This is a genomic window from Lactobacillus apis (genome assembly GCF_002837055.1).
Taxonomy (GTDB): Bacteria; Bacillota; Bacilli; order Lactobacillales; family Lactobacillaceae; genus Lactobacillus; species Lactobacillus apis.
In genome coordinates this window covers 230,686-288,356 of sequence record NZ_PDKP01000001.1, presented here as the reverse complement: position 1 = coordinate 288,356, position 57,671 = coordinate 230,686, and the positions used below count along the sequence as shown (strand labels likewise).

General features: G+C 34.8%; 46 protein-coding genes, 2 tRNA genes, 1 other RNA gene and 2 pseudogenes (1 of these 51 running past the window's edge). 15 read left to right on the top strand and 36 right to left on the bottom strand.

The genetic code is table 11. From position 1 onward, the window contains the following. Positions 1–296: 296 nt before the first annotated feature. Both CRG87_RS01435 and CRG87_RS01430 read right to left on the bottom strand, forming a co-directional pair. Positions 297–368 (bottom strand) — tRNA-Gln (locus CRG87_RS01435). Between the two features lie 7 nt (positions 369–375). Continuing rightward, positions 376–447: transfer RNA gene (locus CRG87_RS01430), tRNA-Glu, on the bottom strand. 229 nt (positions 448–676) lie between these two features. Here CRG87_RS01430 and CRG87_RS01425 point away from each other — a divergent pair. Then, positions 677–1,687, top strand: coding sequence for a serine hydrolase domain-containing protein (locus CRG87_RS01425; protein WP_074425495.1), 1,011 nt, complete (start codon positions 677–679; stop codon positions 1,685–1,687). A gap of 35 nt (positions 1,688–1,722) precedes the next feature. On the opposite strand, the gene CRG87_RS08025 is transcribed toward CRG87_RS01425, so the two are convergent. The 8 genes and pseudogenes from CRG87_RS08025 to CRG87_RS01390 all read right to left on the bottom strand — a co-directional run bounded on the left by CRG87_RS08025 (position 1,723) and on the right by CRG87_RS01390 (position 11,228). Beyond that, a complete protein-coding gene (locus CRG87_RS08025) occupies positions 1,723–1,896 on the bottom strand; it encodes a hypothetical protein (RefSeq protein WP_165775957.1) in 174 nt (57 codons plus the stop codon). A 277-nt stretch (positions 1,897–2,173) separates the two neighbouring features. After that, complete coding sequence (locus tag CRG87_RS01420) at positions 2,174–3,640, bottom strand: GH39 family glycosyl hydrolase (protein WP_074425496.1); 1,467 nt, start codon at positions 3,638–3,640, stop codon at positions 2,174–2,176. Between the two features lie 239 nt (positions 3,641–3,879). After that, positions 3,880–5,288 (bottom strand): annotated as a pseudogene (locus CRG87_RS01415) (GH39 family glycosyl hydrolase). Positions 5,289–5,592: 304 nt separating this feature from the next. Then, positions 5,593–5,910, bottom strand: coding sequence for a PTS sugar transporter subunit IIB (locus CRG87_RS01410; protein ID WP_074425497.1), 318 nt, complete (start codon positions 5,908–5,910; stop codon positions 5,593–5,595). Positions 5,911–5,921: 11 nt separating this feature from the next. Beyond that, the gene (locus tag CRG87_RS01405; RefSeq protein ID WP_074425498.1) at positions 5,922–7,340 is read right to left on the bottom strand and encodes a glycoside hydrolase family 1 protein; all 1,419 of its coding nucleotides are present in this window, start codon (positions 7,338–7,340) and stop codon (positions 5,922–5,924) included. A gap of 2 nt (positions 7,341–7,342) precedes the next feature. Beyond that, complete coding sequence (locus tag CRG87_RS01400; RefSeq protein ID WP_046306619.1) at positions 7,343–8,617, bottom strand: PTS sugar transporter subunit IIC; 1,275 nt, start codon at positions 8,615–8,617, stop codon at positions 7,343–7,345. Positions 8,618–8,851: 234 nt separating this feature from the next. Then, the gene (locus tag CRG87_RS01395; protein ID WP_074425499.1) at positions 8,852–10,045 is read right to left on the bottom strand and encodes an MFS transporter; all 1,194 of its coding nucleotides are present in this window, start codon (positions 10,043–10,045) and stop codon (positions 8,852–8,854) included. A gap of 172 nt (positions 10,046–10,217) precedes the next feature. After that, positions 10,218–11,228 carry an AraC family transcriptional regulator gene (locus CRG87_RS01390; RefSeq protein ID WP_074425500.1) on the bottom strand — a complete coding sequence of 337 codons (1,011 nt, stop codon included), beginning with the start codon at positions 11,226–11,228 and terminating at the stop codon, positions 10,218–10,220. A gap of 148 nt (positions 11,229–11,376) precedes the next feature. Here CRG87_RS01390 and CRG87_RS01385 point away from each other — a divergent pair, with 148 nt between their 5' ends. Genes CRG87_RS01385 through pgmB form a run of 3 tightly spaced genes read left to right on the top strand, consistent with a single transcriptional unit; the run spans position 11,377 to position 16,552 of the window. Further along, positions 11,377–13,080 carry a glycoside hydrolase family 3 protein gene (locus CRG87_RS01385; RefSeq protein WP_046306615.1) on the top strand — a complete coding sequence of 568 codons (1,704 nt, stop codon included), beginning with the start codon at positions 11,377–11,379 and terminating at the stop codon, positions 13,078–13,080. A 15-nt stretch (positions 13,081–13,095) separates the two neighbouring features. Then, entirely contained in the window at positions 13,096–15,912 is a 2,817-nt protein-coding gene (locus CRG87_RS01380; protein WP_074425726.1) for an alpha-L-rhamnosidase, read from the top strand. Continuing rightward, positions 15,893–16,552: a beta-phosphoglucomutase gene (gene pgmB / locus CRG87_RS01375; RefSeq protein ID WP_074425501.1), complete on the top strand. Its 660-nt coding sequence runs from the start codon at positions 15,893–15,895 to the stop codon at positions 16,550–16,552. Before CRG87_RS01380 ends, pgmB begins: the two co-directional genes overlap by 20 nt. Before the next feature lie 99 nt (positions 16,553–16,651). Here the strand turns inward: pgmB and CRG87_RS01370 are convergent, their stop codons facing one another. The 4 genes from CRG87_RS01370 to CRG87_RS01355 all read right to left on the bottom strand — a co-directional run bounded on the left by CRG87_RS01370 (position 16,652) and on the right by CRG87_RS01355 (position 21,532). Further along, the gene (locus CRG87_RS01370) at positions 16,652–17,740 is read right to left on the bottom strand and encodes a PTS sugar transporter subunit IIC (RefSeq protein ID WP_074425502.1); all 1,089 of its coding nucleotides are present in this window, start codon (positions 17,738–17,740) and stop codon (positions 16,652–16,654) included. Positions 17,741–17,979: 239 nt separating this feature from the next. Further along, positions 17,980–19,368 (bottom strand): MFS transporter, encoded by a 1,389-nt coding sequence (locus tag CRG87_RS01365; protein WP_074425503.1) that lies wholly within the window; start codon positions 19,366–19,368, stop codon positions 17,980–17,982. Positions 19,369–19,480: 112 nt separating this feature from the next. Continuing rightward, the gene (locus CRG87_RS01360; RefSeq protein WP_074425504.1) at positions 19,481–20,827 is read right to left on the bottom strand and encodes a glucose-6-phosphate isomerase; all 1,347 of its coding nucleotides are present in this window, start codon (positions 20,825–20,827) and stop codon (positions 19,481–19,483) included. Positions 20,828–20,908: 81 nt separating this feature from the next. Then, positions 20,909–21,532, bottom strand: a complete 624-nt coding sequence (locus CRG87_RS01355) for a VanZ family protein (RefSeq protein ID WP_046308099.1) — start codon at positions 21,530–21,532, stop codon at positions 20,909–20,911. Between the two features lie 144 nt (positions 21,533–21,676). Here CRG87_RS01355 and CRG87_RS01350 point away from each other — a divergent pair, with 144 nt between their 5' ends. After that, the gene (locus CRG87_RS01350; protein ID WP_074425505.1) at positions 21,677–23,869 is read left to right on the top strand and encodes an LTA synthase family protein; all 2,193 of its coding nucleotides are present in this window, start codon (positions 21,677–21,679) and stop codon (positions 23,867–23,869) included. A gap of 39 nt (positions 23,870–23,908) precedes the next feature. Further along, complete coding sequence (locus CRG87_RS01345) at positions 23,909–24,775, top strand: SPFH domain-containing protein (protein ID WP_046306603.1); 867 nt, start codon at positions 23,909–23,911, stop codon at positions 24,773–24,775. 45 nt (positions 24,776–24,820) lie between these two features. Here CRG87_RS01345 and CRG87_RS01340 read toward each other — a convergent pair whose 3' ends face one another. The 5 genes from CRG87_RS01340 to CRG87_RS01320 form a co-directional block, all read right to left on the bottom strand. Beyond that, entirely contained in the window at positions 24,821–26,272 is a 1,452-nt protein-coding gene (locus CRG87_RS01340; protein ID WP_046306601.1) for a sensor histidine kinase, read from the bottom strand. Positions 26,273–26,278: 6 nt separating this feature from the next. Continuing rightward, the gene (locus tag CRG87_RS01335; protein WP_046306599.1) at positions 26,279–27,016 is read right to left on the bottom strand and encodes a response regulator transcription factor; all 738 of its coding nucleotides are present in this window, start codon (positions 27,014–27,016) and stop codon (positions 26,279–26,281) included. Next, positions 27,013–27,408, bottom strand: coding sequence for an SdpI family protein (locus tag CRG87_RS01330; protein ID WP_074425506.1), 396 nt, complete (start codon positions 27,406–27,408; stop codon positions 27,013–27,015). The genes CRG87_RS01335 and CRG87_RS01330 overlap by 4 nt, the downstream gene beginning before the upstream one ends. 27 nt (positions 27,409–27,435) lie before the next feature. Beyond that, positions 27,436–28,404, bottom strand: a complete 969-nt coding sequence (gene manA / locus CRG87_RS01325; RefSeq protein WP_074425507.1) for a mannose-6-phosphate isomerase, class I — start codon at positions 28,402–28,404, stop codon at positions 27,436–27,438. A 419-nt stretch (positions 28,405–28,823) separates the two neighbouring features. Beyond that, positions 28,824–30,011: an MFS transporter gene (locus CRG87_RS01320; RefSeq protein ID WP_074425508.1), complete on the bottom strand. Its 1,188-nt coding sequence runs from the start codon at positions 30,009–30,011 to the stop codon at positions 28,824–28,826. A gap of 901 nt (positions 30,012–30,912) precedes the next feature. On the opposite strand from CRG87_RS01320, the gene CRG87_RS01315 reads away from it, so the two are divergent. Both CRG87_RS01315 and CRG87_RS01310 read left to right on the top strand, forming a co-directional pair. Then, positions 30,913–31,242: a hypothetical protein gene (locus CRG87_RS01315; protein WP_074425509.1), complete on the top strand. Its 330-nt coding sequence runs from the start codon at positions 30,913–30,915 to the stop codon at positions 31,240–31,242. Positions 31,243–31,499: 257 nt separating this feature from the next. Next, on the top strand, positions 31,500–31,739 hold the full coding sequence (locus tag CRG87_RS01310) for a hypothetical protein (RefSeq protein ID WP_074425510.1): 240 nt from the start codon (positions 31,500–31,502) through the stop codon (positions 31,737–31,739). Positions 31,740–31,941: 202 nt separating this feature from the next. Here the strand turns inward: CRG87_RS01310 and CRG87_RS01305 are convergent, their stop codons facing one another. From CRG87_RS01305 to glpK, 3 genes are all read right to left on the bottom strand, one after another. Next, positions 31,942–32,634, bottom strand: coding sequence for a hypothetical protein (locus CRG87_RS01305; protein ID WP_101138662.1), 693 nt, complete (start codon positions 32,632–32,634; stop codon positions 31,942–31,944). Between the two features lie 164 nt (positions 32,635–32,798). Beyond that, positions 32,799–34,541 (bottom strand): FAD-dependent oxidoreductase, encoded by a 1,743-nt coding sequence (locus tag CRG87_RS01300; protein ID WP_074425512.1) that lies wholly within the window; start codon positions 34,539–34,541, stop codon positions 32,799–32,801. 32 nt (positions 34,542–34,573) lie between these two features. Beyond that, positions 34,574–36,088 (bottom strand): glycerol kinase GlpK, encoded by a 1,515-nt coding sequence (gene glpK / locus CRG87_RS01295; protein WP_074425513.1) that lies wholly within the window; start codon positions 36,086–36,088, stop codon positions 34,574–34,576. Positions 36,089–36,237: 149 nt separating this feature from the next. Between glpK and CRG87_RS01290 the strand changes: the two genes are divergently transcribed. The 3 genes from CRG87_RS01290 (at position 36,238) to CRG87_RS01280 (ending at position 40,962) form a co-directional block, all read left to right on the top strand. Beyond that, positions 36,238–37,110 (top strand): LysR family transcriptional regulator, encoded by an 873-nt coding sequence (locus CRG87_RS01290; RefSeq protein WP_074425514.1) that lies wholly within the window; start codon positions 36,238–36,240, stop codon positions 37,108–37,110. Between the two features lie 1,068 nt (positions 37,111–38,178). Beyond that, positions 38,179–39,993 (top strand): ATP-dependent nuclease, encoded by a 1,815-nt coding sequence (locus CRG87_RS01285; protein ID WP_165775956.1) that lies wholly within the window; start codon positions 38,179–38,181, stop codon positions 39,991–39,993. A 63-nt stretch (positions 39,994–40,056) separates the two neighbouring features. After that, a complete protein-coding gene (locus CRG87_RS01280) occupies positions 40,057–40,962 on the top strand; it encodes a DNA adenine methylase (RefSeq protein WP_074425516.1) in 906 nt (301 codons plus the stop codon). Positions 40,963–41,047: 85 nt separating this feature from the next. On the opposite strand, the pseudogene CRG87_RS08235 reads toward CRG87_RS01280, so the two are convergent. The 14 genes and pseudogenes from CRG87_RS08235 to CRG87_RS01215 form a co-directional block, all read right to left on the bottom strand. Then, a pseudogene (locus CRG87_RS08235) lies at positions 41,048–41,116 on the bottom strand (IS3 family transposase); the annotation flags it as partial. A gap of 1,817 nt (positions 41,117–42,933) precedes the next feature. Next, positions 42,934–43,301: a transfer-messenger RNA gene (gene ssrA, locus CRG87_RS01275) on the bottom strand. 75 nt (positions 43,302–43,376) lie between these two features. Next, entirely contained in the window at positions 43,377–44,183 is an 807-nt protein-coding gene (locus CRG87_RS01270) for a Cof-type HAD-IIB family hydrolase (protein WP_074425517.1), read from the bottom strand. A 445-nt stretch (positions 44,184–44,628) separates the two neighbouring features. Next, complete coding sequence (locus tag CRG87_RS01265) at positions 44,629–45,813, bottom strand: acetate/propionate family kinase (RefSeq protein WP_074425518.1); 1,185 nt, start codon at positions 45,811–45,813, stop codon at positions 44,629–44,631. Positions 45,814–45,857: 44 nt separating this feature from the next. Further along, the gene (locus tag CRG87_RS01260) at positions 45,858–46,859 is read right to left on the bottom strand and encodes a class I SAM-dependent methyltransferase (protein WP_074425519.1); all 1,002 of its coding nucleotides are present in this window, start codon (positions 46,857–46,859) and stop codon (positions 45,858–45,860) included. A gap of 183 nt (positions 46,860–47,042) precedes the next feature. Next, positions 47,043–47,513: a ComGF family competence protein gene (locus CRG87_RS01255; protein WP_074425520.1), complete on the bottom strand. Its 471-nt coding sequence runs from the start codon at positions 47,511–47,513 to the stop codon at positions 47,043–47,045. Between the two features lie 10 nt (positions 47,514–47,523). Continuing rightward, positions 47,524–47,769: a hypothetical protein gene (locus CRG87_RS01250; RefSeq protein WP_074425727.1), complete on the bottom strand. Its 246-nt coding sequence runs from the start codon at positions 47,767–47,769 to the stop codon at positions 47,524–47,526. A gap of 16 nt (positions 47,770–47,785) precedes the next feature. Then, positions 47,786–48,211: a pilus assembly FimT family protein gene (locus CRG87_RS01245; protein WP_074425521.1), complete on the bottom strand. Its 426-nt coding sequence runs from the start codon at positions 48,209–48,211 to the stop codon at positions 47,786–47,788. Further along, complete coding sequence (comGC, locus tag CRG87_RS01240) at positions 48,201–48,551, bottom strand: competence type IV pilus major pilin ComGC (protein WP_046306587.1); 351 nt, start codon at positions 48,549–48,551, stop codon at positions 48,201–48,203. The genes CRG87_RS01245 and comGC overlap by 11 nt, the downstream gene beginning before the upstream one ends. Before the next feature lie 12 nt (positions 48,552–48,563). Next, positions 48,564–49,568: a type II secretion system F family protein gene (locus CRG87_RS01235; protein ID WP_074425522.1), complete on the bottom strand. Its 1,005-nt coding sequence runs from the start codon at positions 49,566–49,568 to the stop codon at positions 48,564–48,566. Next, a complete protein-coding gene (gene comGA / locus CRG87_RS01230; protein WP_074425523.1) occupies positions 49,534–50,508 on the bottom strand; it encodes a competence type IV pilus ATPase ComGA in 975 nt (324 codons plus the stop codon). Before comGA ends, CRG87_RS01235 begins: the two co-directional genes overlap by 35 nt. Positions 50,509–50,639: 131 nt before the next feature. Next, positions 50,640–52,046 carry a C4-dicarboxylate transporter DcuC gene (gene dcuC / locus CRG87_RS01225; protein WP_074425524.1) on the bottom strand — a complete coding sequence of 469 codons (1,407 nt, stop codon included), beginning with the start codon at positions 52,044–52,046 and terminating at the stop codon, positions 50,640–50,642. A gap of 18 nt (positions 52,047–52,064) precedes the next feature. Then, positions 52,065–52,985, bottom strand: coding sequence for a nucleoside hydrolase (locus CRG87_RS01220; protein ID WP_083213187.1), 921 nt, complete (start codon positions 52,983–52,985; stop codon positions 52,065–52,067). A gap of 343 nt (positions 52,986–53,328) precedes the next feature. Further along, a complete protein-coding gene (locus tag CRG87_RS01215; RefSeq protein ID WP_046306578.1) occupies positions 53,329–54,054 on the bottom strand; it encodes a YebC/PmpR family DNA-binding transcriptional regulator in 726 nt (241 codons plus the stop codon). A 270-nt stretch (positions 54,055–54,324) separates the two neighbouring features. Here CRG87_RS01215 and CRG87_RS01210 point away from each other — a divergent pair, with 270 nt between their 5' ends. The 4 genes from CRG87_RS01210 to CRG87_RS01195 all read left to right on the top strand — a co-directional run. Further along, the gene (locus tag CRG87_RS01210) at positions 54,325–55,932 is read left to right on the top strand and encodes an APC family permease (RefSeq protein ID WP_232352304.1); all 1,608 of its coding nucleotides are present in this window, start codon (positions 54,325–54,327) and stop codon (positions 55,930–55,932) included. Between the two features lie 119 nt (positions 55,933–56,051). After that, positions 56,052–56,864: a Cof-type HAD-IIB family hydrolase gene (locus CRG87_RS01205; protein WP_074425526.1), complete on the top strand. Its 813-nt coding sequence runs from the start codon at positions 56,052–56,054 to the stop codon at positions 56,862–56,864. A gap of 44 nt (positions 56,865–56,908) precedes the next feature. Continuing rightward, positions 56,909–57,610 carry an ABC transporter ATP-binding protein gene (locus CRG87_RS01200; protein WP_046306572.1) on the top strand — a complete coding sequence of 234 codons (702 nt, stop codon included), beginning with the start codon at positions 56,909–56,911 and terminating at the stop codon, positions 57,608–57,610. Between the two features lie 12 nt (positions 57,611–57,622). Then, positions 57,623–57,671 carry the beginning of an FtsX-like permease family protein gene (locus tag CRG87_RS01195; protein WP_083213188.1) on the top strand. Its footprint extends 2,726 nt past the window's final position, so only the first 49 of its 2,775 coding nucleotides appear in the window; the start codon lies at positions 57,623–57,625; its stop codon lies off the right edge, out of view.

Below are 57,671 nucleotides of genomic sequence, written 5' to 3'. Positions count from 1 at the left end.
ATATTATGAAATCTGAAAGCACTAAAACTAGCCGGAACCCTTATAGGTTCTGGCTTTTGGTGTCTAAATCAATTAACCAACTGTACCGATTTAGCTAAATATCTAAGATTAGCCCACTTGCACGTCTACTTAAAAATATAAATAACTTGTCTTGAGCTAATTACAGAAAATTCGAGAAAATAAAAAGCCAGATGATTTATTCATCTAGCTTTTTTAACTTAGACACCCTGATGGGCATTTGATAGGCAAACCAGCTTTTCAATTCGTTAAAAACTTGCTGCTAAGCCATTTTTGTATTGGGATATCCGGGCTCGAACCGAAACATGCAGGAACCAGAAACCTGTGCCTTACCATTTGGCTATATCCCAGTGTTAATCACCCGTACGAGAATTGAACTCGTAACTCCACCTTGAGAGGGTGGCGTCTTAACCATTTGACCAACGGGCAAAATCAACAGTAACTATTATGCTTTATACAGCCCTTGTTGTCAAGTGCTTTTGACGCATTTACACTAAAGATTTTCAGCTTAAAAATCACATATCCTCAATAGTTTTTACTTTCTGAGTTTTGATAAACTTCTTCCTAGCATAAAAATACAATTATTGTCTTTTCGCTGCAATTTTATTACTTTAATTGTATATAATAGTAGGTAAAGTATTTTATGAAGGAATTTTTTATGCTTGATTATTCAACCACACAAAATTTAATTGAATCAATGGTTTCCGAAAGGATTGTTCCAGGCGTTAACTACGCTTTTATTAAAGACAAGCAAATTTTTACTTCAACAATTGGTTTTGCTAGTACATACCCTAAAGTAACTCAACTCAGTCCATTTGCCCAATATGATTTGGCAAGTCTAACTAAAGTGCTAATTACTGAAAATATTTTATTAAAGCTTTATCAAAACGATGAATTAAACTTTACTGAGCCACTTCAAGATTTTATTCCAGAGTTTCAAGACAAAAGAGTTCGCCTTTTTCATCTTCTCACCCATACTAGTGGAATTCGCGGTTGGATTGAAAATCGTGACCAGCTAAACCATGATGAGTTAATACATGCAATTATTAACTTACCTGTAACTGACGAACTCGATCATAAAATGCGGTATGCCGATACCAACTTCATTCTTCTGGGCTTAGTAATTAAAAGAATCTATGGTAAGCCTGTTCAGGAAGTTGGAGTAGATGAAATTATCAGACCAATGAAACTCACAGAAACCACTTTTTCGCCTGATAAGGATAACTGTGTTCCAACAGCAATAGTAAACGGTTCTGTCCTCCAAGGAGTGCCTCATGACCCCAAAGCAAGACAACTTGGGAGTGATTGTGGCTCTGCTGGCCTCTTTTCTACAATGTCTGATTTAATTAAAATTTCGGAAGGTTACATTGGCTTAGACGATAATATTCTTCCATATGACCAAGAGACCGTAACTAAGCTTTTTGAAAATAAAAATCCTGCCGGTGTTCAGCCACGTTCTTGGGGTTGGGACTTACGCTTTGACCCTGAATTCAATTACCCAATTATCTTACATACAGGTTTCACTGGGACACTAATTCTCCTAGATCGAGTAAAAAAATCCGGAATGATCGTTTTAACCAACCGTGTTCATCCTACGGGACACAACCAAGTTTTTCTTGCCATGCGGGAAAAAATCATTCAGAGCTTTTTAAAAGAAAACGACCAATAAAAAACAGCTTTTATATAAAAAGCTGTTTTTTAGTATTAACACTTCTTCTTTGGCCAGAAGTGATAAATTAGGTCAACTAAGGCTTGAGCAAACATACCGCCTGCCATCCAGTACATAGCCATCATCATCTTATCAGTAAATGTAAAGTAAGCAGTGATGCCATAAACAATTACCCAAACAATCTTAAAAAACAAATTATCACACATCATAGGTAAAAACCCCTTTCATTTATTATCCAAATTATACCTTTTTTCATAGTAAAAATGGGGCTTTTTTGGGTTATTTAATGGGCTTAACTTTAAAAATCAAAAATTTATTATAATTAGTGTTATCATTTCAAAATGTTTACATTCGTCGGCAGCAAACAAACTTTTTCCAAAAGTGCATTTCGCTATTACAAGACATCATTTATTTCTGGAGTTATGTAATTTAATTAGTATTTAAATAGCAAAAAAGCTTGAACTAGGTTCAAGCTTTTTTAAATCGTTAATTAAAAAATCCTGGAATTGTAACAAATGCACATGAATGTGGTGGCATTTCGAGTGTCAGTTGTCCTTCTTTAATCTCAATGTTTTCTTTCTGCAATTTAGAGCTTCCTCTTAACTGATCAATTTCTGGTTGCTTAAGATATTCTGGCTTTCCAATTTCTTCCCACTTTTTCATTGGGTTGGCATGATTGGAATCAATTCGTTCTATCCAAGCATCATATGCATTATCTTTTCCTAAATCAATTTTAACTTCTTCAGTTTCAATTGGCTCACTTGGAACATTATGGTTATATGCTAAGACTTGTAGATCATTACCTTTTTGAACAGCTAAAACTTCAGCAGTACTTTCAGTATCATTTTCCACTTTGATTCGCTTTGTTCCTAGCTCATGGAAAATTTCAAATATACGGTAAACTGGCTTTTCAATACCTTGAACTGTCTGTAAACCATATCCACCATGGAAGACCCCTGGCTTTTGAGATTGTTCTTCAAAAATATCAGTAAAAGTAAAGAATGAGTAACCGTCCACTAGGCCGTCATTATCTGCTAAAGTTTTTGCAACCATTGCAGCAGCATATGGTTCATCATGAATCATATCTCCTACCATTGCTGAGACGTTCCACTCAGTATAATACAGTGGATATCCTTTCGCCTGTTCGTGAGATTGCGTCGTCATTTTTTTCAAAACTCCGCGGTGATAATCCATTTGTTGTTGTTCAGAATTCTTAAAAAATTCTTCAATACCTAAGCCGCTCTTCCACAACGGATCATCCGTTGGATAGTGATGAGTTGTAATAAAATCAAGTGGAACATCATTTCCTTCACAAAAATTAATCATATCAGGAATCCATGAATTAAATGAAGTTGCTGGTCCCCCAACACGTAGATTTTCGTCTACCTTTTTAACGGTTTTAGCAGTAATTTCATATAAATGGAAGTAGTCCTCTTGCGTTCCAGCAAAGAATAGTGGTAAGTTAGGTTCATTCCAAACTTCAAAGAACCATGATTCAACTTCTTTTTTACCATAGCGATCAATAATATGGTTTAAGAATCGTTCAACTAAATCTTCCCAAAGCTCATCTGATTTCGGCATAGTATTATTTCCACCATATACAAAGACTCTGCCTTCACCAGAAGCTAAGCATGATGGCATAAAACTAAGTTCAACAAAAGGTTTCATACCAATATCTACAAGAAAATCAAATACCTTATCGACATTGATAAAGTTGTACGTAATTCCTTGAGAATTGCCTTCAAAATCAAAATTTTCGATGCAAACACTCATTTCATCATCAAAAATACCATGAAAACGAACATATTTAAATCCCAGTTCATTATGCGCTTTAATCAGCTGCTCGCGATAATCTTCTCGTAAAGCGGTATATGCATGACAGCTTCCGACACATTCTTCCCAGTAGTGTGGGAACTTAGTTTCTACTTTTCCATTAATTTTAAAATTATTCATTTTTGTCTCCTTATTTAGAACATTGTAAGCTCTCAAAAGCAATATAAGGATGCGCTTACAAAGATTAATCAAAGTATACAAGTACTTAACATCCTTTGACCATATTCAAAAAACAGAAGAGTTATAGCTATTTCCCAGTTGCTTGAAAGCGAGTTCAATATTTTTTGTGATTGTTAAATTTAGAGCCCTAAACTTATTAATTTTTCCAACAAAAAGGTTTGAACCTAGTTCAAACCTTTTTATTTGAAGAATCCTGGGATTGTAACAAATGCGCATGAGTGTGGTGGCATTTTGAGCGTCAGTTGTCCTTCTTTAATCTCAATGTTTTCTTTCTGCAATTTAGAGTTTTCTCTTAACTGATCAATTTCTGGTTGCTTAAGATATTCTGGCTTTCCAATTTCTTCCCACTTTTTCATTGGGTTGGTATGATTGGAATCGATTCGTTCGATCCATGCATCATATGCATTATCCGTTCCTAAATCAATTTTAACTTCTTCAGTTTCAATTGGCTCACTTGGAACATTATGGTTATATACTAAGACTTGTAAGTCGTTACCCTTTTGTGCGGCTAATACCTCGGTAGTACTACTTTGACTACTTTCCACTTTGATTCTCTTTGTTCCTAACTCATGGAAAATTTCAAATATGCGATAGACCGGCTTTTCAACTCCATCAACTGTTTGTAAACCAAACCCTCCATGAAAAACACCTGGCTTTTGAGATTGCTCTTCGAAAATATCACTAAAAGTCCAAAATGAATAACCATCAACTAAACCATCATTATCTGCTAAAGTTTTTGCGACCATTGCAGCAGCATATGGTTCATCATGAATTGTATCGCCAAGCATAGCCGAGACATTCCACTCAGTATAATATAAAGGATAATTTTTAGACTCTTGTTTTGTTCTAGCAGTCATTTCTTTTAAAATTCCACGATGATAGTCTGTCTCTTTTCCACCTGTTTGCTTAAAAAACTCTTCAATATCCAATCCACTCTTCCATAATGGATCATCTGTTGGATAATGATGAGTAGAAACAAAGTCAAGTGGAACATTGTTTTTCTCACAAAAGTCAATCATTTCAGGAATCCAAGAATTGTATGAAGTTGCTGGCCCTCCAAACCTAAGCTTACTATCAATCTTTTTAGCTGTTCTTGCCGTCATCTCATATAGGTGGAAATAATCTTCCTGCGAGCCAGAAAAAAATAGTGGCAAATTTGGTTCATTCCAAACTTCAAAGAACCAGGTTTCTACTTCTGACTCACCATAACGATCAATGATATGCTTGATAAACGGCTAATCAACTCTTCCCATGCTTTATCATACTTAGGCATTGAATTATTTCCACCATAGACAAATATTCTACCATTGCCAGACGCAAGACATGAAGGCATAAAACCCAATTTCAAAAATGGTTTCATACCTATTTGAAGTAGAAAATCAATAATCTTGTCAATATTAATAAAATTATACGTGATTCCCTGAGAATTACCTTCAAAATCAAAGTTTTCGATGCATACACTCATTTCGTCATCAAATAAACCATGGAAACGAACATATTTAAAACCTAATTCATTATGCGCTTTAATTAGCTGCTCGCGATAATCTTCTCGCAAAGCGGTATATGCATGACAACTCCCTACGCACACTTCTCAGTAATGTGGAAAATTAGTTTTTTCATTCTGCTCTACTTTGAAATTTAACATGTTTTTTCTCCTCTTATTGAGCTAATATGCTCAAATTATCGATGTATCCGTTTTCAATTGTGATTTTATTATAAAGTATGAATTTAAAAGCAGACCATATCCAAAAAACAGGAAATAGCTGTTCTTTTCCCATCTTTCGGAATAATTCGTATAAACTAGAGTAGCCATTTTTTAATTCCAACTTTTAAGCTAAACAAAAAAGGTTTGACCCCAGTTCAAACCTTTTATTAACTTCTAGTATACTTTATTAACTCATTAACTGATATGCTTGATCTAATACTTTGGCTCCATCCATCATACCATATGCTTGCATATCAATTACTGCTAGTCCAATGTTTTTACCATCAACTTTTTGCTTAAATTCGTTTTCCATATAACGAACCTGAGGTCCAAGTAAAATGCAGTCAATTTTGTTTTGCGCAAGGTTGTCATCTGCTTCCGCTGCAGGACAAGCAAAAATTTCCACATCTTTTCCTTGGTCTTCAGCTGCTTTTTGCATTTTAGTAACAAGTAAGCTTGTGCTCATTCCTGCAGAACAGCATAGCATGATTGTTTTTTCAGCCATATTAAAACTCCTTATTCATCTATCTCTAATTTAGTAACATTTTTAGCGTTTGTGGCAATTACTTTTTGATAAAAGTAGAAACTATCTTTTGGATAACGCTTCATATCACGTTCAGAATTATTGTCACGATTAACAAAGACTAAGCCATATCGTTTATCCATGCCATCGTTAACACTTAATAAGTCCAAAAATGACCAAGGATTAAATGAAATCACATTTACGCCATCCTTAATCGCTTCACGTAATTCATAAATATGTCCGTTAAGGTACTTAACCCTCTTTGAATCATGAACTTTTCCATTTTCAAGCTCTTCACGTTCTGGCCAACCACATTCTGTAATAATAATTGGAATATTTGGATAGCGATCATTAACCTTTTGCAAGGCAAAGCGTAAACCAACAGGATCGTATGAAAAGTCCCATTCAGAATTCATTAAACGATCGTCCCTAACCTTCTCGACATTAGAAATAACACCATCGAGCATTTTAGGGCTTTCTTCATTGCTTAATTTGAACACTGAAGTTGAGTACCAGTTTAGGCCTAAGAAATTAGCTCTTCCATTTTGCAATATTTCAGCATCACCTTCATGTACATCAAGTGTTATATTGCTTTCCTTAAGGTAGCGTAAATAATAGCTAGGTAATTCACCACGAAGAGCAACGTCCATATCAATAAAGGAAATCATATCTTCCATTGATTTACTCTTTAGTGCATTAGCAGAAGTATGATCGTAAGGGAAATTGGTCATATATGATACAGCTGGACCTATTTTGGAATTAGGAAACATTTTATGACACAGTGAGTAAACCTTAGCTTGAGCTAAAAACATATTGTAGTTTGAATTCTCGCCTTTTTCTCTTAAACGATGCATGTCAGTGTCGGTAATTCCGTTCATCGCTGGTACATTGGCAATTAGTGACTGTTCATTGATAGTTAACCAGTATTTTACACGGTCACCAAATTGTTCAAAGACAGTTTTAGCATAGCGATAGTAATCATCAATTGCTTTTCTATTGGCCCATCCACCATATTGTTTAACCAAATCTTCTGGACAATCAAAATGGAACAATGTAACTATCGGCTCAATTTTATTTTTGACCAATAAGTTGATTAGCTTATTGTAAAAATCAATACCCTTTTGGTTTGGCTCCTCATCATTACCATGAGGATAAATACGTGCCCAAGAAATTGAAAAACGGTAACTTTTTAGGCCAAGCTCGGCCATTAAGGCTACATCTTCTTCAATATGATGATAATGATCAGCTGCAACTGAAGTATCTATATACTTACTTTTCTGTGAACGTAAATCAGCAACTGTAACGCCTTTACCGTCTTCATTAGCTGCACCTTCAACCTGAAAAGCTGAAGTACTTGCTCCCCACAAAAAGTCAGCTGGAAAATCGTCCTTGAGTTGCTTTTGAATGCTCATTTTTATTTACTTTCCTCCTCTAATGCTTGCTTGTCTGCAACCTTAAAGAATGGAAGATAGATTGCACACATTAATGCAAAGTTGATAATCCAAATAACTGCACCTTGCCAGCCCATAATCATTGCATCAGCAACTAATTTAGGCATTGTCCAAGGCATACCCATTCCTAAGCTTGGATTGTAATTAGTAATGAAGCCAATTTTAACAGCTAATAAAGCTACACCACTGGATACAAAACTAGATAAAATAAATGGAATAAACATAATTGGGTTTAATACAATCGGCATACCAAAAATTATTGGCTCGTTGATGTTAAAAATGTTTGGTAAAGCTGAAACTTTGAAAAATTCCTTGTAACGCTTAGACTTACCAAAAACTAACGCAACTAGAACTAAACTTAGTGTAGCACCAGCAGCATCATTATTTGCAAATGAAAATACAACTAGATTACTTAAATATGGGATAGTTTTCCCAGCTTGATATGCTGGAGTACTACCTACCATCATTGAAATTACAATTGGAATAATAACTGACTGAATAGCAGCTGGATGTATACCAAAGGTAAATAATAGGTTGGATAATACCATAATTAAAATTAATGTAATTGGTGAACCACCTACATGTAATAATGGAGTTGTAATTAGCTTATTAACAAAGTCAAAAACATTTCCAAATGGTGAAAAGTCAAAAATAGCTCTTACAATAAATACGCCAACAAAAATAATAATTCCAATAATTAAAGGTTCAATAGATGAACTAACCATGCTAGGAACTGAATCAGGTAGTTTAATTGTTAACTTCTTGTTTCTACTTAATTTAACATAGAAGACACCAATTAAAATTGATAGCAAAATAGCAACAATTATACCTTCACTACCTAGATAGTTAATCTTAAATGCATTAATTGGTGTTTTGCCTGGAATAACTTGCGGCATCAAAATGAAAAAGCTGGCCAAACTTAATAGACCTGACACAACACCGTTTGCCTTAGACTTTTGAGCATAGTCATAAGCAATTGTAAAGGCAATGAAAACAGCTAAAATGTTCATTGTACCGTTAACGATAGCAGTCATGGATGGTGTAATACCAACTTTAGCAAACCAATCTGCTACAGGTTTAATTGGAAAACTGGCAAAAATAGAGAAAATAGACGCACCAATTGTCACTGGCAGTGTCATAACCATTCCAGATGAAATACTTTGTAGGACCTTATTTTGTCCTAGCTTATTTGAAAACGGAACTAGATATTTTTCTAGCCACTCTTGAAATTTTTTCATTTCTTAAACTCCTTAAATAACATAAATCGCTTTCAGTAAAATAAAGTATATAAGTAAAAAAATGACATAACCATATTCAAAAAACAGGAAATATATGTCTTTTTCCCAGTTTTTAAAACTAATGAACATAAAAAGACCAGTTTCAAATTAAAAACTGGTCTTCTTTTTACTTAGATGTATTTTTCTTTGGAGGTACTGAGCCATTATCAGCACTGGCATATCTAGATTTGGTAATTAAGCTTCTTTTTGTTTGTTCTTTTCTACTCTTGAACCAAAGCGAGTAATGAACAGTACAGCAGCAGTTACAGCTGAGATTACAATTCCTGCAATATAAGAATCATGTCCTGGTGCAATTTTTACTGCTGCAAGTAACATTGGAACAATCATTCCCGCAATTGAACCAAGTAATGTATTAATTGAAATAGCCAATGGGAATTGCTTCTGGTCTGTCAAAAGTGACATTTCAAATGGAGCTGTGGCATTAACTAGAACAATCCCCATCCCTGAGAAGGCATTACCGATAATGTGAAGCACAACATTTGATGAGAATACAATACAGATGAATGATAGCGCGAATGCAACAAATCCCCAAGCAATTGTATCGCTCTTTGTGAATTTTCTAATATAAGTTAAGAAAGTAGCAGTGATAATACCACCAACATTACCAAGCGCGGTTACCATTGCCACATATGCAGTTCCTTTTCCTTGAGCTGCTAAAACGATAGATTGGTTTGCAAGGAAAGTCATCATTGCTAATGAAAGCATGAAGTTTACAAGATAAAGTACATAAACAAGACCATTAAAGTTCTTTAATAGCTTCCAGAAACTTGTCTTTTCACCAGACTTCTTATCTTTGTCTGAACTAGCAAGCTTACTATCTTGTGGAATCAATAAAAGTGCCAAAATGAAGACAATTAAAGCTAATGCGTATACCCAGAAAAGATTACGCCAATTTGCACTTCCAAGAACTCCACCAAGAGCGGTAAAGATCATCATTCCGACGTTAGTAACACCTGTTGCCCAACCCATTGTTGTAGCGCGAGCTTCACCTTCGAAGTTCTCTTGTAATAGCACTGGCACAACATTAGTAATTGTTCCCGTACCAAAACCTACTAAAACCATGCAGGCTAAAATAATATTTAAGCTACTGCTGTAGATAGCTGGAATAACTCCAGCAATTCCAACAACAGCAACTGCTAAAAGACCTAGATTCTTTCTGGTCATTTTAAATGTCAAGTAGGCAAATAAAGCAGTAGCAATAATTTGACCTAATTGAGGAATTGAACCAATTAATTGAACTTTAGAAATTGGCTCAGATGGAAATGATTTTGCAATCGCAGCTATAGCTGAAGTTACAGCAGTTGAGAGCATTAACAATAGGTTCATACTTAGAATACCTATCGCTTTGGATATCTGTTTTTTATTCATTAAATTCTTCTCCTTAGCTAGAATTCGCTTTCAGATTTCACTTAAAAAGTATATTAGCCAGAGCAAGAATTTGACCATATCCAAAAAACAGAAGAATTATATTCATTTCCCAGTTTTTATTTAAAATAACATGTACAAAAAAAGCTGACAAGATATTATATCAGCTACGTTTTTAACTATTTTTATTACGGTATTCAGCTGGTGAAATTCCAAAATATTTTTTGAAAATTTTATAAAAATATGATGGATTTTCATACCCAACTCGATTTGCGATTCGCTCAATTGGAGCAGTGGTATAAGTCAAGTATTCAGCAGCAACATTTATTCTTTGCAGGTGAACCAGCTGAATAAAGGTTTTACCGGTTTGTTTTTTAAGATAATCAGACAAATAATTAGGATTAAAGCCAAAACGCTTAGCCATTTCTTGTAGGGTTATGTGGCTGTAGTGTTTTTCGATGTATAAAAGAAGTGACAACAGATTATTGTTCTTTTTGCGATAATCTTTTACCTTTATTTCTGAATTTGCTGTCTGACGGATTAACCGCGAAAAAAGTGTGAGCATTTCCAACCTAATCAGCTGGTCAGATTGAATGTCAGGATGATAATATTCATCGATTACATCATAGATAAGCTCAGTTATTTTTCGATCATGATTTGTCTTGAATAGACTATATCTTCCTTCACCATATTCTTCATCAGACAAAAGTGAGAAAAGAATATTTGAGATATTTGAACTATTCTTTTTGTTTTTTAAATAATCTAGTTCATTTAGTGAAAAAGCTGAGCTTCGCAAGGCAATATTTACTACTATTCCATTTTTACTAATCGGTTTCACTTTATGAACGGTTCGATTGCCCATAAAAATCAAATCATCCTGATTGACCTTGACTTCTGAATGCTCTAATACCACAGTGCAATCCTCCACTAAGGGTATCATAATCTCAATATAATTATGAAGATGATACGGTACGAATGATTCAGTTGGCTGCACCGCAATTGAAATTGAACTACTGTTTAAAGTCAAATCATCTGAATATGTGTCAAAAAAACGATAAATTGGCTCATCGTTTACCTTGCCTACTCTTTTAGTCAAATTACCGCTTTCTTTAACAGTAGCAAGCACATCTTCCCAATCTCGCGGCGCATTGTTTTTCCTAAGTAAACTCAATACTTGGTCTTTCATTTTTACCTCCTTTTATGATTAAAAGCATTAAAAAATAAAACTGTGATATCAACACAACTTTTATGACTTTTGGCAATAGCACAAAAACAAACACTAGATTAAAATAAACTCGAAATCAATTTATATTTATAGCACACGGAGGAAAATTATGACAGACTTATCGAAAAAGCCTTATAACTTGTCTGCTTCACAAATCGACTTTGTAAAGCAAAAAGTAGCTAGCATGTCAACTGAAGCAAAAATTGGACAACTGTTCTTCGTTATTGGTGAAGACGAAGAAAACACAGACTTAAAAGAATTTGTTAAAAAGTATCAACCAGGCGGAATCATGTACCGTCCTGACGCTGCTAAAAAATTGCAACATGAAATTGCCACTTCACAAGAAGCAAGTGATATTCCACTATTAATTGCCGCAAACCTTGAAGCTGGTGGTAATGGCTTGGTTAATGAAGGTACTTGGGTTGGGCGTCCACTTCAAGTGGCAGCAACTGATAATCCAGAAAACGCATATAACCTCGGTGATGTTTCAGGTTATGAAGCAAAACAAGTTGGAGGCAACATGTCTTTTGCACCAATTGTTGACCTTGACATGAACTTCCGCAATCCAATTATGAACTCACGTACTTTTGGTAGTGACAAGGACCGCGTAATTAAAATGTCCGATGCAGAAATCGAAGGACTTAATGCTAATCACGTTATTCCTGTTGCTAAACACTTCCCTGGTGACGGTGTTGATGAACGCGACCAACACCTTTTAAGTTCAATCAATTCACTTTCTGCTGATGAATGGATGGAATCATACGGTGAAATATACCACCACTTAATTGAAAATGGCTTACCAAGTATTATGATTGCTCACATTATGCAACCTGCTTGGGAACAAAAATTACAACCAGGAATTGAAGATAAAGACTTGCGTCCAGCCTCAACTTCTAAATTATTAATTGATGGCCTACTTCGCGACGTTTTAAACTTCAACGGTTTGACAATTACAGACGCTACGCCAATGATTGGTTATAATGCAATCATGCCACGTTCTGAAGCTTTACCAGCTACAATTAACGCAGGAATCGACATGATCTTATTCAACAAAGACATTGACGAAGATTACAAGTTCATTACTGATGCAGTGGCTAACGGTACCATTTCAATGGACAGAGTGGATGAAGCTGTTACTAGAATTATCGGAACTAAGGTAGCACAAGGTGTTATGAACACTGATTGTGAACTTTGTGAACCTACTTCAAGTAACATTGACTTAAAGCTTGCTGAACATGAAAAGTTAGCTGCTAAAGTTGCAACTGAATCAGTTACCCTTGTTAAAGATCGTGACAACTTGTTGCCAATTACACCTAAAAAATATCCTCGTGTTCGCCTAGTAGTTTTAGGTGACAACGATGACGGTGGCTTTAAAGAAGGTGGCAAGGTTACTGCTAAATTTAAGGAAAAACTTGAAGAAAAAGGCTTTGAAGTTACTGTCTTTGATCGCCAACACTTAAACTTCCAAGAAGTATTTGCAGGTGGTGTTCAATACGAAAAAGACCAATTTGACTTAGCTTTTTACGTTGGTAACGTTGAAACTGCTTCTAATCAAACCACTACCCGTCTTGACTGGATTCACTTAATGGCTGCTGATGCTCCATGGTTCATGAAAGACATTCCAACTGTTTTTGTTTCAACTTGCAACCCATATCACCTCTTCGATATTCCAATGGTTTCAACTTACGTCAACGCATATACAGGTAATGACGTTACCATTGATGCATTGCTGAGAAAGATGACCGGCGAAGAAAAATTCATTGGTACTAACCCAGTTGATCCATTCTGTGGTCGTTTTGACACACGCTTGTAAAGGGAGCTAAAAATGATCGAAATTAGTCAAATTTCAATTAACCATATGACCACTCCACTTGGTTTTGACTTAGATAACCATTTACATATTGAATTTAGTGTAAATAGCTCTAAACCTATGACGGAAACCAAAAAAAGAGTCATTATAAAAACCGATGAAGCTGTTTACGACTCTGATTGGCAAAACTATGACAATAACTTTTTTGATTTTGCAATCGAGTTAGAACCTCGTACCCACTATACAGTGTCTGTTTCCGTTCAAAATGCCGGTGATGAAATAACTAAGGATAGTTTTTTCGAAACTGGAAAAATAACTGAACCATTTTCAGCTAACTGGATTGGAAACAGTAACAAGGATTTGCAAAATACTTTGTTAAGAAAAGAATTTGCATTAGATAAAGAAATTACTAGTGCACGTCTTTACATGACTGGTTTAGGTGTTTACGAAGTTTACTTCAACAACGAAAAAATTGGTGATGAATTACTTGCGCCTGGTGTAACTGCCTATGATCAAGTAACCCAAGTTCAGACATATGATGTCACTAGTTTTTTACAAAAAACTCAAAAGCATGAATTATTGATTTCTCTAGGCGACGGTTGGTATAAAGGAAACTTCGGCTTTGACGGCGGTCAAGAAAATATTTATGGTGATCGTCAAATGGCCATTGCAGAACTGCATTTAACCTTTGCTGATGGGACTGAAGAAGTAATTAACACGGATGATTCATGGCAAACAACTTCTGGAAAAGTTACTAAGTCAGCAATTTACTACGGTGAGGACTTAGATGACACAAAGGAAATTACTAACTGGGAACCAGCAGTAATCATTGATCACTCTAAAGAAATTCTGCATGATCGTTTAAGCTTGCCACTTAAAGTTGAAGAATACTTACCAGTTAAAGAAATCATTCAAACTCCTGCTGGTGAAACTGTCTTAGATTTTGGCCAAAATCATGCAGGTTGGCCTGAGCTTTTCAATCATGAACCTGCGGGACAAACAATTGAACTTCAAGTTGGGGAAATTTTACAAAACGGTAATTTTTACCGGGACAACCTTCGTGAAGCCCGCGCCGCCTTCAAGTATACTTCTGGTGGTAAAGAAAAATGGGTTCGTCCCCACTTTACTTACTATGGTTACCGCTATGCAAAAGTTACAGGTAATACCAAGCCACTTAAGAAAGAAGATTTTCGCTCAGCAGTCATTTACTCCGATATGAAAACTACTGGCGGAATTACAACAGATAATGCGAAAGTCAATCGCCTTTTGCAAAACGTAATTTGGGGTCAAAAGAGTAATTTCTTTGATGTCCCTACCGACTGTCCTCAACGTGATGAACGTCTTGGTTGGACTGGTGATGCAGATGTATTTTCAGCAACAGCCGTTTTGAACATGGATACCTATGCATTCTTTAAGAAATATGCACGTGATATGCAAATCGAACAGAATGCTCATGATGGCATGCTCACAATGTATGCTCCAGCAATGGGTAATGGTAGCGGTGGCGCTGCAATTTGGGGTGATGCTGCAACAATTATTCCATGGACTGTTTACCAAGCATATAATGATCCCGCTATTTTACGTCAAAATTACTCAAGCATGAAAGCTTGGGTTGAATGGATTGGTAAAAACACTTCAACTAAGAACCTTTGGACAGGCTGCTTCCAATTCGGTGACTGGCTTTCACTAGATGGTGAAAATCCAGCAATGCCAACTGGTAAAACTGATGAAGACTTCATTGCTTCTGTTTACTATTACTACTCTACTTCTATTGTCGCTGAAACAGCACAAATACTTGGTTTTAGCGATGATGCTGCTAAGTACTCAAAACAAGCTAAAGCAATTAAAAAAGCTATTTCTAACGAATATATTACTGCAACTGGACGTTTATCAATTGATACACAAACAGCTTATGCATTAGCTCTAGCCTTTGATTTAGTACCTGATGAGCAAAAGCAACGTGTCGTTAAAGACCTAGTTACTCGCCTTGGTAAAGATAATAACCATCTAAAGACTGGTTTTGTTGGTACACCAATTGTTTGTCGTGTTCTTTCTGAAAACGGCGAACACAAGCTTGCAACACAAATCTTCTTAAATGAAGACTTCCCAAGTTGGCTTTATGCAGTTAATTTAGGTGCAACAACAATTTGGGAACGTTGGAATTCAGTTATGCCTGATGGCTCAATGAATCCTGAAGGAATGAACTCACTTAACCACTACTCTATTGGTGCGATTATGCAGTGGGTTTACCAGCAAGTACTTGGAATCAGTTCTCAAACAAATGGCTATCAAGAAGTCACTTTGGCACCACAATTTGATTACCGTCTCAAGCATGTTCAAGGTCATTATGAAAGTTCATACGGTGATCTTCAAATTGAATACCAACTTGAAACTGATGAACAACACACAATCAAGCTCAACCTGAATATTCCATTTGGTCAACAAGTAACAGTGAAATTACCACGTGCTACTGGTGAAGTTCAGCTTAATGGTGAAGCCACTAGTCTGCCACTTAAGCTAACCGGTGGACAATATTCTATCAGTTATGTTCCAAGTTCTAGCTATATCGAATACTACAACATTGATATGCCAGCCAAAGACCTTATGGCAGATTCTGAATTAGTAGAAAAATTGTCACCACTGAATGGTGTCTTTGGTTTCTTACAAGATCAAAATAACCTTGACACATTTGGTGGAAGTTCATTAATTGAAATGAATACAATGTTACCATTTGTTAATATCTCCGATGAAGATTTCGCTAACATCAAAGCTGTTTTAGCAGAGACTCCATTGGCTAGTGAAAGGAAGTTTTTAAATGAAGGGCGTACTATTTGATCTTGATGGTGTAATTGCCGATACTTCGGTTTACCACTTTCAAGCCTGGCGAAAACTCATCAAAGACCACTTTAATCGCGAATTACCTGATGAATTAGAAGTCCAAACTAAAGGCGTAAGTCGTGCTGATTCACTTACTGCAATTCTGAACTATTTAGACATTAAAGTAACTGATTCTGAATTTAACAAAATGACTGAAGAAAAGAATGATGTTTTTCGTGAGTTATTAGCCAACTTAACCCCTGCTAATATCCTACCTGGAATATCTGAACTTATTTCTGAACTTAAGGCACATAATGTTAAGCTTTCACTAGCTTCTGCAAGCTTGAACGGTCCTTATATACTAGAAAAATTAGAGCTTATTAATACTTTCGATGCAATTGCAAATCCAAGCAAAGTTGCAGCAGGAAAACCAGCACCCGACATTTTCATCGCCGCAGCTGATGCCATTAACTTATCTCCAAAAGAATGCGTTGGAATCGAAGACTCAATCGCTGGAATTAAAGCAATAAACTCTTCAGGTGCCTTTTCAGTAGGTGTCGGTAATGAAAATGAACTTAGCGAAGCCTACTTGCTCTATCCTGATACCTCCAAATTAAGCTATGAGCAAATAGAAACCGCATGGAAAAAGCATAATTAAAACAACTTATATCTACCCTTTGAATTAAAAAACTAACTAAAAATCAAATCAAACAAAAATAGCCAATTTCCTTACCGAAATTGGCTATTTCTTTATTTTTTATTCACCTAAATAAGCAAAAACTACTTTTTCGTCATAGATGTGAAGCACTTTTTCAAATAAAAAGCGACAAATTACTGCAACAATTGCTGGAATAACAATCCAAACAAGCAGTGCCATTATGAAATTCAAACTGTACTTACCTGCATCCATTGAAGCCAGTGGTCCAACAATGCCTACAAGACCAAATCCTGCTGATGCAGGAGTCCCAGATACATGGAATAATGCGACAGGTATTGCAGACACAATTGCTGTGATTAGTGAGGGCAGAAGAATAATTGGATGTCTAAATAGATTTGGCATCATCATTTTCATTGCGCCTAACGCAATTGCAATTGTTACCCCTGATTTATTTGTGCGCCAAGAATGAACAACTAGCACAATTGTCGTTGCTGCTACACCCATAGCTGCAGCACCAGCTGAAAGCCCGTTTAATTGAATTGCCATGCCAATCGCAACCGTCGAAATTGGTGAAACAATCAAAATACTAAACATGCAGGAAATCAATACACACATTAAAATTGGTTGTAAATCAGTAAATGAATTAATAACGTTTCCTAACCAAGTGGTAATTTTACTTACATAAGGTAAAATTAATAACCCAATCCAGCCTGCGCCAACCCCAATAATAATCGGAGCAGCTACAATTTTTACTGATCCAAAACGTTCCCCTACCAGTAATAGTAGGAAAACAGTTAGACCGGCAGTAATCATAGTATTAATCAAATCACCAGTTCCAGCAGAAACAAACACACCTTGTGCTTTAGTTGCTGGATTGACAATTTGCGGAACAAATTTAGTTACGCCTGATCCGACATATGCTGCTGCAGCTACAATAGCTACATCCAACGGAACCATTTTAAATTGGATTGCAATTAATGCCCCAATCAACAACGGTGTCGCACATTGGAAAATCAGTAATGCTTGACCGATACTGGCGGTAATTGCATTCTGCCCAAATAACTTTAAAATTGCACTTACTACTGCATTAGGAATCAAACCAACAATGATCCCAGTTGCAGTTCCTGCCAGAATATTGTTAAAAAATGTTTTGATTGTTAATTTGTTTGTTGTGGTTGTGTCAGCCATAAGAAATACTCCTTCGAATTAATTTTTAATGTTGATTGCATTTAAAAATAATTCGTTGCAAGTAAAAACGGCTTGAATTCAGCTGCATTCTTTTTTCCTCCCATTCAAAGATATTATCAATAGTTTAACATGATAAATTAAAAAATAAAGTAAAAATTAAATAAAAATGAGTTTGATTCATTAAAAAAAGGAAAGCCATCATATTAAGCTTTCCTTTTCATTTCTATAACAACGCACTTCTATTTATTTCTTGCTTCTAACCTAAATAAATTTAGATAACTTAAGAAAATAATGACACTAATGATTGACATAACTAAGAAAGCAACCTGACTTCCCTGGGCAGTTAAAACAGAATAATTGCCTGGCTTCTTTTGCCAAGCCGAAATAATTGTGGCCATAACCGTTGTTCCCATCGATCCAGCATACTGCTGACCAGTCTGAAAGACAGCTGTAGCGTCAGTATGTAATTCATCAGGTTGCAATTTGGATGCTTCAGCCATTGTATTGTTGAACGCCATTTGTCGCCCAATAATCATAATGCCGTAGAAAACGCCCACCATAACTGTTGAGATTTTCAGACCGAAAATGGTAAATAGTATACTTGCCGTAAAGCAAAAGATTGTACCAGTTAAAAATGGAAGTTTTGGCCCTTTTTGATCATAGATATGCCCAAACCATGGATTCAAGAAGCCACTTAAAATGCATCCCGGAAGTAAAACTAACCCGCCAATGAGTGAGCTTTCATGATTAACAATTTGAACATAGTTTGGTAACACGAAACTAGTTCCAATATTAATAAACTGTAGCAATAAATAAGAAATCATCGCGAAAACAAATGGTTTATTTTTGAAAATATCCAAGTTGATTAGCTTCTTTTTGCTCTTCTTCGACAGTTTGATAAAAAGGAATACTAGCGCTGCAACAACAGCCATACTTAACCAAAAATATGGATCACCGAAGCCATTACTAATTCGATTAAAGCCCAAGTTAAAGATAATCATAGCCGCAGCAATCACAAAGTAACTCGCCCAATCAAAGCTTGGATGCTTTTTTTCGTGGTACTGCTCAATTGACAGAGCTCCGATGATTAGTACGACTATAGCAATTAAAGCAACAATATGAAAAATTAATGGCCAGCCAAAATAATAAACAACTGTCCCACCAAATGTTGGTCCTAAAGATGGGGCAAGAATAACTACTAGACCGGTTAATCCCATATAAAAGCCCCATTTTTTCTGCGGCATTAGTTCAACAACCAAATTAAACATCAGTGGAATTGACAAACCAGCTCCCACGGATGAAATGAGTCTCCCTGCAAGCAAAACCCAAAAATTAGGTGCAAGTCCAGCAACTACTGAGCCGCCAATAAATGAAATAGCTGCTGTTAAAAATAGCTGTTTAGCCGAAAAGCGCTCGTTTAAATATGAGCTTGCAACCATAATAACTGCAATTGTTAAAAGGTAGCCTGTAGTGGTCCATTGAACAAGTCCTAGACCAATGTGAAATTGTTTCATTAACGTAGGAAAAGTAACGTTCAAACTTGTTTCCGTTAAGATTGATACAAATGCCATCAGTGCGCAGCTAACAATTGCCAAAATATGTTTTGGCGTCTCTGCTTTTCTTTCCATTCTCTTAAACCTCCCGGTAATAAAAAAGAGTAAAAAGCCAATTAGCTTTTACCCTTTCCAATCCTTAATCGGTTTTCACCGATCAGATAACAATGTACAGGACACATTATCCTTATTTTTGCTCAAAACGTGATACTAAGTTATCATGTAAAGCTTCGTAACCTGGTTTGTTTAGTAGACCAAACATGTTACGTTTGTATTCTTCAACACCTGGTTGGTTAAATGGATTAATGCCATTGAGGTAACCAGAAATTGAAATGGCTAACTCGAAGAAGTAAATAAGATAGCCTAATGTGTGCTCAGTTTGATCTGGAATATTAACAGTCATAACTGGAACACCACCATCAGTATGAGCTAAAACAACACCTTCGTATGCGCGATCGTTAACAAAGTTTAAGCTCTTTCCTTCTAAGAAGTTCAATTGATCTAAATTACGATCATCCGAAGGAATCTCTACATCGTTTGCAGGATTTTCAACTCTAATAACTGTTTCAAACAAGTTACGTAAACCTTCTTGAATGTATTGACCTAATGAGTGAAGATCAGTTGTAAAGTTTGCACTTGCTGGCCAAATGCCCTTGTTATCTTTACCTTCTGATTCACCCATTAATTGCTTGCACCACTCACTAAACATTCTCAAAGTTGGTTCGTAGTTTTCGACAATTTCAGTAGTGTATCCTTTACGGTATAAGATATTACGTAAAGCAGCGTATTGGTATGGTGTTGCCTTTGATAAGTCAGTATCAGTGTATTCGCTACGTGCATCAGCAGCACCTTGCATAAGTTGATCAATGTCAGCACCAGAAACAGCGATTGGTAATAAACCAACAGCAGAAAGGACGCTGAAACGACCACCAATGTCATCTGGAACAACAAATTCTTCATAGCCTTCAGCATCTGCTTCAGTCTTAAGAGCACCTTTAGCACGGTCAGTTGTAGCAAAGATACGTTTTTGAGCTTCTTCTTTACCGTATTTCTTAATTAACTTATCTTTAAAGATTCTGAATGCAACAGCAGGTTCTGTGGTTGTACCAGATTTAGAAATAACGTTAATGCTAAAGTCCTTATCTCCTAACCATTCAATCAAATCGTGAAGATATGAACCAGAAAGTGAGTTACCACAGAAGACAACAGTTGGGTACTTATCTTTGCCTTTACCATAAAAAGCGCTATTTAAGAATTCAATGGCAGCTTGGGCTCCAAGGTATGAGCCACCGATACCAATACAAATTAGAACTTCCGAATCGGCTTGAATTTTTGCAGCTGCTTTTTTAATACGAGCAAATTCTTCTTTATCGTAATCAACTGGTAAGTCAACCCAACCTAAAAAGTCGCTACCTGCACCGGTACCTTCCTTTAATTCCTTAGATGCAGCATCGACCATTGCTTGCATTTCGCCTAGTTCATTTTCGTGAACAAATGGTGTTAATTTACTGCTATCGAATTTAATTAAACTCATAAAATACGCTCCCTTTATTGAATTAAATATCTATTTCACAAAACCATTTTAGCAATCTTATTTTATAAATACCAGCGCTTTTTAAATTGTTTTCAGCTTTACTCGTAATTGTTGAAAAAGCCAGTATAGTAAATAACCAAGGGCTGCCCCGCAACTATTAAAAAAGACATCATCAATATCACTCACACCGGTTGCGAGTAAAAACTGCATTGTTTCAATAAAAACTGAAAATAAGACGCCTGCTACTAACACCCTGATAAAAGTTTGCTTTTTTGAAAAAACAAATGGTGCTAAAAAACCGAAAGGTAAAAAGCAAGCCACATTACCTAGTGAGTTGTAAATAAAATCCAACCGACTCTGAGCATAGTACATCTTCCAAGTTTCTTTCATAAATACGAGATTAATATCACTTAGCGGTCGATGGAAATTGAAAGAAAGTTGCCATGGGAAATATGTTCGGCGAAAAGTGGTTAACATTAAAATCAAAATTAAATAAAAAGCAAACAGCCATACCGTCGCTTCTGATTTAAGTGTTCGCCTTCGTCTTACCACCATTAACCAAAACAAACGCAAAATCATGAAAACCAAAAAATAAAAAATTGTCTTATCAAATGCCAACATAATTAACTTAATTAAGGCAAAATGATTAACTTTAGTTGCATAACTTTGAGCAATTAAGTTATATAGCGGTCCTAGAAATATCATTTTAGTTCAAGTCCTATAAATTTAGTGTTCATCTAGATTATACCCAATCTTTGCCAAATTTTTCTTAAAAAAGGACTAACAATTCAGAAATGATTGTCTAAAGTGCGCGAAAATTCTAAAATAATTAAATAAGGAGAGTTCAACTTGAAAAAAAAGAAGCTGATTAATTTTATCCAGACCCGTACAGGCTTTTTTTGTCTGTTGGTTATTTTGTTCACATTAAAATATATTTTTGCTGCCTATCATGATTTTAACCTGGGCATTAGTGATCCTTACCAACACATTATCATGTGGATTAGTCCTATCGGATCGGCCGTTTTATTACTAAGCATTGGATTTTACTTTTCTAAACCAGTTGTATCCTATGTCATCATGTTGATAATGGATTTCGCCAATACTGGTTTGCTTTTTGCTAACATCTTAAATTATCGACAATTTGCAGACTTCATTACTGTCAAAACAATGACTAATGCAGCTAAAGTAGCACCAGGTCTTGGAAAAAGTGCTGTCGCCCTATTAAAGCCCTCTGACCTAATTTTATGGCTTGACTTAATTATTGTGATAGGACTTTTGCTTGCTCATAAAATCAAAATTGACCAAAAATCATATGGGTTACTAACTCCATTTACTATCACAACGTGTGGAGCCCTAATTTTAAGTCTCAATGTTTTTTTAGCAGAATCGTCACGTCCACGCCTTTTAGGGACAACTTTTGATCGTTCATACATTGTTAAGTACCTAGGAATTGACACTTTTACCGTGTACGACGGCGTGAAAAATGAACAAACTGAGCAAGTAAATCGTAATGCTAACACTGCTGACTTAAACAAAATATTGGCTTATACACGTAAAAACAAGTTACCAGTTAGCCCTCAGTATTATGGTGCTGCCAAAGGCAAAAACGTCATTGTAATCCACCTAGAGAGTTTCCAGCAATTCGTAATCGATCTCAAAATTAACGGCAAGGAAGTCACACCTTTTCTTAACTCAATCTATCATAGTCGTCATTCACTTAGTTTTTCTAATTTCTACCATCAAGTTGGAATTGGTCGTACCAGTGACGCAGAAAACATGCTTGAAACAAGCACATTTGGTATCTCAGACGGTTCACTTTTTACTGCGCTAGGTAGTTCAAATACCTTCCAAGCCGCGCCACAAATTTTACGCGAAAATGGCAATTACACTTCAGCCGTTTTTCACGGTAATGTTGGTTCATTTTGGAATCGTGACGATGTCTACAAAAATATGGGCTATAACTACTTCTTTGACCAAAATTATTACAGTCATGATCAAAGCGATAGTATTGGTTACGGAATCAAAGATAAAGTCATGTTCGCTGAAAGTGTTAAATATCTTGAACGCATGCAGCAACCTTTTTATAGCAAATTTATCACCGTTACCAATCATACCCCGTTTGATATGGACGAAGAAGATCGCGATCCAAACTTTAAAACTGCGGATACATCTGACAAAGCTATCAACAACTACTTTGAAACGGCCCACTATCTTGATCAAGCAATCAGGGAATTTTTCGACTATTTGAATAAATCTGGTTTAATGAAAAACACAGTAGTAATGATTTATGGTGACCACTACGGCTTAAGTAATTCCGAAAATGAAACCTTGGCTCCTATTATTGGCGAAAGCTCGGATACTTGGAATAGTTATAATAATGTCCAAATGCAACGCGTACCTTTTATGCTTTACTCGCCTAGCTTAAAAGGCAAGATTATGAACGAAGTTGCAGGAGAAATTGATGTTCTACCTACACTACTTCACTTACTTGGCATTTCCAATAAGAACTATATTCAATTTGGTAATGACCTGTTATCACCGGAGTACAAACCGTGGATTGTTTTTAGAAATGGCACAATTGTCAGTCAAAAATATGTTATTATCGGCGGAAAAGGTAAAAAAGGCACTGTTTACGATCGAATTAGTGGCAAAGAAATTATCAATTATACTGAAAAAGAAAACAAAGAAATTGCTGAACTAGCCAAAAAAGGAAAGTTGGCTCTTAAGTACTCTGATTTGCTCAATAACCATAACCTTTTACGTTTTTACACCCCGAAGGGGTTCAAACCAGTTGATCCAGGTCAATTCGATTACTTGAGTAACTTCCAGCAAATGGAAGCCTTAAGAGCAAAATTAAAGACCAAATCAACAGCACTAATCTCCACACATAAGCACTCTACTACTCGCTTTTATCGTACTGATGCCCCTGAATTAAATGGTCGCCACTACGAAATAACAGAAATTCCTGAATCAGTGGCAGAAAATCATTTAGATAAAAAAAGGGATAATGATAGCCAAAAGAAAAAAAGAGAATATAATTAAGACATACTTAATCTTTTTATAATTTGAGGTGTTTTGACTATGGTTTATTTAATTTTGGTTATTGTCGTTATTCTTTTATTTCTATCATGTTGCCGAGTTGTTCCTCAAAATAACGAAGGACTAATCGAAACTCTAGGTAAATACTCAAGAACAGTTAAAGCAGGCCTTGTGTTTGTCATACCTGTAATTCAAAGATTGCGACGCGTTTCATTAGCAATGTTTCCAGCAGAAATTTCTAAGTACTCAATTATTACTAAGGACAATGCTGAAATCACCACTAGTTTGACGTTAAACTATTTAGTAACTGATTCATATAAGTACTTTTACAACAATACCGATTCAGTTAAGTCGATGGTTGAATTAATTAGAGGACACTTACGCGATATCATTGGTCGGATGGACTTAAACGATGCCCTTGGTTCAACTAGTAAAATCAATTCACAACTTGCTGATGCAATTGGCGATTTGACAGATTTATATGGTATTCGTGTGGTTCGTGTCAATATTGATGAATTACTTCCTAGTGTTGAAATTCAAAAGGCAATGGATAAACAACTAACTGCTGATAGAGAAAAAATTGCAGCAATTGAAAAAGCCGAAGGCGAAGCTAAAAACATTGAATTAACCACTAAGGCCAAAAATGAGGCATTAATTGCCACTGCAAAGGCTAAAGCTGAAGCTGTCAAAACTGAAGCCGATGCTGAGGCATACCGAATTAATCAGCTACAGGCAAGCTTGGATAAAGCTTCAGATGGTTACTTTAGAAACCAAAGCCTAGATAGTTTTAACAAGCTTGCTTCTGGTCCTTCTAACCTAATTGTAGTCGATAAAGATGATATGACTAACTTAGGTGCAGTACCTGCTACAGCAAAAATTTGGCAAAAATCTACTGACAAAAAAGAATAATACCTAAGAGTAAACAAAAAGCACTTCAGTTGAAGTGCTTTTTGTTTATTCAGATAGATACTGTTCAAATCCTTCATCAAAGAAAGTGATTGTGAAAATAGCTCCTTCGTTAGGACTCGAATCTACGCTAATTTTGCCACCATGCTGCTTAATTAGCGAAGAGACAATTGAAAGGCCAAGACCAGATTCACCAGTTCCTTGACGAGCCCTTGACGGATCAGCTTTGAAAAAACGATCAAAGATATACTTCATTTGTTCATCGCTCATTCCAATTCCGTTATCCATAACCACAATTTCTGTAGCATGGTCTTTCCTTCGGCCACTAATTACTATTTGACCATTTTTGGTAAATTGAATTGCATTTTGAACCAAATTGAAAATTATTTGGGTAAAGCGATCCTTGTCCGCATAAACTGACAAATCGCCAGGTGCAGCAATTCGAATCTCATCATGTTCCTTTTCAGCGTTTTGTGAAAGCTGCATTTTCACATCTTCTAATATCTTAGTTGCATTAAATGATGTTTTAACCAACAAAATCTGATTATTGCGAATTTTTTCAAAATCAAGATTTTCATTGACTAATCTGATTAGCCTTTTAGTTTCTTTTTTCATTAGAGAAATTGACTTAGGCTTAGCGTCTTCAGGAATCGCATCATATTGCAATCCTTCCAAAATTCCGTTAATGGTTGTTAGAGGCGTTCTCATTTCATGAGCAGCGTCAGCCAGGAACTGATCCCGCCGTTTTTCCTGATTCTTGATTTCTTCATCAGACTGTTTCAGCGACCGTACCATTTGGTTAAAGTTATCGGCTAGCTGATCAATTTCATCGTTTCCCTTATAATTGAGCTGCACATCAAAATTACCGGAAGTAACTTTCTTAGTTGCAATCGAGAGGCGCTTAATTTTGCTAGTAGTGTAATATGACAAAGCTAAACTTAAGGCAGCTCCGACAGTTAATGCAACAATAAAAGCATTTACCAAATTCTGCTTCGCCATTGCTATTGGTCTTTCAACGTTTTTTACCCTAGCGCCAAGCCAAATTGCACCAATCATCTTGTGCTCACTCATCCAAGGAACAAGAACACCAGTACATGGATCATTAGTGTGGCCCATATAAGAATGAGAGTCGTTATTATTTTTAATACGAATTTCTTGCCCTTGTTTCAAAATACCATATATATCAGAAGCAAGGTGTAAGTCTTTAGCAGTCTTCGGATAAATTTGGCGACCATCTGAATCAAAAATACGGAGATGAAGATCATCACCACGTAAGACAAATTCCATTTGCTTCAGGAAATTTGCATTTAACATTAATGTGCCATTCTTTTTATCCGTCGCCGCCAAAGAGCCTAAAGAAGACGCATAGTCTTCCATTCGCTGATAGTTTTGCGAATATGATTGGTTTGTTACATAAGCAATTTCGGAATAGCCAATAATTGCAACAGTTGTTAAAATAATCAGCAAAAAGCTAAGCATGTGCTGATAAATCAATTTCATAATTTATTAAACCTGTGAATCGTCAAATTTGTAACCAATTCCCCAGACCGTTTGAATGACGTTTGCTCCAACTTTTTCTAGCTTATGTCGTAATTTCTTGATGTGTGCGTCGACTGTTCGTTCTTCGCCAAAAAAATTATAGCCCCAAACATAGTCAATTAATTGGCTCCGTGAAAAAACCTGCTTAGGTTTTTCTGCCATTATAGCCAACAAATCAAATTCCTTTGGGGTAATATCTGGTACTTTTTTGTTATCAAACAAGATTTCACGTCTGTCTTTAGAAATTTTAATATGTTCTGTTTCAACATCAAACTTTTCTTTTACTTTATCAGCTTCTGCTTTAGCTTTAGCTCTACTTTGGCTTTCTTCTATATCAATTCTTCGCTGAAGAGCCTTGATTCTTGCAATTAAAGCTAATGGACTAAATGGCTTTGAAACATAATCATCTGCACCTACGCCTAGGCCCAAAATCTGCTCTGCTTCACTATTTCTCGCCGTCAGCATAATAATTGGAATAGTTGGCGATTTCTCTCTAATTTCTCTAGCAACCTGGATCCCGTCTTTTTTTGGTAAATTCAAATCCAGTGTAACTAAATTATACTGATCCGGATTAGCAGAAAATTTTTCAACCGCTTGCTCCCCATCAGTAGCAACCTCCATTGTCCAACCCTCTTTTTTGATGAACATTTCCATCATCTCTGCAACGGACTGGTCATCCTCAACCATTAAGATATTTAATTTCATTTTCGGTCCCTAAATCCCTTAGTTCTCCCATGCTTTACGTCATCAGGATTAACGTAATCATGTGGCAATTCATGGCGATTGATCAAAAACTTCTTTAAGCTTTTCTCTGTTGCCATAATTGGAAATATAAGAAAAAGATAAAATGTGAGTAGCCAAATTAGGAAATATCGATCCCAATTCAGCAAATGGACACCGATTCCAATTAGCAACTGTATTCCGCCAAAAAGGATAAAGTAAAGACTAGCCTTTTTTTGAGCAAACTTAAAACTAGTCGAATTAGTCTGAGCAAGGTATGAATAATATCCGTAAAGTGGATGAGGTTTTCGAGGAGGATTAATTAGCCAGATAATTCCCACAACCATAATAACTGATCCACAAGCGATATATATCATACTTTTCCCTCTTTTAATTTTGAAAATCTATTTGTCATTTCCTGGAGCAGAAATAACCATTTTCATTTTACCAGTGAAAGTGAATTTTTTCATCTGATTAGGAATGATCAGATTTGTACCCTTTTTTAATTGGTATGAATCAGATTCAGTTTCTAGCTGACCAGATCCATCAATTACAGTTACTAGCAGATACGGGTGTTCATTTAAGCCCGTTCTCCACTCACCATTTAAATCAATTTGCCATAGATAAAAATGTGGTGATACAGGTGGAGCAACCAAGGTCGTAATTTGTGCATCTTGATCTTGTTCAATCTTGCCGTTAAGCTTAGGATCAACGTGAGGAACGGTAGTAACATCGATAGATTTCTCAGTATGTAAATCTCTCTTTTGTCCAGTCTTGTCATCGATTCGATCATAGTCATATAAGCGATACGTAACATCACTTGACTGTTGCGTTTCAATTACCATTATTCCTTTAGTTAAGGCATGAATTGTACCTGCCGGAACGTAGAAGAAGTCACCTGCTTTAACTGGAACTTTCCGCAAAAGCTTATCCCATTGGCCTTTGTTAATCATATCAGCCAATTCTGCACGTGTTTTTGCAGTATGACCATAGATTAAATAAGAACCAGGATCAGCTTGTAATACGTACCAACTTTCAGTTTTTCCACGATCATTTTCTACTTTTTCAGCATAATCATCATCTGGATGAACTTGGACAGACAAATCATCATTAGCATCAAGAAACTTCACTAATAGTGGAAATTCCTTACTTTTCGGATTACCAAAAAGCTCAGGGTTTTCTTGATAAATCGAACGCAAGCTCTTACCTTTTAATTCGCCGTTTGTTGCCGTTGAGGCATCTTCCTTATAACCTGAAATAACCCATGCTTCTCCGACTTTTCCATCAGGAATATCGTAGTTAAAGATTGTTTCTAGCTTACGGCCACCCCATATTTTTGATCTAAAATACGGAGTTAAAAAGATCGGTTCCATTCCCTATCACCTCATATATAAGTTTAAACTTTTACACATTAAAATTAAAACAAATTTTCAAATATGAAAACAAGTTGTTGTTACAATAATAATATTTTTTTATAAATCGTTAATTCAAAAATACAGCCTAATTTTAAAAAATAAAAAAGAAATCCTATCGCAACAAGCTAGATAATTGATAAGTAATATTTTGCAGTAACTTTATATTGTTTTTCTTTATATGTTTTTATTAAGCAAATTTGTGTGCTATTTGAAATAACCAGTATAAAAACCTATCATACTATAATTTTAAAGCAATCCATAAGCAATTTTTACTAGATGTGGTTAATTACTAATCATGGATTGCATCACTTATATGTTATAAAGTAAGTCTTGTTTTTTCAATAACAAATTAACATTTGTTTATAAAAAGTTGCAGACTATAGTTCTTTTAGATTGTTTAAGCCACTTACAAAATTGAGTAAAACGGAAGCTGCCAAGCAAATAACAGCTACGATAAAAATCAAATGTACTTCACAATTAACTAAGACTCCACTTACTAAAGACATGATTGGTCCTATTATTCTAGTTAAAGATGTAGAAACTGCTGTAATTGTTCCTTTATATTGAGTTGGCGTTTTTGCTTGAATAATCGTAAAGAAATTTGCTTGAGACCATACACTACCAAACGAAACAAGTGCGTAACCACCAGTTACCATTATAAAGGACTTGGTATTAAGCATAATTGCAAAACCTAATGCAATTAACAGACCAATCATAACTAGTTGAAATCCTATTTTGAACTTTTTATTTAAATGTAAATAAGCAAAATTTCCAATGATGCTTGCAACCGCTGAGACCGTAAAGAAAATACTGACCATATTTACACTTAAGTTCATAGCTTGCTTTAATACGAAAGTTAACATTGGTATAACTGCTTGAAAACCGATATTAGCAACTAAAAAGCTGACTATTAACCACTTTATTGTATGTTGTGAGAACAGGAATTTTATACCGTCTTTTGTACCTTTTTTGAAAGAGCTCTGAGCGGTTGCATTTTTCTCTTCATGCAGTGGTTGGTAGTTTCTGATTACTAAAGCAAGGTAGCCGAAGCTAAGTGAATCAAGTAAGAATCCACCCATATAGTTAAGCAAATCAATAATAATTGCAGAAATCCCTGGACCAAACGTTTTTTGAATAGATGAAATTAATCCAACTTTACCTGAAACGCTTGATAATTCTTCTGTATCGACAGATTCGGCAATAAATATCTGATAACCTGTCCATGAGATTAGATCAAAGCTGCCAAGCAAAAAGACAATAAGAAGTATTAAATAAATTGAGACATTATTGGCAGTCAAAATTGGAACACAAAGTATTAGCAACATTTGCATCACTAGTGAAATAAGCATAATTCTTTTTCTTGAATAAATATCGTAAATAGGTCCTATAATCAAGCCGAACAAGGCAGTAGGAAGATATTCAACTGCTGTTAGCAGTCCCATGATAATTGAAGAATGTGTTTTAGACAGCATTAGCAATGGAATTGCAAAAATGTAAAATTGATCACCCATTCCTGAAATTGCATATCCCAATAAAAGCTTAGATTCTTCTTTTAGTTTTTTCATCCCTACAATGCTCTTTCTAGCTAAAAATCAAAGTAAATAAAAAGCTCTTAACCATAAAAATAGCTAAAAGCTTTGATTTAAATACAAATATCCTATTATTTTCCTTTTTGAAAAATAGTCACACGTTTAACACTTTAAAAGTAAAATTACTTATTTTATAGGTACTTAGCTATTAATAATATTTTTAGATTTTTTCTGCTACTTTAACTATAGCACTAATTAGACTGTTACTATTAACTGCATTAATGAAGTTAGTAAATAACAAGAGGCCTATATTGAATACCGGCATCGTAAAAAATAACGAGACAGAATTAACATGAGTGATACAACTAAATACATATTTAAAATCTAGATAAACACAAATAATCTAAAAAGATATATTAGAAAATCAATCAGATGGATAAGTTTTTACTATTAGTAACTTTCTTGGTTGATTTAACTTTCTATACTCACTATATTCTCCTCTTCTACAATATATGGTATAATGTTAACAGGTTAAACTACTCTATATGGTAGATGCGTTATACTGTCAAATTTTGTTGAAAGATAGATTATTCTCGTGAACAAATCTTGATTTGACATATAATGGACTATATCCTGTGCCCACATGATAATTCATAAAGATGAAGTTTTTGTAATGTTAGTAACTGGTAGCAGCTAGAGATAAAAATATAACAATAACAAAATTATAAGTTGTAAAGGTATTTTATAATTCTCTTAACTTTGCAAGAATCTAATCATTCTAATCAACAAAGTAATTATAGATATTAAATATACCAAAAGCCTAAGAAGCATTATTCAGAATAATAACCCAAATAAAAATTATGCGTAGCAAAGTAATAGAAAACCAATAGCTCTATCAAATTTAACATTATCTAATAAGTAATGAGGGAGAAAATAAATGGATGACAATTTTATTAAATCTTTAGAAGAACTAGCAAATCAAGCTGAAAAGGCTCAAACTGAATTAAGCAAAATGAATGGTACTCACACATATAATTTAAATGAGATCTTTCCTCCATCATTTATGAAGGCACATACTGCTTTCAATTCCTTTAATTCATTTTTAGAAGAATGTGGTATAACAAATCAAAGGCAATTTGATGCATATCCACATGATAAGCTTGATGAAAAAGTTAAAGAAAAGACTTCTTTTTCAAGTTACGAAGATATGTTTAATACAGCTCTAAAGGCCTATATTTCAAACCGGACTGGTATTGACATCAGTTGATTAGTTTCATTGGAAATTATTCTAACTAAACCTACCTTCATCCTTTTTAAGCTAACCAGTTAGAAATTCTTACTTTTGCAAGTTTTTTAGTGTGCATCGCTAGTTCTGTTAACAGTTATAACGTTTGTAAGTATAGGACAGCTAGCTAAACAAATCATTATATCCAACAATAACTATTTTTACGTCAGCATCAAATATATAGTTATTGTTCCGTTATGTTTATTGCACTAAGTTAATAATAATTATATTGGGGAAAAATGGCGGATAACAATCGTAAATATAGAAGAGACCATGCTATAGAAGGCTTGGTGCCAGAAAAAACTAAAATGGAAAAAGACCGAATAAAAAAAGCAGTACATTCAGACACTAGCATATCTGTAAGAAAGCACCTTATTATTGGTGAAATACCAGAAAAGCCTAAATTAGAAGAAGCCAATCAGAAAGGTGAAAAAAATAGTAAAAAAACGATGATTAAAAAAGTCCCGAAAGTAAAGTAACTTTCGGGACTTTTTATGACAAAATTATTTAAAGAGCAAGAAATTAACTTTTCTAAATAATCTAAAATCTCTGCTTCTTATTTCATTTTATTGACTGTCATGGTTTATAAATCTAACTTAAACCTCATCATAATCGGCTATTAGGTTAAGTAAGCCTCTTATACTAATTATTCCTTAATTCGACTTCTGAAACATGCTTCAATTAATTATCTTTAGTTATTCTAACTCTAAAAATAATCATTATGAATCCTTGACTCAAATTCACATGGATATGTGATTCTTTGCATGGCATACCATTTATAGGACTTTTATCCTTAAAATAAGCACAATTAACAACATATTGATAACATGGCTGATTACATTTTTCCTCAGCAGGTTGTAGATTAACTGAATAATTACTATCAGAGCCTCCAGAATAACTTTCGCCATAACCGTATGCAATAGGTTTATGATCAAGACTATACAGATAGACTAAAGTCATGTGTGTTTTATCTATTGCTGTCCAGGGCTCACCTGGAGCTACCCCAGTATTACCTTTACCAGTTGTTAACTTTCTCAGAATCCAATAAATACTTCGTATTATTTTTTCACCCAAAACAGAAGTTATGAATATAATAACAACTATAGTCAAGATTAATGCCAAAAAATTTATAACATCACTATCTAAAAGATGGTTTAGTTTGTACTTCTGCCTAATGCAGTTCAGCAGGCTTTTAAATACGAGATAAATAAAAAAGTCAGGTATTGAACATAAAAGTGATGAAAAAGTAATGTGTGCTGTTTTTTCCCCATCAGTAGACGAAGTGACATCTAACTTTTCTAGAATCCAATAATTAATATAACCTAAACCTCCAGCAGCTAAAAATGCTGTTATTACTTGGTTTATATCTTTCAACTTAAGCACCCATTCATAACCTTGAATTAATTCCGTTAAAATAAATAATCCGTAATTATTATTTTATACTTTACTCAAAAAAGCTCAAACTAAAACCTGTCAGATTGTTCTGACAGGTTTTTTGAGTAATAATTCACAACTAGTTTCATTATTACTTTATTATATTAGTTTTTACTTTTTAAATCTTTCAATCGTGATTCTTCTATTTCATTCCTTAATTCAGTTTCATACTCTTCTCTTTGCACTTTATCCCAACCGTAGTAATCAGCCATATGGTTGACAACACCAGTTTTAACTTCATTCAACGTATCACTCTTGAATAAAATGTGGTAAGTGCGACGTAAAAGATAATCGACAGGTGTCAGTGTCATTTCTTCAGCTAACGAATAGTCAAGTGCGGCAGTTTCACCCAGACTTAATCCATCTGCTGGTTTAATTGTACGAGCATAATCATATATTTGTTCAGCTTCAGAACCAAATAAATTGGCGATTTCTGTCGCATCTGCTTTTGAAAGACCAGCTTCTTCACCCTCTTTAGCAATACGGGCAAGTTCTTCTTCAGCATTGTCAGAGTCAAAGTCGCCACCTGCAACCTTAATTTCGGCTGAATCTTGTAAGGTAAAGTTCTTTGAAAACTTATCGTGTAGTTTTTCCAGAATCTTTTCCATTGCTCCATTTGCCATAATACGGTAATCGGTCAGCTTACCACCAGCTAAAGTGATTAATCCATCTTCTGCTTCAGTTAATGAACTACCACGTGACACAGCTGATGGTGCCGAAGTACTGTCAGAAACACTGGCACCTGTTGCGGCATCAGCTGCTTCGTTTCCTTCAACTTCTACTTCAATTAATGGACGAACACCAGCCCAACTAGCTTCTACATCATCTATAGTTAAATGAGCAGAAGGATATTTCTTATTTATAATACTTAATAAGTAGTCAACATCGCCTTGCTCAACTGTTGGATGAGCATAGTCACCTCTAAAGTCGGTGTCTGTAGTCCCAAAGTAGGTCTTGCCTTCCCGAGGAATAGTAAAAATCATCCGACCGTCATCAGTACCCGAACCGAAATAAGTTGGTTGTGGTACTGTCAGACGTGATTGATCAACAACAAGGTGTACACCTTTAGTAGGACGTAAGCGTGGTTTCTTGTAAACTTCTTTATCTGATTGTCTTACCAAATCAGACCATGGTCCAGAAGTATTAATAATTACATCCGCATGAATTTCAAAATCTTCACCAGTTAAATTGTCATGAACACGCACGCCGTTTGCTTGCTTTTGGTCATCATGCAAAATTTCAACACATTTTAGTCGACTAACAGCCAAACAACCTAACTCGTGTGCCTTTTTAACGTTTTCTAGTACCAGACGTGAATCATTATTTTGATAATCTAAATAAACCCCTGCTCCTAAAAGATTTTTACTATTTAACTGTGGCTCACGTTTTAAGGTTTCTTCCTTATCCATCGTATAATTAGCGTATTTGGTCAAAGGAGAATCTCCTTCAATGCCAGCTAGATGATCATAAAGATCCATTGCAACTTTGACAGAAAACATAGTAAAGGCTGCACCAGGTTCGTCATAAATAGGTAAAATCATTGGATCTGGTTGAGTCATATGTGGAGCAATATGTTGAATAACTGCACGTTCCTTAACTGTGTCGGAAACTACCTGAACGTCAAAAGTTTTAAGATAGCGAATACCACCATGAACTAATCTAGTCGAGCGTGATGAGGTACCACTACCAAAGTCTTGCATATCAATCAAGCCAGTTTTCATTTTAGCTGCACTAGCTTGCAAAGCCACACCTGCTCCTGTAATACCACCACCGATTACTAGCAAATCTAGTTTCTCGTTTTTTAAACGTTCAATTTCTTCTTCTCTTGTTTTAATTGAAAATGCCATGATTTATTCTCTTTCTTTGTAAAAAACACTACTTACTTCTTTAGGTATGGTTTGTATGAAAAGCTTTGAGCTGCCTTAACCGCTGATTTCCAGCCTTCGTAAAGGTGTTCTCTTTCCTCATCACTCATTTGGGGTTCAAAGGTCTTACCTACTTTTTGAATTTTCTTAATTTCATCAAGACCACTCCAGAAGTTGATTGCTAAGCCTGCCAGAAAAGCTGCGCCAAGTGCTGTAGTTTCAAGGTTAGCTTCACGCTCTATCTCAGTTCCTAAGATATCTGCTTGGAATTGCATCAAATAGTCATTGTTTGCTGCTCCACCGTCGACCTTCAACTTAGGAATATCAATCTTTGTATCCTCATGCATCGTATCAATTACATCGCGACTTTCATACGCTAAGGACTGCAAAGTGGCTTTAGTAAAATCATTCTTGGTAGTACCGCGAGTTAAGCCAAAGACAGCCCCGCGCACATTAGAATCCCAGTATGGAGCACCTAATCCAGTAAATGCTGGAACAACGAAAACTTCGTTATTATCCTTTGAATTTTTAGCAGCCTCTTCTGACTGAGAAGCATCATCAATAATTTCCATCTGATCACGTAGCCATTGAATTGCAGAACCTGCAACATAAATACTACCTTCTAAAGCGTAATTTACTTTGCCATTTATTCCGTAAGCTACAGTAGTTAACAAGTTATTAGAAGAAAACTTTGGCTTTTCACCAGTGTTCATAACTGTGAAAGCACCAGTACCATAAGTATTTTTAACCATGCCTGGTTCAAAAGCTAGTTGACCAAACAAAGCTGCTTGCTGGTCACCGGCCATTCCAGCTATTGGCACTTCACTACCATAAAAATGGTATTCCGCTGTAGTACCATAGACTTCAGAATTAGACCGAATTTCAGGTAGTAATTGTCTTGGAATGTTCAACAGCTTAAGAATTTCATCGTCCCAATCAAGTTGAGTAATGTTAAAGAGCATTGTCCGGCTGGCATTCGTATAATCTGTCACATGAACTTTACCACCTGTTAATTTCCAAACCAGCCAAGTGTCAATGGTGCCAAATAATAATTCGCCCTTTTCAGCCCGCTCTTGAGCACCAGGAACATGATCAAGAATCCAGCGTATTTTAGTTGCTGAAAAGTATGCATCAGGTATTAAGCCAGTTTTCTCATGAATCATGTCGGAATAGCCATCGGCAATTAACTTGTCAGCTATATCTGAAGTTTGCCGTGATTGCCAAACTATTGCATGATGAATCGGTAATCCGGTTTTTTTATCCCAAATTACTGTCGTTTCACGCTGATTGGTAATACCGATACCAGCAATTTGATTAGGTTTGATTCCCGAATTAATAAACGAATTGGCAATTGTAGATAAGACAGAATTCCAAATTTCATTGGCATCATGTTCTACCCAGCCAGGTTTAGGGAAATATTGATTAAATTCTTTGCGTGAGTCAATTACTTTTTTACCATCATGGTCAAAGATAATTGATCGAGTACTTGTAGTACCTTCGTCAATCGCTAAAATATATTTTTCAGCCATTTATACTTTTTCTCCTTTTTAGTCACAAAACTAATTTAGTAATGGTAACCGTTTTTACAGATTTAATTTTACCCTCGCTTTTTAGAAAGCGCTAACATATAATGATAATAACTTATTAGGTAAAATTATAAGCAAAAGGATAAAACGTGATGAAATACAGTTTATTAGCATACAAGTACTTTATTGATGTAGTTGAAACTCAAGGATTTACTCCTGCTGCAAAAAGAAATTTTGTCTCTCAAACAGCGATCAGCAATGCGATTAAAAATTTAGAAGATGAGTTAGGTGTCCAACTAATTGACCGCTCAACTTCACACTTTAAGGTAACCGTGGCAGGAAATAACCTATACAACTGTGCAGTACCTGTTTTAAAAAATTACTACGAATTCAATGAAAAAATCAGTCAATTAAACAATTCATTTCAAATTTTGAGAATACACTACTTACATGGCTTTGATTATTGGACTGTAAAATTAGCTGACTCTTTGACCAAAAATAACCCTAGTCTAAAAGTACAACTGGATACTGAAAATTTTTCAACAAGTATACCTAAGCTTGATACTGGCGACTATGACGTACTGATTGGCTTTTCTACTGCTGTCAGTAAAATTAAAAATATCCATGTTAGAAAAGTTGGTACTGCTAGTTTTGGCATTTTATTGAATCAAAATTCTTTCGATTCAAATGGGAGACTTAAGAAAAACATACTAAAAAAACACCCCCTTTTTTTACAAAGATGGAGTGCTACTGATAATAATGATGTACAAACAAAAATCAAAAATACTCTGGAAAAAATGCATATTAGTTATGAAGAAATTGATTATTTAGATAGTTTTGACTCTGCATTATCAAATGTTGTGTTAAATCAAGGTATGGCAATCTATCCAGAGGAACTATCATTACCCAAGATTTATGATAGCCGTGTTACTTTTTTACCTGAGCTACCGAAATTAAAATATGATGTTGTTGCAATATATAAGAACCCAACACTTACGAACATTTTAGATGGTTTGCTTCATTAATCAGCTTTTACCTGCTTTCTAAGCGATAATTAACTATTCCCACTTCAATAGCCTATTATTTTCTATTTCCACTAGTTAAGTGGTGTTGTAATCCTGATACGCACACCAACATCTGCATCTTCTTAAGTTATTGAACCAGCTATATCAATTCATTAGTTACACAGTATTTAAGCCTGCATTCTTAGAATCTTATAATTTTTATGCACTTCAATGTCATACAAATTAGTGGAAACATAAATTTCCATGCTCACAACAGATTGACCAATATTCAGTAGTTTGACCAAATTAGAAACCATACAACCTTAACAGATTATTCCAGTTTTTAACATCTTTAAATTTTTCTTTTATTTCAGATAAGAGTTGTTTTTTATCATACTTTTACCTCCCTTACTTTTTCTGAACAGTAAATAATTTATTTATTTCACATAAGTGTGAATATAAAATCATAGTAAAGAAGCAGTTGAGCCATCCCCTATAACATATTCAATTATATATTTAAGTGCAAATATAATAGTATTAAATAATTAACTTAAAAATGGATTTCTCTTAATTGAAGTTAATGACAAAGCTGGATTAGGAACTATATACTAATGGAAGGATTCTCAGTGTAGCATACTTGAATCATTACCGAGTCTTTTCATACCGCGGCAGGTATATTCCAAAAGAATGTTTGAAGATTGTTAAAAATTGATGGATACTGAGTTCTATGAAGATGATAACAATAGAGAGCAGTTTGTCCAAGTATATATCATGCAACAACACTTTAGAATTGGAGGAATTTAACTTTTTCTTAATTATGTGATTGGCAAAATAATAAACATTAACTATAATAATGTCATCGCATATTATATCATCTAACTTCAGAAGAATTCATAGTAACTTTTTATTCATTTGAATTAATTTATGAATACTCTACGAATCAATTCAGTACTTTCAATAAAATGAGTGTCTTTATTAAAGAAGAGGTGACTTTATTTTTTAGCATTTTTGTAAATGTTATATCCTCTCTTCAGTGACGCTATATTTGCAGCATTTATCAACAGAATATATTTTTTAACGAGGATTAAAATGAAAATCAATTCTATAAAAATCAACAAATTTAGAGGCTTCGAAGAAACAACTATACATCTAGGTTCCAGACTCACTTGTATTTCTGGCAGAAATGGTACTGGAAAATCTCAAATATTGGCTTTGTTAGGAAATTGTGGTGAGCTTCCATCAAAAAGTTATAAAACATTACAAAACAAACAATTTAGAGCTGACTGGGGACAGATAGTTCAAGGTGATCTTAACTATGATCTGCTAAGTCCACAAAAAAATGCTCTGTCTATATTCTTTTCTGACCTACCAGGTAATACAGAAGAAAAAGATTCTGACAAATATACAGAAGAGCTGTCTTTTAGGGTCTTTTGGCAATCAAAAAAAATTCCAGTTAGTGAAGTTAAAAGTAGAATAAATAATCTTCCTGATAAACAAAAAAAACTAAAAGTAATTAAAAATGCTAATGAAAAAATTAAAACATCTAAAAAAATAGACAAAATTAACTTTCCCAGCAGGTTCAGAATTGTGCCAGAAAAAAGTACTGAAAGAAATTCAGAGGCTAAATTAGTGTGGCCAACTTACTATCTCGGTCTTAGTAGATTATATCCCATAGGAGAAGCTACTAAAGTTGAAGTGATGAAAAACACTCAATTGAATAGTGAGTATCTTGACTTTTTCCAAGATGCATATAAAGAAATTTTTTCATCCCAAGAGCAAATTAAAGGTTTAGATAATACAAAAATTCAGAATATAAATAGAAAAGACGGCCTAGGAATAGAAAGTACAGATTACGGTGCACTAGGAAATTCAAGCGGACAAGATAATTTGAATCAAATTTTATCCTGCTTAGCATCATTCCGAAATTTAAAATCTGAAATGAAAGACAAATATTTCGGTGGTTTATTACTAATAGATGAGCTTGATGCAACTTTACACCCTTCCGCCCAAAATAATCTTATAGACTTTTTATATAAACAGGCTAAAGAGCTTAACATTCAAATTGTCTTTACCACTCATTCATTAACTCTAATTAATCATTTTATTAACTTATGTAAAAAACGTAATGACAACAGTTACCAGCTATGTTATTTAAGAAAACTAGGAAAAAAGGTTAAAAATAAGGAAAATCCCAAATTCGATTGGATAAAGAATGAGCTTACTTTAACTGCAACTGGTCAACATCATAGAAACAAAATTGTAATATTTACAGAAGATGACACAGCAAATTGGTTTTTGAAAAAGATTATTGAAGAATATGACCTGTCTACAATGGCTTTAAATTATCTTGATATTTCAATAGGTTGGCAGCAATTGATTCACTTAGTTTCTAGTGACTTTGGTTATTTTTCAAATAGTATTATTATTTTGGATCCAGATGTTTCCAAAGAATCAGGACAAAAAGAACTTAGGAAAAATAGTTCACTTTTTACTTATAACCCTGATGAAAATCAAAATGACATATCGCTCAAAAGTATTTTAAGTTTTCCAACCCTTCCAAATATAGAATATTCTTATTTTGAAGGTATTATATGGGAATACTTTTCTAATTTAGAACCTGAAGATCCGTTTTATTTTCTTGAGGATATAGAAAAAATGCCTTTTTCCAAAGATACGCTGATTAATAATGCACCGAATAAATACTCTCGCGGTAATGAAGAGGATAAAACAAAAGCATGGTTTAAAGATAATAAATCTATAATCGACAAATTAATGCCACAATTTATAAGAGCATATTCTTCGACATTTGATACGTTTGTTAGAAAACTAGTTAAAAAATATAATGTAATAATTGGTGAGAATTATCCCCAAAATGTTCCAATTAAGTTTAGGTCGCTAAAATAATTTTTAAGAACTGGCCAAAACAATTTTTTTGCTATATACTTCTCATTGAGGAGGCGAAAACATATGCCCAAGACTGAATCTCCATTTAGATATCCTGGTGGAAAAACTCAATTATACGACTTTGTTGCAGCTTTAATTCAAGTTAATCAGCCTGTTCAAACATATATAGAGCCATTTGCTGGTGGAGCAGGAATACCGTTGAAGCTTATCAAAAACAATATAGTAGACAATATTTGGATTAATGATTTTGATCCATCTATTTATTCAGTTTGGTATCACATATTAAATTCACCTGATCAATTGATTTTAAAATTAAAGGAATTACCATTCTCATACAAAAATAGAATAAATGATATAGATTTATTAATAAGCTTTTGGAAAAGGCAAAAAGATATTTATCTTACTGAAAAAGACAATCCCATCTCTTTTAATGGAGCATTTGCTACTTTATTCTTAAATAGAACCACTCGTAGCGGAATTATCAATAGTGGACCAATCGGAGGTTTTCATCAAAAAGGTCGCACAAAGCTTTATGACCGGCTTAACATAGATACCCTAGTTAAAAAAATTGAATTTATCTCATCAAATAAAAATCGTATTAAACTCACCAATCTTGATGCTCTCAACTTACTTAATAACATCAAGGAATATAAAGATAATTCTTTTATATTCCTTGATCCACCATATTATAACCAAGGAAAAAATTTATATTTTTCTTCTCTAAATAATGATGGACATGAGCAATTGTCCAAAGAGATAATTGCTCTAACAGATTATAAATGGATACTGACATATGATAATACTAAACCTATATTAGATTTCTACGCTCCCATTAATCAAAAGTATTTATACTCATTAAAATATACTGCAAACAACCAAAATAGAGGTAAGAGACAAGAACTTTTCTTTTCAAGCCCTCAAATAAGACTAGTGTTTTCAGAAGATAAATATAATTTTAAAAAAATATAAAACAAAAGTCTGAAAAACTATTCTTAAGTTCTATAAAATAGAGGGACATTATGTAAATCTTAAAATTATGATACTTTATTAGCTACTAACTGAGGACTGCCTTCCGATATTCAATCGGAGTTAAGCCTTTTAGTTTTATATTAATTCTTTTCTGATTGTATTACTCAATGTAGTCTTTGCCAGACCGTTAAGGTTTTTAAACTGCTTTTCGGACCCGTAAGACATTTCCCGTTTGAGTATCCCCAAGAGCCTTTCATTAATCCATCATCAAGTCAATTACCCTTACGTGACACGTTAATTGGCTAATGCCATGATTTCTGAGTCAATCTCGTTTGCCTAAGATTAGGACTACGAGAAACATTATAGGAAATAATCTCTTTGATCACCCATTAATGATTGGTGAGATACGTATGTCTTTTGCTCATTGAACTTAAACTTAACTATATATGAATAGCGTTTATGATTGGGATAAATTGCGCTTAACTAGTTATGCTTATCTATCCTTGATTATCGCGATAACTGTTATACTTGCGCCGGCGCTTACTGACAAATAGAAAATAGTTTCAACTTGTTCAATAGGCACTATAACTTTTTATAGTTGACTAATAATCCATGACATCTTAATTCCTAGATAATACTTTGATAACCGTAGCAGTGCTTGTGTTCTTTATTTTTATCGATATTTCTTGGCTGTTCTGATCTTTGTCCTTCTTCTTTAAAGTCTCGTAGTAATTACTACGAGATAGATGCGGCAGATTTAGCTTAGCATTAATGGAATCCAGAATAAAAGTTGCACTGACTTTAAGCCCACGTCTTAGGTGAGACTGCCTAAGCTATTTCCAGGTTTGCGTTTGTTGGTCGAACAACAGACCAACAAACGCAATTTTTTACAAATTCGTTCTCGGTGGTTAGCTTTAAGTCCTGCTGGCGTAAGCATACGATTTCTTGTTTGAACAATTTTCTCTTTTAGTCATGGGACGGTCGTCCTCTCTACTCGTTAACGATATTATAGCCATTTTTATGATATTTCTGTATCCAATTGTATAATATGCCACGATTTTTTAAGTCCAAATAATAATATATTCGATTGACATACTCATGTTCAACTAATGATTCGCCTAAGGGCTTGCTCCCTAAAATCACTTTTATAAGTAGTGAAAGGCTGTTCTAAAAAGCTAGACCATGACAGTCAATCAAAGTCAATAAATAACTATATCAGCCCTTCTAACCAGATAGAGCCGACTGAGTTCAGTCGCACTAACTTCATAAAAATAACCCAAAAATTTGTACTAAATTTTTGGGGCACTTCATATAAACATTATTACTATATTTATTTTTATAGCATAGATATTATGCTGACATATATAAACAAATACATGCTACTAACATTCATTAATGCAGGCGTACATCTTCGGCAAAATTAGAGTATCAGCGTGTGAATATAACATAGACTATACTTTTATATAACCTAATCTTGAGATTACGATATATACAAAACAATTAACTATGATTCAAATAAGATTAACAAAAAAGTAAATCTTCAACATGTGTGATTAAAGCCGACCAAAATTAGCAGATATTTTAAATCTTTATGAGTCTGCAATAACAAAAGACATTCATTGACAAATTTGATGCGCTAGCCACTTCCAATGCAGTAGCATGATAATCAGAAAATACTTAGACAAGCTTGATCTTTATTAGCTTCTACTATTACGGTTTAAAACATACATATGTTTTATTATTGCTCAAAGGGGTTGACTTATGTTCAGTTTCTAAAAAGTTAGATCACTAAAATACAAGACATATGTCTATACGAGCTAAAAGCTAAGACTGATAACCGTATTGAAGAAATACTAGATACCTTATAAATAAAAAATGAACTAAACAGTACTCAAGATAAGTACCGTTTAGTCCATTTTTAGTCCACCCATGTATCATAATACTGTAATATCAACATTTATAGCATAGATTCTATGGAGATGAGGGGAATTGAACCCCTGTCCAAACGCATTCCGTCACTGACATCTACAATCATAGTTATATTACTTGAATTTCACTAATCCAAAACGCCATATAACAGGGCTAGAATGGACTAGCTAACCTGAAATGACTCTTTTTAACTATTCAGATGAGGTAGTTAAACGTAACTCACTAAGTTGATACTTTTTACCAGACGTGAGTAATCCGATAAAAAGCAACACATGCGCTTAAATTAAGCAGCTAATGCGTAAGAATTTTCTTTATTTGCAGTTATAAAACTGATGACGTTGTTAACGCAGACGTGACCTACGGATCGCAGTCAATGCGAATCTACGCCTGTCGAATCCCAAAACATCCCCAAATAGGATAGAAATAGTATAGCATAAATTACACTAACTTACTATCCGGTAGCTTCTGAGTTACAACAGAAAACTTTACAAAACAAATTTATTAAATGCCTGTTCAATTCCATTTTCATCATTTGAAGCAGTTACATAATCTGCATGTTCTTTTGCTGCAGCAGAACCGTTTTCCATTACTACTGAAGTTCCAGCCACTTTAAACATTGGAATATCATTGCGTTCATCCCCTATAGCCATCACTTCAGCAGTTTCTAATCCTAGTTCTTTTTTCAAAAATTCTAGTGCTACTCCCTTGTTAACATCTGGATGCATTATTTCTAAAAAGTTAGCTGCTGCGCGCACCACGTAATTTTCTTTTCCAAATGTTTTTACAACATCAGCTTCAACTTGATCAAGCTTATCTTTTTCATCACCAAAAACAGCCTTAATTACTTGATCATCTTTAGGTAATTCATCAGGCTTTCTGATTAAGACACCAGCACTGTTTTCCCATGCCTGGACAACAGTAATTCGATTAACATTTAAATTACTTGTAATGATTGCACTATTCTCATCAACAATATTGTAATCCACGCCATGTTCTTTCGAATATTGGTCAATCTTTTCATAAGTTGCATGATCAATTCCAGATTTTTGTAAAGTCTTACCTGTCACCGTCTCAATAACAGCACCATTAAAAGTAACAACATATTGATTATCCTGAACTATTCCTAGCTCATTCAAAAAATGCTTCACACCAGCTAATGGTCGTCCAGAGCATAACACAACCTTAATATCACGCTCTACTGCTTTTTTTATTGCTTCAATAGTAGATTGAAGTAACCTTCCCTGACTATTTAATAATGTGTCATCAACATCAATCGCAACTAATTTAATCATTTATTTTTCCTTTACTATTTTGTTCAAGTTTTAAGTTATTTACCGTTGAATCCGACCATGCTTTTGTGAATTATATTGATAGTCAAAATCAATCTAATAATGCGAATCATATAACCAAACTGGTTTGGCTAGACTTTCCAATTCCTCAGTTTGAAATCCGGAAAAGACATATGCATGCAATAAATTATTCGTATTGCCCAAAATGTCATAATTAATTCTCTATGGCTGAGAGACTTGTAAAATTGAATTCCCTAATAGTGCTATAACAGTAAAAAAGCTATTCTCTCTGCTAAATCGTTTAATGACGACACATTTCTTTTAGGAAATAACACATATTTTTCCTATGTTACAGCATTATTTCCAAATACTATAATATCAAAAATAAACAAAAAAAGTCGCTAAGTTTTTCCTTAGCGGCTTCTTTATTTAATTACACGTTTTGTCGTTAACTCAAGTGAGCTAGACGAACAACATCACGTTCAATCATCAATTCTTCATCAGTTGGAATAATCATTGCCTGGATTGCTGAATTTGGTTTAGAAATTAACTTCTCGCCATTAGACTTATTAGCTTCATAATCTGGCTTTAGTCCCATAAATTCAAAGGACTTCATGATTTCTTCACGAATACCTGCATCATGCTCACCGATTCCAGCAGTAAAGATAATTGCATCAACACCCTTTAATTCAACAATGTAAGAACCAATATACTGTCTTATGTGGTTAACAAAGATCTTACGTGCTAATACTGCTTTTTCATCTGAATTATTTTCCAAGTCACGCATATCAGAAGAAATGCCGGAAATACCTAATAAACCAGATTGATCATTCAAAATGTCAATCATTTGATTAATATCAAGGTTTTCCTTATTCATAATATATTGCAAAACGGATGGATCAACATCACCAGAGCGAGTCCCCATAGTAACACCAGCAAGTGGTGTGAAGCCCATTGATGTATCATATGATTTTCCATTCTTTACTGCAGTAACAGATGCACCAGAACCTAAGTGACATACGATTAATTTCAAATCTTTGGCATCACGTTCAAGCATTTCTGCTGCTCTACCAGTAATGTAACGCACAGAAGTACCATGTGCACCATACTTACGCACACCATATTTTTCATAGTATTTATAAGGGATTGAATACATGTAGTGTTCCGGATCCAATGTTTGATGGAATGAAGTATCAAAAACCCCTACTTCAGGAACATCGGGTAGTAACTTCATAAAAGCTTCAATCCCCTTTCCTTCAGCCGGATTATGTAATGGGGCATATTCTTTTAAATCGTAAACTTTTTGCAGCTTTTCCTGATCAATAATAGCAGAATCAGTAAAATCTTCACCACCGGCAACAATCCGGTGACCTACTCCAGCAATTTCACTCAAGTCTTCAACAACTTTATATTCTTTTAAAGCCTTTAATAACAAATTGACAGCTGTTTCTTGATCAGGAATTGCAACCTTTTCTTCGTGCTTTTCACCATTGGCTAACTTAATTTCAAAAGATGAGCCATCAATACCAACTCGATCAGCAATCCCCTCTGCCAGTACTTTTTCTTCAGGTACAGCAAATAGTTTATACTTAAATGAAGAACTTCCTGAGTTTATTGCTAAAACTTTTTTCATAAATGAGATTCCTCCATACACTTTAATTTGACTTTTTCCACAAGTTAATGAATATTTTTAGTATACCACTCATTTAGTTTAACATTAAGCTTGATTAGGTCCTCTTCTTTTTTAAGTGTATCTAACTTTGTGAGAAAAACCTCACTACTTTTAGCATTTTTACCATGATTTTGGAAAACTAAAACGGACTTTTGATTAAATTTATTTTGGAACGCATTATCTGGCAGCTCAATTATTGCTCTTAAATAAACTTTTTCTGATAACCATGGCATAAAGTCACTTCCAGTTTTTCCAGACAAAATGTCCTTAGGAACAACAAGGAAAGCATATCCACCCTGCGCCAAATTCTTAATTATCTGTTCAATAAACAAAAGATGAGCAAATGAATGACCTTTTTCAGCCTTGGTTACAAAATTTTCTGCATTTTCATCAATTGGATAATAACCAATTGGTAGATCACTCACAACAACGTCTGGCTCAGAACAAAACCATGGTGTTAACGCATCTTGGTTGAATAGCTCTATTTCAAGACCATTTAAATGCGCGTTAATATCGGCAAAGTTCAACATATCTTCATCGTTATCAATGCCAAATAAGTTAAAATCTGCTTTTGAATGATTCGCATTTTTGAGCTGATTTACCACTGAGAATAATAAATTGCCTGAACCAATTGCGGGATCAATTATAGTTAGCCCTTGATCCGGTAATAATTTCTGCATAAACATCGCAATAATAGTTGATATCACTGGAGGTGTTGGCATCTGATTAGGATCTAAATCGTCCTCGTTAATAGCCTTGAGTGTTAGAAAAGTAAATATTTGCACTTTTGCCTTTTGTGAAAGATCTTCATAATGCAGTTGTTGGTATTTTTCACTTAGTTGGGCCACTGTTTCTTTATCAGGTGCACCTAATTCAACTTTTATCTGCTCATTTTCCAAATTATCAAAAGTCTCTGTTAGTGCTTCACTAAATGATACGTTTAGAGCATTCTGTAATACCTCAACGCAGTCTATAAATTTATTAAATAAGTTTTCAATTTTATCCACTTTGATACCCCGTTTCTTCTAAACATTTTAATAGAAATCAGGTAACAAGCGCAAGTAAATCAATACCGACATAAATATTCGATTAATAGCGTATTGTTTTGCATACTGCTACAATAGGTTTCTTGATAAAACTGTAAAAAAAGCAAACAGGTAGTTAAAACTAAAACGCTACTTAATAAAGCGCTAGCTTTTAATTTCATTATTTTTCCTCTTTTCATTTTTTGTTGTTTTAGGTTTTGCATCCAATTTGAAATATATTTCAGATGATCGCCCATCTTTTTCGACGACGTTAATTTTTATTTGTTGGTCTTTACTAATAAATGAGGCTTTTTTAACGTTTAACAGTAGTGGCATATGCCCTCCTTCAGGCGCCCTCATTCTAATCATGTTTTTATATGAAGCTAAAATATAAACTTGCGTTTTACCGCTTTGACTAACTTTTTTGATAGCAACTTGACGACTATTTGTTCCAGCTGGAAAAAGATAAACGGTTTTAGCATCTTCTTTCAAAAAATGATCAAATTGAACATAAGCAAATACAATGTCATCGGCTCGATGATGCGCTTTGTCAGCCGTTGTCATACTCTTTAACATATTCTGTAAAGTTACAACTGTTAGCAAGGTTACAAAAACAGCAAATACAGCATCTGCCAATAAGTAGCCCCTACTTCTTGACCTTGTACGTTTGTTTTTTAGTTGCGTCATAAATTTTTGAATCACCTATCAATTGATAAACATGATCATGAACAATAATTTGCTTAATTCCATTTTCTTTCATTGCTCGCATAGCATAAGTACGATCAACTTTTTGCTCATTTTCTCGTTCAAATGATCTACTTTCGCTCACAATCAATGAAATACTGACAATTCCTAAAAATGTAATAGAGAGTGCGACACAACTTTCAGCCATTAAAAAACCACCTATTTTATGCTGCATTGTCAATCACTCGTCCCCACATCATTTGCAGCCTGATTGTCCTTTTTTCTTGACGATTGGCAATTACAATTGTTCTCGGTGACATTGAACCACTTGACGAAATCCATAAATCTGACAATTTATAAATATTTATTTGTGGTGCAATTTTAACAACTTTTCTACGGCCTGCTCTGGTAACCGTCAACATATTCGAATTAGGATAATACCTGATGTAGCTTGCAACATGTTTAATGGTAGAAATTGTAGCAGCCTGTTCGATTGTGCTTTTAACTTCTTTGGTAGTATTATTTAACATCATTTTTTCACTATAACCGTCAAGACAAACTGTACCCAGCATAATTACTCCGATTGAAATTGCTAAAGTAATTACCATTTCAATAACTGTAAAGCCACGTTGGCTTGCTTTAGTTTGCATTCTTTTGAACAACACCGTTAGTTACTGTATAATCTTGTGTCTTATCAAACTGTTTCTTAGTTAAATAGCCGTCGTCAAACATATTTTTAAAGGAAATTTCCTTACCGTCGCGCTCTTTGTCTTCTTGATATAAATCTGCCTGAGTTTGGAGTGTCGTTTTAAATGCATCATTAGCTTTGTCATTTGCACTTTGCTTTTGTTTAGTCAAATTAGGTGCAATGATTAATAACAACATAACGATAATAGCAACGACTACTACCATCTCAATCAAAGTAAATCCTTGTGCTTTTCTATTTTTGGCTAGTAAACCCAATAGATATTTTTTTATTGCTTTTTTCATTTTTATATCCTCCTAAATACTTTGCATCATTGCGTACATTGGTAGTAATAACTTTAAGTACATCCCGATAATGCATAATCCAATTAAGATAAAGCAAAACGGTTGAACATTAACAATTAACTTTTCAATTTTGTTGGACAAATTAGTAAACAGTGTCTTCCCTAAAAGCAAGCAGCGCTTACTTAAATCACTCTTTTTCGCACCAGTTTGAACTAGCAATAACAGTTCATTTGGTAAAAAAGGCTCTTTCTTGATAATTTCCTCCAGGCTTTTACCATCCCTAAGCTGGTTACCAACTTTTGCACCAATCACTTGTTGTAGTGACCCTGTTTCTTGTTTAGCAGCATACTCACACATCTTTTGTAGTGAAAACCCACTTGCAAGCAATAAACCAGCATCATAAACAAGTAAGTAATTAACATATAATTTAATAGTCGAACCAATGATTAGATAATGTTCTAACTTAACCAGAGAACGATAGTCCTGTTTCTTCAATAAGGTGGTAACTTTAACTAAAAAATAGATAAAAAGTAGCCCCATAACAAGTAAAACAAATAGCATAATGTCACCAGTATGCTCTCCAGTATTCGCAAACTGACTAGAAACGAAGGTTTGCATGAATACGAGCAACAAAACCATCATTACAGCTAAAACAAATGGGTAGGACATTTCGGCTTTTAATTTCTTTATTTGTTCATTTTTCAATCTACTCAATGACGCAAGTTGGCCAAGGCATTCAACTAAGTTGCCTTGATTCATTGCTAAGTCGATCTGGGTAACAACAGTTTTTGAAAAGCCTAGTCGTTCCATTTCTTTGCTCAATTTTGTTCCAGACTGAAGGCGTTTGTTTAACTTTCCAAGGATCTTTTTCTGCTTTGACCAAACAATTGGCATTAATTCCAAACTTGTACCGAGAGAAAAACCGTTAATTAAACTATTTTGTAAGTAATCCAAAAAGAGAAATCGTTCCCTACTATTTAGCTTACCCTTGCTTGAATTGCTCAAATACTGCCGCACTAATTCTCTCCTCCTGCTTTAACTTCGCTATATTATCTTGCCAGTCAACATAATCACCCCGTTGAGATTTCAAGATGCTTTTTTGCAAAAAATTCCTACTTGCAATGTCCATTAGACAAGAAAAACCATCTTTTGTTGGCAATAAACGTTGATAACAAACAGCAGTAAGACAATTTACCAATTCACTTTTAGTAATGTTCAAACTTTCTAGTCTTGAAATTGTTTGCAGTGTACTTTTTGCGTGAACCGTTGCAAAAACCAAGTGACCACTCAAGGCCGCATCAATTGCTAAACGAGCAGTTATTGCATTTCTGATTTCGCCAATAATTAGAATATCTGGACGATGTCGTAAAGCTGCTTCAAGTAATATCGGGTATGTAATGGCTGCCTCCAAATTAACTTGTGTCTGTAAAAAACTAGCTTCATGGATTTCCACCGGATCCTCAATTGTCATCACCATCCTGTCTTGACCAACATACTTAGCAAGTTTGTACATGGTGGTCGTTTTCCCCGAGCCCGTTGGACCACTAGTAATAATAAGACCACGTTTTTGCGCTAAGCTTTTCAGTAATTCAAGTTGCTGGTTAAAGAAATACTTTCCTTCACTTACACGGTAAATAATTCTGATAACCAGTGACTCGCAGTCAGTATAATCACCAAGACTGGATAATCGCAGATAATATACTTGCTTATTGTACTCAAAATCAAATGCCCCAACTTGTGGTCGTCGGTGTTCAGCAATATCCATTTGAGCCGCAAACTTTAAATAATTAATCAACTCCTTTCCTTCGTTAATCGAAAAATTCGCTTGATTTGCAATTCCATTAATTGTTCGAAAATTAACCACTAACTTTCCTTTTTGGATTAAAAAGAACAAATCGCTGGCATGACAGTCAATTGCTTCTTGAATTAATGAACTAACCGCTTCTTTAATTCGCATAAATACCTCCTTTTTGCCGCCAATAATAATTACGCAAAAAGCTGGAATTTTTTTGTTAAAACTAAATATTATTTTGAATAAACAAAAAAGCAGCACTTTAAGTACTGCTTCTTTATTCTTCTATTCAGTTTTTATAGTAGACAGAATGACAGGATTAGCATAATGACTACACCACCAAGCATTGGTACAGAAGTCCGCTTGATAATTTGAGCTGTATCCAAGTGAGTTGCCTCGGAAACGATTAGGACGACTGCCGCAACAGGCGAAACTGCTCTTAACAAATTAGCTGCTAATTGAATTGGAACAGAAAGTTGCTGTGGGGCAATTCCGGCAGATTTTGCTAACGGTACAATCAATGGAATTAATGCAAAAATCAATGCAATACCACTACCACTCAAGATAACAATTATAGCAGTAAAGATTACCATAATTATTGGCAAGAGGATTCCGGCACTTTTAATATCTGTCATTGAATTTTGTAGCATTGTCATGATGCCAACAGCATTTAATCCTTGGACATAAGTTTGAGCAGCAACTAAAAGTACGACAATACTCATTGCATTGCCCATCCCTTTAATGAACACATTGCTGTCTTGCAAAACTTGTTTAGCATCTTTGGTATTAATTAGTTCAACGATAATGGCAATAATCCAACTGATAAGCGTCACTTCCTGCACACTCATGGTTGTAGTTACGCCTCTAACAAGATTATAGATGAAGTCAACTATCAAGATGATAATTGGTGCTAAAGGCAATAGGCCGTATACAAAGCGTACGAATTTTCCACCTTTAACCTTAAGTTTCTGGGTACTCTCTTCTTTTAACCCATATTTCTTTAATTCTTCTTCATAGCTAATTTCCTGTCCATCTTTCTTATCTTCATGTTTTTGCCAGAAATATTGAATTACAGCAATTAAAAGTAAGGTCGGAATTGAAATTAAAGCGTGGTAGCCAAAAACATATTGTGTAGTTGACAAATGTAGTGCTGAAGCCAATGCTACATTATCTGAACCTAATGGTGTTGGAATGATTGTAGCTGAAGTAGCAATCAAAGCAGCAGAAGTTAATCTACTCATTCCTGTTGCTCTTAAAACAGGATACAATGTTGCCAATAAAATAATTGCTAAATTTGAAGCACTTGGAACTACAAGAGAAAGGATGTTTGACATTAAGAAAACAATCGGAACTAATAAGTAAACAGATTTAATTCCCTTCATTGAAGAAGTCAAAGCACTCACTGTCACATCGTTTGCGCCAATGTGACTCATGTAGGCACTATACCCAGCTAAAAGTAGAATTACAAATCCTGCTTGTGACAGCGTCGAAGTAAATTGATCTATTATAACCTGTATAGGTTTTAAAAATTGGTTCGACACTGGTGCTAAAACGGTTATCTTATTGCCCATTAGAACTGCACAATACAAAAGTACAAGTCCTAAAGCAAATAGCACAATTTTAATATCCATTTTCTTGGATAACATGTAAACCAAGATGATTACTGACAACAAAGTTAATACGATTGCGATTAACTGATTCATTAAAAATTCCCTTCTAATCTAACAAGTTTTTTTGATTGCTTCGATGAACCAAGCAATAAATTCATCAACATTAACCGACTTACCAATTAAGGCATTTACTGGTTTATTCAATTTATTATTGAAGTCCATTAAAGAAGCACCGTTTGTAGGGCCCTGATCGGCTATGATATCGACGTACGCCTCTTCAAAATCAAACATAGTTGGATTTAGTAAAATTCCCGCTGCAAGTGCATCGTAAATTTTTAATCCAGTATTGAAACTACCGCCACGGTAGCGTTTAAATAGGCTATAGAACATATCACCAACACTGCCAAGCGACTTGATTTGCTCACTTATTTCAGGCTTAACAAGTGCTTGGAAGCCAAGCTCTAACGGTGCAACGCGAATCTTGAGTCCACTTTCAAAAACAATTTTTGCTGCTTCAGGATCGCCGGCAATATTAAATTCGGAATAAATGCCGTAATTTCCGCGACCAATGCAGCCACCCATCAATACTAATTCTTTAATATTAGCTAAATCTTCAGGATATAGCCGAATGTAGAGTGCAAAATCTGTTAATGGTGCAATCCCCACCAAAGTAACTTTTTCACTTGAATTAGCCACTACCTTGTGAATAGCTTCGGGTGCTGTTGTATCTTTTAATAGTAAATCTAAATCAGGCTCTGGAAAGTCATAACCATCCATGCCACTTTTACCATGAACGCTAGCCGCATCTACTGGTGCCTTAATTAAAGCGCGTTTACAGCCCTCTACAACAGGAACTTTTTTGCCTAAAAACTTTTCAAGCTTTAACACATTGTTTAGTGTCTGTTCAATTCCCACATTACCAGCAGCTGCCGCAATTAGCTTCACATCTACTTGCGGATCAAATAATAGAATTGAGATTGCAACTGCATCATCAATTCCAGGATCCGTACTTAAAATAACGGGTTTTGTCATCTTAACTCTCCTACTCATTAAAATGTCTTGTAATAAAGAATCTAATTAATTCCAGTAAAACAGTATACTACTTGTATACCTAATATTCCCAATAAATTTGTGATTTATTACTCAAATTTATAAATATCTTTTACTAACTTTGTTAAATAATGCCATGTTTACTAGTACCATTATGATAAGACGCTATTTATTTTTTTGTGAAGCAGTCAACTTTATTTAAAGCAAATCTGATGCTTTTAGTTTAGCCTTTGCACGAACAGTTATTACATTGGTTAAGAAACAACTAATTATGGCAAATAAAAAACCTTCCAGAATAAATCTGGAAGGTTTTATCTTCTATTAATTAGTCTTCCTCAGCTGCAGTATAAACGTTTTGAACATCATCATCGTCTTCAAGTGCATCAACTAAGTTATCAAATTGTTCCTTCTTATCTTCAGGAACAGGTGTTGTATTTTCTGGAATCATTGTCAATTCCGCATTTGCCAATTTGTAACCTGCTTTTTCTAAAGCGTCACGAACTTGAGCAAATTGTTTTGGATCAGTGTAGATTTCGAACGCATCGTCACTAGTTTGTAAATCGTCACCACCAGCATCCATTACGTCAAGAAGCATCTGATCCTCATCTGCGTCAGTAGTAGTACGATCAATTACAATGTAACCTTTGCGATTAAACATGTAAGCAACTGAGCCACTAGCACCAAGAGAACCACCATTACGAGTGAATGCAACACGAACTGCAGAAGCTGTCCGATTTTTGTTATCAGTCAAAGCTTCAACAAATATTGCTACACCACCTGGAGCATAACCTTCATATGTAATTTCATCATAGTGCTCATCTGAATTACCTTCAGCCTTCTTAAGCGCACGATCAATGTTGGTTTTAGGCATATTATTGGCACGTGCCTTATCCATCACCATACGTAGGTTAGGATTCCCAGAGGGATCAGGACCACCAGTCTTTGCAGCCATATATATTTCACGAGATAACTTTTGGAAAATTTTACCTCTCTTTGCGTCTTGCGCATTCTTGCGGCCTTGAATATTGTGCCATTTTGAATGTCCTGACATAAGAATCCTTCTTTCTCTGCTTAAAATATTAACGATATAATCTTAACGCACGGTTTAAGAAAATTCAATACTATCAAGTTAAGCCAAGTAATTTTCTTCCAGTCTAATATAATTACTTACCATAATAATGCAGACGAATTTATTAATTATTCCCTAGTCTTTTTCATTTTTAATGCGTAAAATGTAAATAATTGTTTAAAAAAGGAGAGAACTTTTGTGGAGGAACTAGATTCTAATAAGAAATATATCTCGTGGCCTGTTTTAACCCTAATGGCTTTCTGTACGGTTATTGGCCTCGATGATATCATGTACAATTTCCAAAATCAGGGAATGCCAGTTGTCACCTCATGGATCATAATGTGTCTTTTTTATGTTATTCCATATTCATTAATGGTTGGACAATTAGGCTCAGTCTTTAATCAGGAAGGCGGTGGGCTTTCCTCGTGGGTACGTGGAACCAATGGGGAATTCCTTGGTTACTTTACTGCATGGACATATTGGGCTGCATCTATCCCTTATGCCGTCGATTCAGCTAACGAGATTATTGTCGATATTGGTTGGGCATTAACTGGTTCAGAAAAGTTTCAGAGTCAAATATCTAACACCAAATTTGCTCTCATGACTTTTGCCATGTTTATTATCTTCATCATCATTGAACACTATTTCTCTCGTTCAATGGAAATTTTGTCAACTATTGGTGGTGGCTTGATGTTAATCATGACACTAATGTTTGTTTTCTTAGCTTTCTTAGGTTTAGCTAAATCAGGTGGCCATATGGCAACCCATCCCTTTACTTGGAAAACATTAATTCCTAAGTTTGACATGCATTATTGGACCACTATTGCCATGTTAATTTACGCTTTAAATGGCTGTGAGCTAGTAGCGCCTTACGTTACCAAAATGAAGAAACCAAAAGCTGATTTTCCTAAAGCAATGGTTGCTTTAGCAATTATGACCATTTTCTTAACTGTCTTTGGCTCATTCGCACTTGGTATTTACTTTGACGGTTACCATATTCCAAAAGATTTAAAGATGAACGGTGCCTACTACGCATTTGATATGGTCGGTCACCAATATGGTATGGGTAAAACATTACTTTACATTTGGGCTTGGACATCAGTCTTTTACAATGCAGCCCTTCTGGCCGTTTTACTCGATGCAATGACGAGAATGCTAATTTCCGATACTGGTGACAAATACATGCCACACTTTTTGCAGAAAAAAGATAAAAATGGATTACCAATTAATGGTTACGTTCTAACTGTCGGTCTTTCAGCTTTCATCATGCTTTTAGGAATTTTTCTACCTGATATGAATGATATTTTCAACTGGCTCTTAAACCTTAACGGTATTATTTCACCAGGTGTTACCTGCTGGATTTTCTTCTCATTCATGCAAATCAGGAAGAATTCACAGAAATTCAAGTCAGATTATGTCTTTATTAAAAACGACAAGCTTGGCTATCTGGCTGGACTGTTTTTATTGATTGTCACTGCAGTGGCAACAGTACTCGGCATTGCGCCACAAGACATTAAGCAATTCAGTGGCTATTGGTGGTATGAACTAATTATTAACATTGTCGCAATTGTAGTATTGATTGGTTTGGGTGCGATTCTACCAAGTATCAGGAAACGTGAAGAAGAATACGGAATTGCTTTCAATCGTGGTCAATGGACAACTATGGGTGTTCTAGTAATTGGTTCAATTATTTTTGATTTATACTTAGGAGAAAGAAATCACTTGTTTAATGGCGCTACACTTAGTCTTGGACAGGCTAAACTGGGCATGAACATTGTATTAATTCTGATTGAAACAGTGTTTGCAATTCTGATTTGCTGGCTAGTTGGCAGAAAAAAGCCTACTTCAGCTAAAAAATAGTTATCAAAATTTTAAAACAGGTTCATCGTTAAATGAATCTGTTTTTTTGTTAAATAAAGAAAAAACCAATCTATCTAATATATAATAATATAGAGGATTTTAGACGAAGGAGAACACCGATGACACCAATTCCATTTAAAGCAGTTGCCGTAGATATGGACGGCACTTTTGAAGATGATAATAAGCAGTTTGATCATTACCGGTTTGAACAAGTTTTAACCAAATTACGTGAGCAAAAAGTTCATTTCATTGTCTCTAGTGGGCGCCCTCTTTCGCGTTTGCGACAAGATTTTTTTGAGTTTCTGGATCGAATCGACATTATAGCTGATAATGGTTCAATTCTTACCAAGGATAATCAGGTCATCGCTAGACATGTTTTTACTTATAAAACTGGTATTAAGCTAATTAATTTCATTCAGACTAATTACCCCCAAATAGAAATTGTTGCGAGTGGTTTGGATAGTGCCTACTTAAATAAACGTGCATCCACCAATTTTAAAAAATTAATGCACTTTTTCTATCCCAACATTGATGAAATCGCAAACTTACTTGACCTTCCAACCAGCGACAGCTTAACCAAGCTGACACTAAGCTGCTCTTCTGAACTAGCTAGTGAAATTGAAAAGAAATTCAACGCAGATAATACTGAGCGAATTCACTGCACAACTAGCGGTTTTGATAATATCGACATCATGCCAGTCAACGTTAACAAGGGGCAGGGAATCAAATTCTTTTTACGCTACTTTGGAGTTGAGCCTGAAGAACTGATTGCTTTTGGCGATGGAATGAATGATAAAGAAATGATCGAACTTGCTGGTTATAGCTATGCAATGGAAAATGCTGATGAACGCTTAAAGAAAATTGCCAAGTATGAAGCCCCTAGCAACAATGAAATGGGCGTTTTGCAAGTGTTAGAAGAATATTTAGACTAAAATCAAGTTAAACAAAAAACAGATTTAATAAGGAAAAATTATTTATGAGTTATATTGAAGTCAAACACAATTTTAAACGTTACCAAACCGGTGACACGGAAATTTTAGCTAATAACGACGTCAATTTTTCCATTGAAAAAGGCGAATTGGCAATTATTTTAGGAGCTTCCGGTGCTGGTAAGTCAACTATCCTCAATATCTTAGGCGGAATGGACACCAACACCTCTGGTGACATCATTATCGATGGCAAAAATATTGCAAATTATAATAAACGCCAATTGACTACGTACCGGCGTAATGACATTGGTTTTGTTTTTCAATTCTACAACTTAATTCAAAACTTAACTGCAAAAGAAAATGTCGAACTAGCATCAGAAATTGTTGCCGATTCACTTGATCCAGTTCAAACCTTAATTGACGTTGGCTTGAAAAATCGAATTAACAACTTCCCTGCTGAACTATCAGGTGGTGAGCAGCAAAGAGTTGCTATTGCACGTGCTATTGCTAAAAATCCCAAAATACTCTTGTGTGATGAGCCAACTGGAGCACTTGATTACCAAACAGGAAAAAGCGTCTTACAGACCATTGCCAAAATGAGTCGCGAAAATGGCGCAACAGTAGTTATTGTTACGCACAATAGCGCACTGGCACCCATTGCAGATCGCGTGATTCATTTTCATGACGGCCAAGTAACCAAAATTGAGCAAAACGCTCAACCAGAAGATATTACAAATATTAAGTGGTAGAAAAGGCAGATCATGAAAAAAATAATTTGGAAAGATTTTTGGCAGTCAATTAAGCACACCA

Coding starts and splice junctions, on each gene's coding strand:
- CRG87_RS01200 (WP_046306572.1), top strand. CDS start 56,909: ATGAGTTATATTGAAGTCAAACACAATTTTAAACGTTACCAAACCGGT.
- CRG87_RS01210 (WP_232352304.1), top strand. CDS start 54,325: ATGGCTTTCTGTACGGTTATTGGCCTCGATGATATCATGTACAATTTC.
- CRG87_RS01265 (WP_074425518.1), bottom strand. CDS start 45,813: ATGAAAAAAGTTTTAGCAATAAACTCAGGAAGTTCTTCATTTAAGTAT.
- manA (WP_074425507.1), bottom strand. CDS start 28,404: ATGGAACCGATCTTTTTAACTCCGTATTTTAGATCAAAAATATGGGGT.
- CRG87_RS01365 (WP_074425503.1), bottom strand. CDS start 19,368: ATGGAAAGAAAAGCAGAGACGCCAAAACATATTTTGGCAATTGTTAGC.
- CRG87_RS01220 (WP_083213187.1), bottom strand. CDS start 52,985: ATGACAAAACCCGTTATTTTAAGTACGGATCCTGGAATTGATGATGCA.
- dcuC (WP_074425524.1), bottom strand. CDS start 52,046: ATGAATCAGTTAATCGCAATCGTATTAACTTTGTTGTCAGTAATCATC.
- CRG87_RS01320 (WP_074425508.1), bottom strand. CDS start 30,011: ATGAAAAAACTAAAAGAAGAATCTAAGCTTTTATTGGGATATGCAATT.
- CRG87_RS01395 (WP_074425499.1), bottom strand. CDS start 10,045: ATGAATAAAAAACAGATATCCAAAGCGATAGGTATTCTAAGTATGAAC.
- CRG87_RS01370 (WP_074425502.1), bottom strand. CDS start 17,740: ATGGCTGACACAACCACAACAAACAAATTAACAATCAAAACATTTTTT.
- CRG87_RS01285 (WP_165775956.1), top strand. CDS start 38,179: ATGAAAATCAATTCTATAAAAATCAACAAATTTAGAGGCTTCGAAGAA.
- CRG87_RS01245 (WP_074425521.1), bottom strand. CDS start 48,211: ATGCAAACTAAAGCAAGCCAACGTGGCTTTACAGTTATTGAAATGGTA.
- CRG87_RS01390 (WP_074425500.1), bottom strand. CDS start 11,228: ATGAAAGACCAAGTATTGAGTTTACTTAGGAAAAACAATGCGCCGCGA.
- CRG87_RS08025 (WP_165775957.1), bottom strand. CDS start 1,896: ATGATGTGTGATAATTTGTTTTTTAAGATTGTTTGGGTAATTGTTTAT.
- CRG87_RS01355 (WP_046308099.1), bottom strand. CDS start 21,532: ATGATATTTCTAGGACCGCTATATAACTTAATTGCTCAAAGTTATGCA.
- CRG87_RS01345 (WP_046306603.1), top strand. CDS start 23,909: ATGGTTTATTTAATTTTGGTTATTGTCGTTATTCTTTTATTTCTATCA.
- CRG87_RS01300 (WP_074425512.1), bottom strand. CDS start 34,541: ATGGCATTTTCAATTAAAACAAGAGAAGAAGAAATTGAACGTTTAAAA.
- glpK (WP_074425513.1), bottom strand. CDS start 36,088: ATGGCTGAAAAATATATTTTAGCGATTGACGAAGGTACTACAAGTACT.
- CRG87_RS01315 (WP_074425509.1), top strand. CDS start 30,913: ATGGATGACAATTTTATTAAATCTTTAGAAGAACTAGCAAATCAAGCT.
- CRG87_RS01405 (WP_074425498.1), bottom strand. CDS start 7,340: ATGAGCATTCAAAAGCAACTCAAGGACGATTTTCCAGCTGACTTTTTG.
- CRG87_RS01215 (WP_046306578.1), bottom strand. CDS start 54,054: ATGTCAGGACATTCAAAATGGCACAATATTCAAGGCCGCAAGAATGCG.
- CRG87_RS01205 (WP_074425526.1), top strand. CDS start 56,052: ATGACACCAATTCCATTTAAAGCAGTTGCCGTAGATATGGACGGCACT.
- comGA (WP_074425523.1), bottom strand. CDS start 50,508: ATGCGAATTAAAGAAGCGGTTAGTTCATTAATTCAAGAAGCAATTGAC.
- CRG87_RS01425 (WP_074425495.1), top strand. CDS start 677: ATGCTTGATTATTCAACCACACAAAATTTAATTGAATCAATGGTTTCC.
- CRG87_RS01290 (WP_074425514.1), top strand. CDS start 36,238: ATGAAATACAGTTTATTAGCATACAAGTACTTTATTGATGTAGTTGAA.
- CRG87_RS01420 (WP_074425496.1), bottom strand. CDS start 3,640: ATGAATAATTTTAAAATTAATGGAAAAGTAGAAACTAAGTTCCCACAC.
- CRG87_RS01410 (WP_074425497.1), bottom strand. CDS start 5,910: ATGGCTGAAAAAACAATCATGCTATGCTGTTCTGCAGGAATGAGCACA.
- CRG87_RS01360 (WP_074425504.1), bottom strand. CDS start 20,827: ATGAGTTTAATTAAATTCGATAGCAGTAAATTAACACCATTTGTTCAC.
- CRG87_RS01340 (WP_046306601.1), bottom strand. CDS start 26,272: ATGAAATTGATTTATCAGCACATGCTTAGCTTTTTGCTGATTATTTTA.
- CRG87_RS01270 (WP_074425517.1), bottom strand. CDS start 44,183: ATGATTAAATTAGTTGCGATTGATGTTGATGACACATTATTAAATAGT.
- CRG87_RS01400 (WP_046306619.1), bottom strand. CDS start 8,617: ATGAAAAAATTTCAAGAGTGGCTAGAAAAATATCTAGTTCCGTTTTCA.
- CRG87_RS01385 (WP_046306615.1), top strand. CDS start 11,377: ATGACAGACTTATCGAAAAAGCCTTATAACTTGTCTGCTTCACAAATC.
- CRG87_RS01330 (WP_074425506.1), bottom strand. CDS start 27,408: ATGATATATATCGCTTGTGGATCAGTTATTATGGTTGTGGGAATTATC.
- CRG87_RS01310 (WP_074425510.1), top strand. CDS start 31,500: ATGGCGGATAACAATCGTAAATATAGAAGAGACCATGCTATAGAAGGC.
- CRG87_RS01335 (WP_046306599.1), bottom strand. CDS start 27,016: ATGAAATTAAATATCTTAATGGTTGAGGATGACCAGTCCGTTGCAGAG.
- pgmB (WP_074425501.1), top strand. CDS start 15,893: ATGAAGGGCGTACTATTTGATCTTGATGGTGTAATTGCCGATACTTCG.
- CRG87_RS01250 (WP_074425727.1), bottom strand. CDS start 47,769: ATGGCTGAAAGTTGTGTCGCACTCTCTATTACATTTTTAGGAATTGTC.
- CRG87_RS01280 (WP_074425516.1), top strand. CDS start 40,057: ATGCCCAAGACTGAATCTCCATTTAGATATCCTGGTGGAAAAACTCAA.
- comGC (WP_046306587.1), bottom strand. CDS start 48,551: ATGAAAAAAGCAATAAAAAAATATCTATTGGGTTTACTAGCCAAAAAT.